Genomic DNA, 57,671 nt, shown 5'->3' with positions numbered 1-57,671 from the left:
TTATTGATGTTGGTGGAACGACTCTCGATATGGGGGTGATTGTTGGTGAGTTCGATGATGTATCAAGCGTATACGGTAATGCAACGATAGGTGTGTCTATGGTAACTGATACGGCCAGAAAAGCCTTAGCGGCAGCTGACAGCGATGCAAGTTACCTTGTGGCGAACGAATTGATTAAGAATCGTCATAACCGTGAGTTTGCGTGTGAAGTGATTAACGACTTAACCAAAGTGGATTGGGTACTTGAGCGTATCGAGCATAAAATCGAAGAGCTAGGCAATGCCATTGCCTATGAAGCGAAAACCTTTATGCGTAACCCTAATCGTGTTTATTTAGTTGGCGGTGGAGCAACACTAATCGAAGCTGCTGTGCATGAAGCATACCCAAGCCTTGGCGAAAAAATAGTGTTGCTTGCAAAACCTCAAGAAGCTTTATCGCGTGAGATTTGTTGTTATCACGCTGCTGAAAGTGATGACGTAAATACTGATGACTCTGCAGCTGCTTAATAGGTAAAGTGTATGCGTATCCAATGTACTTTTAATTTAGCGCCAGAACTTCATGAACAGCATGGTTACGCCATAGAGAATCTGCGTGCTTGGCAAGTCAGTGAGAAAGAACGCAGCGATGAAAAAGATATCGCCCAGCAAAGGCGCAGCATTTTTCATCGTGACATTTATTTGTCTGGTTTGTATTTGCATCAGTTGTCGCCAGAGTTACCAAAACTTGTCAGTGAGCAATATCGCCCAAATGGTGTTAATGCAAAGCGAATTACTCAGCAAATATCATCGTTCGATGATGAGTTAACTTGCGGAACTCAAATGTCTATTGTTGAGGCTCCTGCTATAGCGGTACTTGATGATAGCCAATGGCTGAAGTTTGAAAAAATGCTCGCAAAGCAGCAACAAACTAGGCAGCAAGAGCAAGCTGATATAGATGCAAAAGCAAAGATTGAAACTGAAGCGAAGCATGGGCATTTAATCGAGCAGTTAAGTGAGCTTCTTACTAGTCAGTTTTCAGCCCAGTTGTGTCAATTTCAGGCTCAAAATGAGCAACTTCTGGCAGAGCTAAAAGTACAATCAGCTGCTCATTCACTTATCACAGACTCATCTGTTGCTAGCTCTCCTGATATTAGCTCTTTCGAATCGAATTTAGCGGCAATTGAAACAAGACTAGATGATCACAATGTTGAATTACTTAACGCCATTAGTGCTAACCAACAAAGCTTATTGTCGGCATTTAATAGCGTTAAAAAGCAAATGAACAGTTTATCTGATCAAATGAGTCAAAACTTGGCTAATGGTTATCAGGCCTTGTCAGGTGAAGAGCCGGGGGCAGACCAATCACAAGTAAAACAACTTAATACCCAACTTCAACGTGCCAGTAAAATTAAAGCTAAAGGGCTTTGGTAGTTTGAATCAGTAATCACATCCAGCAACCCAGACTATTAACTAGATGCGGTAATTTGAACGGATAGTTAACGTGAGTATTCGCAAAAGCCCAAGTTAAACTTGGGCTTTTTTGGCTTTAAAGAGATAAAAGCCGTTAACTTTTGATTAAAAATGGGTATTGATGACCTAGCAGAGAGAGCTGCTTTGATTGATATTTGTACAGCTTTGTTGCTCTGATGATTGCTTTTATTATTTTTTAACCTCAGCCAGAGTTAAGATATGAGCGAAAAAATTTAAATAGCTAATATTCAAACGCCTACATTAAAAAAGAGCTTTGCACTGATAACAAGGCTAATTTACGCGTCAATAGCGGCTCTATTGCAAGTAATCTCAACACTGTTAACGGTGAAAATAGCAGTCTGATATGCATTTATTATCCCGAATTGAGATTATTTAATAGGACAACGAATAAAACAGAGAATCAACAGGATGAAAAACAAACGAAATATGGGCTTAATTGTTTGAAAAATGACAATAAATACAATTTCACCGTAAAGACGACAAAAGTTGCAGATTTTGTTGGAGTTTTATGTCTATACTAAAGCTGTAAAGCACGTAAATGACATACGTATGAAAAGCAGATAGTTTGTTTGTAAAGTTAACAATAATTTATACAACTACCCTTGTGATCTAGAACAAACGCCCCAAAATCTACTTATGTAAGAATAAATATCTGCTAGAAAGTGAAGTATATAGCAAGGCTATATTATTAAAGGATAAGTTATCTATGAAAATAAATCTTTCAGGTCACCATGTTGATGTTACAGATACTGTAAAAGAAGACGTTAGCGCAAAGTTCACTAAAATTGCCAGCCATTTCCCTACGTTAATATCGCTCGATATTATCATCTCAAAAGAACACGGCGAATTTGAAGTTGAAATCACGACAAATTATGAAGGAAGTCGTATAGCCGCAAAAGCCTCAGACCCTGTTATGTATCCAGCACTTTCAAGTGCAGGCAAAAAACTCGATGCAGCACTAAAGCATCGTAAAGGACAACTTAAAGCTGATTTGCACAATAAGCCAAAAGTAACAACGCCTGAAATCGCTCATGAAAAAGTTCAAGAAATGGATTTAAAGTAAGCGAGTTACGTTAATTAACGTATAAAAAAACGCAGTCAATTGACTGCGTTTTTTATTGCCGTAAATAAACGAATTAATCGTTGATTTCAGCATTGTGATAAACGTTTTGTACATCGTCACAATCTTCTAGAGCATTAATGAACTTGTCGAAGGTTTCAACATCTTCACCTGTCACTTCAGTCATTGCTTGTGGCACAAAGGTGATGTGCTCAACTTCAAAGTTGATATCAGCATTATCGTCAGTTAATGCGACACGGACCTTGTTAAATTCTGTAATTGGTGCGAATACGCTGATCATACCGTCTTCTAGTTCTACGTCAGTAACATCAACATCAGCCATCATCAATAATTCTAAAATGGCTTCATCGTCTTCACCAGCAAATACAAATACTGCTTGATGATCAAAGCTATGCGCAACAGTCCCCGGACCGCCTAATTTAGCGTCGTTTTTAACGAATGCTTGACGCACTTCAGTAAAGGTACGTTTAACGTTGTCAGTTAAGCAATCAACGATGACAGAACAGCCACCAGGACCAAAACCTTCATAACGAGCAGTGTCGTAATCTTCGCCACCACCACCTCTGGCTTTTTCAATGGCACGTTCAATAACGTGAGTCGGTACTTGGTCTTTTTTGGCGCGGGTAATTAAGCTACGAAGCGCTAAGTTACCATCAGGATCAACACCACCATTTTTGGCACAAACGTATATTTCTTTACCGTAGCGCGAGTAAATACGCGTCTTTTGGCCGGCAGTTTTTGCCATAGATTCTTTGCGGTTTTGGTATGCTCTTCCCATCTTGATCTCGTTTTTAATGTCGAAAATTGCCGCTGATTCTAACAAAAATAATCGCAGCTGTTTAGTCTATATAGGCACTGCAGTTGATGCAGATCAGCCGATAGAGGATTAGTGAGTTTAATTTACCATAGATGCTGTTAAATTTGTGTAAGATATTGATTGCCAGAATGAGGTATAAGTTTCAATATTCGTCTAGACTGATACGAGAGTTATAAAAACCATATCGTAAGCATGTAGTTAGCATCGGTAAGAGAGTGAAAATATGACAAAAGAGAGTCAAGAACCCGCCAGCACCAATGAAGATAATAAAGCGACGGTAACAGTATTATTTTATGAAGCGCCAGTAGGCCTGTTAATGAAAAATATAGTACTAACAGGTTTAGATGTGAGCGAGACGGGAAGGGTAATGCTTCCCAATGAGTTTAGGGTGGGGAAATCAATCATTGCTGTACTTGATGGTGAATGTAAAATTCTTAACTCATTAGGTGAGCGTGTGTATGCTCAAAAAAATTTAGTCTAATGTAGCACTATTTTTTATTTACAACGTACCTAATGACTAAGTTAATACTGCCTAGTAACTATCTATACAGTAACTATCTTTACAGTAACTACCTATACAGTAAATAACTGCTGAGTAAAAATAAGGCGACTACTTGTGAGTCGCTTTTTTGTTCTTTATTGAATATGGATTATTCGACCCCATCTATTACATTAACAATGACAAACTTAAGCTAAATTATACGGTCAGCTTAAGTTTTTAAATAACAGCGAATCGCTATTTCAAGGAAGTACTATGCCAATGCCTGCCACGTTATTTACCCCTTATAAACTTAATGACACACTTACTCTAAATAATAAAATCTTAATGGCGCCACTCACACGTTGTATGGCTGACGATGATTTAGTCCCCACTCAAACGATGGCTGACTACTATGCTCGCCGCGCAGATGCTGGTTTAATCATTAGTGAAGCCACCATTATTCGTCCTGACGGCCAAGGTTACGTCAATACACCGGGTCTTTATACTCAAGCGCAAATAGACGGCTGGAAACTAGTGACTCAAGCTGTACACGAAAAAGGCGGGAAGATTTTTGCCCAGCTATGGCATACGGGCCGCGTTGCTCACCCGTTCTTTTTCGGTGAAGAAAACGGTGAAGTGTTATCAGCATCAAATATAGGAATTGAAGGCACTATTCCACGTAATAGAGATTTGACATATCAGCAACCTAAAGCAGCGACAATTGAAGATATCGCTTCGCTAGTAGCTGACTATGCCTCTGCAGCTGACAATGCAATAGAAGCGGGTTTTGATGGAGTTGAAATCCATGGTGCAAATGGCTACCTAATCGATCAGTTCTTACATTATTCATGTAATAACCGCAGCGATGAGTACGGCGAAACCCCAGAAAATATGACACGTTTTGCTGTTGAAGTTATCGATGCGATTATCGAGAAAATTGGTAGTGATAGAACAGCGATTCGTTTATCTCCGGGCGCCTATTTTAATATGAAACCAGACAACCGTGACCGCGCAGTATTTGATAGCTTATTAAAGCAACTAGAACCGCGCAATTTAGCATTTATTCACTTAGGGATATTTGATGATGCTATGGAATTTGATTATTTAGGTGGCCAAGCCTCAAGTTATTTACGTCAGCAATATAATCAAACGATTGTTGGTGTGGGAAGTTACACCGCCCAAACGGGTAGCGATGCAATTGATAATAATCAATTTGATTTATTGGCTATTGGACGCGCTTTTATTGCTAATCCAGATTACGTCGCTAAAGTTCGTGATGGGCGTGAATTAACTGCTTATGATGACGCTATGCTCGCTGAGTTAGTTTAATCATTTCTAGTTTTAAGCTACTGAGTCTAAAGTTGCTTAGTTGCTTATTCAAAAACTAATTTACGAATTGCTTAAAAATAAAGGCCACGAAATATCGTGGCCTTTATTATGTGTAAATGTATGGGGGATGTAAAACAAGAGGGGTATAGCTACAAGTACATAAACATCGAACGTCTAAGATGTCTCTGTCTCTTGAGACGCCAATGCCGCTTCTATAGAAGGTGCAGGCTTACCTAGTAAAAAGCCTTGGGCATAATCAATCTTATATTGTTTTACTTGCTCAAGAACTTGCTCTGAATCTACAAATTCCGCAACGGTTTCAATACCCATTTTTTTAGCAAAATCTGTCACAGTCGCAACTAAATACTGAGCTTTTTCATCTTTATCTAAATAGCGAATAAGTGAGCCATCTATTTTAATAATATCGATGTCTAATCTCATTAAATGCACAAAATTAGAGTAACCTGCGCCAAAGTCATCGATGGCAATTTTACAGCCATAGGGTTTTACCTTGCTGATAAAATCGTGGACTAAATCGTAATTGGTGATTTCTTCACTTTCTAGCAGTTCAAAGGTCAATCTTGTGGCTGTTTCAGGGTAGCTTTTTAGCAGCGTAACTAATGTTGCTATCCGTTCTGGATCAGCAATATCTTCAAGAGATATATTGACTGAAAACTCATAAGGTGTTGAGTTAAATAATGAAAATGACTTCTCGAGCATTACTTTCATCATCCTAGGGTAAAGACGCGAACGCACTGCTGTCTGCATAAACTGAGCTGGTGTCAGCACTTTGCCATTAGCTAAGCAAATACGCATTAAACATTCGAATTTGGGGTTGGCACTTATTACATGGTTTTCACTTTTAGGGGTGTCATTTTTTGAAAGTGGTTTGATTAGCTGCACATAAGGGGTTACTAGGTTATTTTGTACTGCTGAAACCAATAAACGACTTTGATGCATATTAGCTTCAAAAGCCTGAGGGTTAGACATGTCAGCTGTAAATAAACGGTAGTGTTGGTAATGTCGCCTTGCAATACGTCTGGCTAAGTCAGCATGTTGGTGTAACTGAGAATACAGCTCGTTGATACAATGGGCACCTCCAGCGCTTAAGGTAATGTAGAGTTCGTTTTCATCAATCACAATCGCTTGATGGGTAACATGCTCGATTAACTGCTCGGCTAAGTCTTGTAGCTGTTGATCATTAAACTTGCTGACAACCAAAACCACAAATTCATCAGCCCCAGTTTTATATAAACTGTGTGGAACTGCATTCATTTCGAGACTACTAGCCACCTTTTGAATAATAGCATCACCGGTTGTTACACCATAAAAATCATTAATTTCGTCAAAATCAGTAATGCTGAAAACTAACAATGAGCTGGCTTGATACTGCTTGAGATCTGCATAGAGTTTTTTCCGGTTAGGTAAGCCGGTGAGATTATTGAAATAAGCCTCATTAAAGAGGTTACTGTTTTGCTGCTCAATTTTATGAAAACTATCTGCCAACGACTGTCGCATGATTTCAAAATTATCACCAAGCTGTTGGATTTCATCTTGGCTATTGAGGTTGAGCTTCTGGGTTAGGTCGCCTTTGACTATTTTTTGAGTCCAATTGGTTAAGGTAAGAATATCCGCAGTAACGATCTTCCCAACACTCATCAATAACCAACTGGCTAAACTAAGCACGCCAGACAGTAACAATAGCTGAAATAATAAGGTGTTTAGAAGCTCTGCACCGTAAAGCTTAACTTGCATAGAACCACCGTAAAACCCTTGCAGCTGACCACGGGACATAATCGGTTGCATCACTTGGCTAAAACCCAATACCCATTCACTTTGGCGTGTCTTATTAGTTTCAACATGGCGTATTCCTGCAGGACGTTTGGCGGTGACTAACTGTCCGTTAAGGGCGTTTTCTTTTGCTTCGGGAATGAGGTTGGCCCACATGCCTTTGATGAAGTAATCATGAGTGTTATTAAATCCAAGCTTTTGTGCTCGGTGTAACTGAATTGATTGATTTTGCTGGCGGTGATGCAGTGAAATTAACTCGCCATTTTTATCTAATACGGCAAAGTCAGATAAAGTAATTTGAAATAGGCTGGTTTGCTTTTTATCAATTCGAGTCGTTGCTTGTGCAAAAAATTGATCAATAGCATTGTCTATTTGCTGCTTTTGGTTATTTAAGTCATTAAAATCAATATGGTTACTGGCTAATACCAAGTGCATATTATGTAATGTATCACTGATGCTGAGTTTAATGAGCTGTCTGTTTTGATGTAATTGGTAGCTGAAGAAGATGATTTGGATACAGATTAAAATCAGCACATTCGACAGCATCAATTTGCGGTAAAGAGGCATCTTTAAATGCAGTAACCAGTACAACAATGGCTCTAACAAGCAATACAATAAAAATGCGCCTATAACTGCCAGCGTTAACAGTCGACTAATCACAGCAATCTTTGGCCAGTCAGCTATTTCAATAAGAGAGTTTTTATCCCCCCAAGGGTTCACGGCTGTATTAGGGTTATTGGGGTCTAAAATCCAAATCGCATCAGTATGTCCTTCTATCTCTAACACCAATTTATATTCAATATCTCCAGGGTGTAATGGGAGTTGATAGTGCCACTGGTTTTTACCAGAAGGCTGCATCCGATAAAAGGGATCGTCACTGTGCCAGTCAGAAAAACTGCCACTCACAAAAACGTTTGCAACATGACTTGTTGGTGTTAAACCATATTCTTGATTGAGCTTGTCTGAAAGGGGAAGCGATAAATTGATCTCGTAAGGCGTTAGTGCGCTTGTTGCAAGGTAGGACACAAGCCAAGTTTGAAGCGGCCATAAACACAATAAGGCTAACAGGATACCCAGCCTTAATTTCCATTTATGTAAATAATGAGCTACTAAACTCAATGAAAGACCTTACTCATAGTCGAATTAACCCGAATACAATAAAAGTTGAGCTTGTATTCGCCCGCGAAGTTGATGTAATTATTAACAATTATGTATCAATATGAGCTGAATTTTAGGCAAGGTCAACAGGGCTATGGAGAAAATTTATCATCTCATTAATAAAAAGGGAGCGAGCTTATTGAGCGCTAGAAAGGATATTGAGTAAGCGCTTAATATGGCTTTAAGTCATATGCAATCACTGAACTGTGATGCGAGCAGCATTCAGTTGCTAGCCGATATTTAAGATGTTACGTATAATGTAAACCATCTATTTCTGTTAATTGGCAATGTTATTGTACAAAATCAGCAGAAAGTCTTTCAAATTAAAGAGAAAATATCATGAGCGCTATCCCACCATGTCCTAAATGTGAATCTGCCTACGTATACGAAGATGGTTCACAACTTATTTGCCCTGAATGTGCTCATGAATGGAACCCAAACGAAGAAATCGTTGATCCAGATGCCATTATCTTAAAAGATGCAGTAGGCAACTTACTGGCTGAAGAAGACAAAGTAACCCTAATCAAAGACCTTAAAGTAAAAGGTTCTTCATTAGTGCTTAAAGTGGGCACTAAAGCAGTCATCAAACGTTTTGTAGATGCTGACCACGACATCGATTGTAAAGTTGATGGTCACGGCCAAATGATGTTGAAATCAAAATTTGTAAGAAAGCAGAACTAAATCGATTTCATCTTATATAAAACCTGCCTAGTGCAGGTTTTTTTATACGAAAAACATGGACGCGGGTTCAAGTTCCGCCGCCCCTGTAAAGTTAGACTGCTAAGCTTTATGGAATCGATGATATAGAATCTTATATCATCATGAATATTAGGCAAACAAAAGGTCTTAGTATTGTTGCTAGCCCTTTTCTAATTATCGTAGACGATTCGCCGGAAGATACTCAGCAACATAAAAGTTCAACTGTCCAGTCATTTCCTTCAGATAGCTACCATTTACAATATTAGTTGACCACTATTACTGAGCCTAAAAACATTCTACTGGATTGATTTCGGTGACTAGTTTCGAAACTTGAATGATAAAAACGCAGCTATATTAGCCGCGTTTTTTGTAATTAGTACTTGAGTCTGGGGCTTAAATTAGAAATGAGTGTTTATAGTTACATTTTAAATGTGTAATAAATGGTCACTCCAGTAAAACGTTTATGTTTCATTGCATAAATTATAGGGAATATTTCTACTTTCTTTTACTACATTGGCAATAGAGTCTAATCCGGCGACTTAGATTAGGCCAAGGCTTTACGTTGCCATATAGGGCTTTTAACATCTCATTGGCTGTTTCAAATGGCTTACCATTGAGAGCACATAACTGAGCCTGTGGCTGTTTGGCGTTGCTATCTAGCTGTTGATAATACAGCGAGATTTGTTTGGCTCTGCTGCCGTTGAGCATTGTTAGTAGATGTTGTTTATAACTGTAGAGTGTAGGCTGCCAATATTTATACAAGAACAAGATGATTACCACTAACATAGCCCCAGCTACAATTAGCCAAATGCTTTGCCAAGGGATCCCTCCAGCATCGATCTGCTTGCCAACAAGTAATTGTTGCTGTTTGATTTTTTTTACTGGATCCCACCAGGTTATCGTTTCACCGCCTAGATTATATTGTCCCGGTTCGTCAATAGAGTAGCTAATATGCTGTGAAATAGTCGCGTAACTATTGCCTCTATTATAATGAGACTCTAGCTCAGGTTCTGAAAGCATAAGGCTAACTCCTTCAGGCACAATGAACTGGGTGGAGGGTATGGTTAACCGTGAGGTTTTACTGGCTTTTATCTGTAGTGTTCTTTCAATAATATCACCTGCGCCTAGCTGTATTTTATTATTGGTTGAATCATAATCATTAAACTTTATGTCACTATTTGAAATAGACCAGTCATCACTAATTTTCACATCGTTTGAAACCAAGTAATGCTTGCTATTTCCCATTGCCGAAGGTTGCATCGCCACTAATACAACCCCCTGAATTTTCTTTGTAACAGCAACAGGCTTGCCTTCATCATCGGCTACAAATGCTGTAACTCGCATCGGTGGAATTGAATAAACACCAGGCTGATTGGGATAGATTTGAAAACTCCACCGCTGGCTGCTATATCTTTTTCCGTCGATCATCGTACTACCACTTGCGCGATAGGTTGATTCATTAACCACTAAGGCGTTATCAACCACAGGTAAGTTAAATTCAGCGCTATCGACAAAGTAACTTGGTGTGGCAATTAGTAAATTAACATTCACTTGTTGTCCTGGTGCAACCTTGCTGTTATCAACACTAAGTTTTACTACTAATGCCTTCTCTTTATCTATTGGAGTCTCAGCAGCCAAAGCGACGTTAGATACGAAAAGTAGCATCAAGATCACTGCTAAGCAGTAAGATAATCTGTCCCTGTAATGCCCCTGTTTGTTCGAAATAACTTTTATAAAGTATTGATATAATGGTGAAATATTCATTGCGCGCCCTCGTTATCTCGATTGAATTCCGATAAAAATTTGAGCCGAATAAACTGACGCGGGTCTCGGCTTATATCCCGAAGCCATTGCTCTGTCGCGGCGCTACTTTTTAGAATGTCAGTGGCTTTTAAGGTGGGTTTTGGCAATTCTCCTATGACTTTTTTCTTGCTACCATCGGCGATCTCATTGGCATCCTTAGGAGGTGGCTTGCCATTTTTAGAGGGCGGATTAGTGCTCTGATATGATTCGCTTAAACCGTTTATTTTGCTAATTATCTCCTCAATAATAGCTAAGTTATGCTGCGCTCCAGGGTATTTAGGTTGTAAGGTGAGGAGCCCTTTATAGAGTTCTCGAGCTGTTTTGTACCGGCCGTCTTGGGATGCTGCGTCAGCCATGTTAAAAATGGAATCAACATCGCCAATTTTAGAAAACTCATTTTGCGCACATTTAAAATCCTCAGTGTAATAGCATGACATTGCTTTCCAATGAGTATCGTCAAAAAGGGCCTTAGCTTGTTGATAATTGCCATTATAGACATAGATCATAGCTTGCTGATCTTTGGTTAATAGCCAATCTATTGGAGAGGCTTTGGCATGTTGAACGGGAGTCAATAGGCAGAAAAATAACATAAAACTCCAATTAAGGGTCCAACCTTTTCTAAACCACAACAGTATTAATGAGGCCGTGGCTAACAGAAAATAGAAAGATTCATCCTGCCAGTTGTTATCATCACTATTGGCTTGCAGTGGCATGTTAGCAACGGCATTGATTAAAGCCATGCTATTACTTAGCAGTCGATCTGCTTGAATGACAGGGATGCCTAGTTCGTCTGCAGTTTGTTTACCCATTTCGGTAAATGCCAAAGCTACGCTGCTAATGTGATTGTCGGCCAATAGTTTCTTTAGATAACTCACTCCTGTTTGTAACCCGTCTGTCACTAATACCAACCCTGTGCCTTGCTTGTTCAAAGAAGGAGTTGATTTTATTCGTTTCGCCAGTTGTGCGGCATCTCCACCTTCAGTAGGCATCAATTCAGGGCTTAAATATGATAGATACAGTGAGGCCAACTCTACATCGTTAGTTGGGGGTAATAAAATATGTGTGCTACCGCTAACCGCTACAATGCTAATAGGGCGATTAACCCCATGGGTCAACAGTCGGTTAATCAAAAACTGAGCTCGTAAGTTACGATTCGGTGAAACATCTTTTTGCTTCATCGATAGCGATTGATCCATCACGATAATAAGCGGTGAAGTATGATCAGTTTCGGCGTTTTTATGCTGCCAAACAGGTTGTGCTAACGCAATGACGATAAGAACTAATATCATTGTGACCGCTAATAATGGCCCAGTGTTTTTAGTACTATTACTTTTTGTAATCAGTAACGCCATTAAATGAGGAGCGATCGCAGTGCTACTGAAAGCTTTGTTCTTAAGGCGATCTCTTGCGACGCGATAGATAACTAGTGCGGCTATAGGCATTAACAGCCAAAGAAACTGTGGCGAAAGAAAGTGAAAGTCAGTACCAATTGAATCAAACATGCCTGTGCCTCCTCTGTTTAACTTCTAGCACCGACAACACTGTCCACATACAAAAGTAGAATGATACTAACCCTATTAGTAAGTTCGGATAGAGTAATGTTGTTGGTTGGTAGGTTTGACTACTAAATTGGCTTGGAGCAATTTGATTAACTTCATCTAATACTTGCTCTAATGCGCCTTTACTCGCAGCTATAAATGAATGACCGCCGGTTAAGCTAGAGACCAATTGGAGCGTTTTTATATCGACTCTTTCATCTTTGGCTTGCGTTTTAGGGTCGCCTATTGCGATGGTATAAATCTGTACCCCTTTAGCTTTGGCAACTTTAGCGGCTTCTATCGGCGGTAAGCTACTGGCGGTATCTGCGCCATCAGTGACCAGTAATAGTACTTTTTGTTTCGATGTTGATTTGTCGAATGCACGTAAGCTAAGCCCAATAGCATCTCCAATTGCCGTTGCTGGGCCAGCAATGTCAGTAGTTAATCCAGTTAACATCAATTGCCATGTCGCAATATCTGCGGTGAACGGCACCTGGACGTAAGCACCAGAACCGAAAGCGATTAGCCCTAGTCGATCGCCTTTTCGCTGAGCAGAAAATTTAGTTAGCAGACTTTCTAGAGCATCCCAGCGTTTAATTTTTGAAGCATTTTCACTTGGGAAATCTGCGGTGTTCATTGATTTAGATAAGTCGACAGCGACCATCAGATCACGAGCTGTTTTCTGTATTTCGAAAGATTTCCCTAGTATGGCTGGTTGAGCTAAACATAGCACCAAGATTGCCCATGTAACCACTAGCGCAATTTTTTGCATACGTATTGGCTGCATAACTCGGCTAGCTTGGTGGGCTTTCTTTCCTGTAAGCCTTAACAGACGGGCAAAGAAGGGAACTCGTATGGCGCGCTCACTTACTTTAAACGCAGGAGCCATAAAGTAAACAGCTAAAGGCAAAGGTAATATGAATAACCAGTAGGGGTTTAATAAAGTGATCATTTTTTTGCCTGCTGATGATGTTTAATCCAGTAGAGCGCAGTGTTGAGTAAGGCTTGATTGGTTACCTTATCGTGCTTCCAAGCTCGTTCTGATTGGAAACTCACTTTAATGAGTTGGCTGGCTAAGTGTGTATCAAACTGATTTTTGCAAACTTGCTGATTTAAAAATGTTGCCCAATCGTCCCCCATTAAGCTAGCGATCGCTTGATCTGGATATGCATGTATTGCAGTGTGCTTTAACACTAAAGGTATTGAGGCAATCATCAGTTCGTAACTGGTTTTTCGGTAGCGTTTTAGGTCTTTGAGGGCATCACGTCGATAGGCATTTAATTTCCAATTACGGTAGCAACGGTAGATAGCATATAGGCTCAATAGAATAAATAGCATTACAATCATTTTTGCTACGGGCGTTTGAGGTAATAATGACACAGGGTGTGGCATTATCATGGGCTGAAAGTCAGTAAGCATATAATTACCGAAGTTTTCAGGCTTTGGGATTGAAAACCAGCTCATTTTCTACCGCCCATCAATAAAGTCGTCAACTGTTTTTGGGATGGTTCAATGGTGTTTAATGTGCCGAAAGGTAGCTGCGTTGCCCGCAGTGCTTGGCGTAAGTCACATATGCGCTTTGCACTATCTTGTTGAAACTTATCAGCGTCTACAGCATTGTTAGTCAGTTCATACTGTAGATTACCATCTGAAATAGCCAAGCCTTCAGCACGGCGGTAATCTAGCTCAAGCTCATCATTGACGAGCAGCATTATAATATTGTGTTTAACGGCAAGCTGCTTTATAAAAGCAACGTCCGTCGTAGTAAGTCCCTCTCCGTCTGTGATTACCACTAATGTTCCGCTGCGCCCCAAAAGCACACTAGCGTCTGTTAACTGTTTAGTGATTGATGGAGTAGGCTTTAGCGGTGCAGTAAAGTTCTTTAGCTGTTTGTTAGCCGTGGCTAGTTGATTTAAGTAGCTTAATATACCGATAGAGCTTCGATTGGGCATTTGCACTCTGACTTGTTGATCTTCAATGATTAAACCACCAACACGATCACCTCGCTCCAATAGTAGCCATGCCATAAGTGCTGCAATTTCGGCTGCAATAACAGATTTAGTATAAACCTGACTGCCAAATAGCATCGTTGAGCGCTGGTCACATAAAATTATCGCGGGTCTGTCTGTTTCTTCTGTAAAAACCCGCACCAATTTTTTGTCACTGCGAGAGGAGGCCTTCCAGTCAATATCTTTCAGGCTATCGCCAGCGCGATATGAGCGTAGTTCTTCAAAATCGAGTCCTTGACCACGCAATTTAGAACGATTGCGCCCGGCTAATATGCCTGAGGGCTTGAAGGTTGTGCACAAAGACATTTTTTTTACTATCCTGCGTAACAGAATCAAATGCTTTTGATCTACAAAAAGTCGATTATCCATGGAACTATCTCAACGTTTAGGCGACGGGGACACGCTTGATGATCTCAGTAACGACATCCTTTGCAGATATTCCATCTGCAATAGCGTCATAACTTAAGATAAGTCGGTGCCCCAAGACACTATTAACGACAGCCCTTACATCGTCAGGATCGACATAATTTTTGCCTTTAATAAATGCATGTGTGCGAGCGCATTTTTCCAATGCAATTGTTGCTCTTGGACTTGCGCCAACTTGAATCCAATTTTGTAGTTCACTGTCTTTAAATTGTTGTGGGAAACGAGTCGTCATCACAATATCGACTATGTACTGTTCAAGACTGTCAGAGGTAGAAACGTTTAAAATCGCTTTTCGGGCTTGTAGCAGCACAGATTGTTCAATTGAAAAGTTCGGTTTTTGTTGGAGGGCTTCACTCTTTACTAAGCGTAAAATATCTAGTTCAGCCTCTCTAATTGGGTAATCGACGGTAATCTTCATTAAGAACCGATCTAACTGCGCTTCAGGCAAAGTGTAAGTCCCTTCTTGTTCTATAGGATTTTGTGTGGCGAGCACCATAAATAATTCAGGAAGTGGATGTGTTTTTCCGCCGACTGTAACTTGACGCTCTTCCATGGCTTCGAGTAAAGAGGATTGTACTTTTGGCGGGGCCCGATTAATCTCGTCAGCAAGTAAAATATTAGTGAAAACAGGGCCTTCTTTAAATACCATTGTTTCAGAGCTATCCAGTGTCTCATAGCCTATTACATCACTTGGCATTAAATCGGGTGTGAACTGTACGCGCCCGAGTGAAGCATCCAAACAATTTGATAATGCTCTTACAGAGCGAGTTTTTGCGGTTCCTGGCAGCCCCTCAAGTAATACATGACCTTCGGCAACTAAAGCTATAATAAGTGCATCGACGACATGTTGCTGCCCAACCACTTGTCTGCTTAATGCTAAAGACAATTGCTGTAGCGAATTGGATAATGATAATTTCGACATGTAAATATCTCTATCTTGTGTTTATATAATTAAAAATGCCTATCAAACAGTGAGGGTATGTTTTAACTGGTATTTATAAAGTGTAAGTCACTCAGTAATAAAAATAGCTTATCTAATACTTTGAGAACTAAGGTGGTTTATGTTGTTTAACTAATTTTAGTTAACCATTTACTGCGTTATTTTGGGTGCGTTTACTTAATAACTTTAGAGCTATTTCTAGAGGGTTGTTTACAGGAGGTAAGCCTAATGCCAGTTTGTTAGTTAATCAATTGAATTATATTTAAATGTGAATTAAATATGAGTTAATTAACTATTTGTCTATTTGTCTATTTTTCTATTTTTCTATTTTTCTATTTGTCTGTTGCTTATAGATAATGAAACTAAACTCACTATTAACTCGAAGATTTTTCCTTTTTAATATTTGCATTACTGTCCTTACCTAATCGAAGTTGGAGTGATTTGTTTGTTAATTGGCTCAATAATAAATAAAAGTTCGAGATGCCGACATTAAGTTTATATACAAAAGTTACTCCTTATTTGAGTAAGAGTAAGGCATCGAGTGTTCACTTAAGTTAATAGAGGGACGCACATGAATATTCCGAGTAGAAAACACAACTTTCAACTGCGATGCTTGCTCTATCAGGATTCTCGTCAATGTATGCTTTAGCACCAGAAGTAAAATCGAACCAAAAACCTAATATTCTAGCAATGTGGGGTGATGACATAGGTACTTGGAACATCAACTATTGGAATCGTGGTTTGATGGGATATGAGACATTTAGGCTATTACATTATTGGGCTGTGAAATTTACGCATCCGAGTGAGGGCAACCAAACAATTTAATATTGCTCTTACAGAGTGTTTTTGTGGTTCTTGGCATGGAATCAAGTAATACATGAGCTTCGGCAAGTAAAACTATAAGATGTACATTGACGACATGTTCCTGCCAACTACTTGTCTGCTTAGTGCTAAAGACAGTTGCAGTAGCGAATCGGATAATGATAATACGACATGTAAATATCTCTATCTTGTGTTTATGTAATTTACAATGCCTATCAAACTGTGAGGCTATGTTTTCACTGGCATTTATAAAGTGTAAGTCACTCAGTAATAAAAGTAACTTATCTAATAACATGAACACCAAAATGATTCATGTTGTTAAACTAATTTAAATTGAAGTTTATTGCGGCATTTGTTCTGTGTGTTTGCATTGTTTAATAAGCTGAATGCTATTTGTAGAAGGTTATTTGCAGGGCGTAATTAAAATGGCAGCTAGTTAATTTAATGAAATAAAAAAGTGAATTAGTCAACTGTTTTTTCTTTGTTTCTCTATTGCTTACTAGATAATGTTTTTTAGTTGAATGAAACTAAATTCACTATTAACCAAAAGTGTTTTTTCTTTTTTTATATTCACATTAATATCCCTCTCGAATTGAAATTGGAGCGATTATTTTCTAATTGACTCCACAATAAATAGAACATCGAGATGTCGACAGTAAGTTTATATACAAACATTACTGCCAACTTGAGTAAGAGTAAGGCATCGAGTGTTCACTTAAGTTAATAGAGAGAGACGCACATGAATATTCCGAGTAGAAAAACACTACTTTCAACCGCGATGCTTGCCTTATCAGCATTTTCGTCAATGCATGCAATTGCTGCTGAAGCTCCAGCACCGAAATCGAATCAAAAACCTAATATCCTAGTCATGTGGGGCGATGATATAGGTACCTGGAACATCAGCTATTGGAATCGTGGCTTGATGGGATATGAGACATCAAACATCGACCGTATCGCCAATGAAGGTGTTGCATTCACTGATTACTATGGCGAGCAATCTTGTACTGCTGGTCGAAGTGCGTTTATTACTGGTCAAGATGGATTAAGAACAGGCATGACAAAAGTTGGCCTTCCAGGAGCGCCTCAAGGTATTGCTGATGATGATTTAACCATCGCTGAAGTACTTAAAAACCAAGGCTATATGACGGGGCAATTTGGTAAAAACCATCTTGGTGACCGCGACCGTGACTTACCAACAAACCACGGTTTTGATGAGTTTTATGGTTTCCTATACCACCTAAATGCGATGGAAGAGCCAGAGCATGATTTCTACCCGAAAGATCCAAAGTACCTTGAGAAATATGGTCCACGAGGCGTCATTTCGGCCAAAGTTGATGGTGAAGTTAAAGATACTGGACCGCTAACGATAGAGCGCATGCGCACTATTGATGACGATGTGACCGCGCATGCCATTAAATTTATGGACAAAGCACAAGCAGCACATAAACCATTCTTTGTGTGGTGGAATTCTTCTAAGATGCACTTCAAGACTCACTTAAACCCTAAAGATAGAGGTATTTCTGGACAAGGTTTCTATAATGACGCAATGATGGCTCATGACAGAAATGTAGGCGAACTACTTGACTATATTGATGATAATGAGTTGAAGGACAATACTATTGTTATGTATGGAACCGATAATGGCCCTCACTTTAATGCGTGGCCAGATGGGGCTACTACGCCTTTCCGAGGTGAGAAGGAAACAAACTGGGAAGGCGCTTATCGCGTTCCTGCATTTGTACGTTGGCCTGCCGGTGACTGGAGCGGTGGTCGAGTGCTAAACGGCATGGTTTCAGGGCTTGATTTCCTTCCGACTCTTTCTGCAGCGGCTGGTGATAGCAATATTAAGCAAGACTTGTTGAAAGGCGGTTATAAAGCCAATGGTAAAGAGTTCAAAATCCATCTTGATGGCTTTGACATGAATGATTATTTTGCAGGTCGTACGAAAGAAGACCCGCGTAAGCAGGTAATTGAATATAACGCTGACGCACAAGTCGTAGCTATTCGTTATAACCAAGCAGATTACGTTGGCGGTGGTAAAGATCACTCTACTGACTGGAAGGTTGTTTACGGTGAGCAAAGAGCGAAAACGATGGCTCTTTGGGCTGAGCCGTTTACTTGGTTGCGTTTACCTAAAATCTTTAACCTTAGACAAGATCCATTTGAGCGTGCTGATCACAACTCGAATAACTATTGGTCTTGGGAGCTTGATAATGTCTTTGTATTTTATAAAGCCAACGAGCTAGTAAAACAGCACTTAGCTACTTATAAAGACTTTCCACCATCACAGCGCCCGGGTTCATTTACAATGGATGGTGCGAGTGAATCAGTATACAAAAACTTTGGCATAGGAGCTGGTGGTTCAAAAACTGCCACTAAATAACCTGTAATAGCAAGAAACTAGAGGATTCTCTAGTTTCTTGCTCAACTTCCTTAAATAGGTACACCTTATGTTTAAATCCCTTATATTGGCGACTTTTTGCATTGCTCCTTTTGTCCAAGCAGGAAGTGCCCCTCAAACACTATCTATGCAGGGGGCTGACGTTTCAGCTCTCCGAACCGAGAACGTCGCAGTTTCCGCCCAGCAGTCTACCGACGTGCAAAGTGCGGTGTTGGAAAATATTAATCGCTTTAATGGTTATGAACAAACAGCTGGACAAGTTTCTCGCAATCTATCAAGTCAGAATATGCAGCAAGCAAGTGAGCAAGATAAGTCTAGCGTTTATAGCAATAGCATGCCAGAACACAACTTATCTAAAGTTAACGTCGAGTCGAACAAGCAGCTTAACGATATTGAACCTGCAAAGACTGCAGCAATTTCAGTTAGCTCTAGTAGCGTTAGCCGCAATCAGTTCGATGCGATATCGGTGTTATTAACTAGCACTGGTTTCAGTAGTGATCAAAAAATTAAGTTGATACAGGTCCTAAGCCAATAAACTCTATTAGTAAGGTGTTCTTTTTGACTAATCAATAAATCAAGAAGAAATTCAGCTGATGATACTTGGCAATATCTCGGTATCTAGTTGAATCACTGTTAGTGGCGTCAATTAAATACCGTTCAATCCATATTTTACTTGAGTTGATTGTTCATAAATTAACTAGCAATTATCATCACTCCCATCAAATTAACTGACAGATGAAGATACTTATGAGTAGCAACAATACAGTTCTAAAAGCAGGTCCACAGTTTAATGGTAAAGCCTCAAAACGCATGCATGTAATGACAAAGCCTATCGGTGCTTCATGTAACCTTGACTGTGATTACTGCTACTACTTAAGCAAAGAAGATCTGTTGGATTATAAGAGGGGATGCTCACCAAAATTAAGTGACCATGATCTTGAAGTATTTATTCGCAGCTATATAGAAGGGCAAAATACACCAGAGATTATATTTTCATGGCAAGGCGGCGAAGCGACAATGCTAGGAATCCCTTATTTTGAAAAAATTGTAGAACTACAGAAAAAATATAAACCTGAAGGCGTCATTATTTCAAATGATCTACAAACAAACGGCATACTTATAAGTGACAAATGGTGCGAGTTTTTAAAAAACAACAACTTCCTTGTTGGGTTAAGTATTGATGGGCCAGAGTTAATCCATAATAGTTATCGTACGACTAAATCAGGAAAAGGCTCATTTAGACAAGTCATGCGAGCTGTTGAATTACTGCATAAGCATCAGGTTAAATTTGCAACCTTGACCTGTGTCAATAACATAACCAGTCATAATGCTTTAACGGTATATCGTTTTTTACGTGATGAAGTAAAGTCGCCACAGATGCAATTTATTCCTATTGTTGAACCTAAGACATTTCGTTCTACGGCTCCACATACATGGGCGAGCGATGAACGATTAATGCAAGGCGATGCAAGGTTAAACCCAGCGCATAAAGAGTCGATAGTTGAGTCATTTTGTGTCGCAGATGACGCATGGGGTAACTTCCTGATTACAGTATTTGATGAATGGATTCAAAATGATGTAGGGACTGTCTTTGTTCAATATTTCGAAGCCTTTTTAGAGACATGGGCAGGCAGAAGAAATCCATTATGTACACTTGGGGAAATGTGTGGCAAAGGCTTAGCAATGGAACCTAACGGCGACGTTTTTAGCTGTGATCATTATGTTTATCCCGAATACAAGATTGGCAATATAAACGATAAAACACTTGAATCAATGGCTTACTCTAGTCAGCAGCAGCAGTTTGGGGTATCAAAAACCAAGTCATTGCCAAGCCAATGCCAGCGCTGCGAATATCAATTTGCTTGTTTTGGTGAGTGTCCTAAAAACCGCTTCATTCGTACCAAAGATGGTGAAGATGGGCTTAATTATTTATGTGCAGGTTGGAAGAAGTTTTATACCCATGCAGATGCGGGGCTGGCGTATATTCTACGCACACTCAACTACCCGGTAGCACGCGGTAAATACAGTGACCGAGAATTAATTAACAAGCAATTGCAAGCCAGAGCATAACGGTTGATTGATGATGAATAAGCAGATCATAATGGTTGTTTCAATGCTGCTAGTGTCATTTGGCACTCAAGCTAATACAGAAGAACCGCCGACAAATTACCGGCCTAATGTTGAAGACCCTGCCTACATTGCTCAGGATAAAGCACGGACAGTCGATGAAAGGGTAATTGCACTTGAGTCGCTACAAACGCGACCTTCAAAAAATGGTTTGGTGGCCGTTGCTAGAGCTTTGAAGGAAGAAAATACTCAAATAAAGCAAGCTGCAATTATCGGTAGCGCTGGTTTTTCTGTTGCGTTGCGCTGGAAAATGCTTACCCCTTTATTGGCTGACTCAAATACGGCGACTAGCAACGAAGCAGTATTTAATTTGTTATCGGGTGAGCAAGAGTTTAACGCTGAACAGAAAGAGATTATTAGGCCTTACTTAGCTGGACTTGAACAATATTTGTTAGAGGGCAACACATCATATGCACGATATAGGCTGGCAAGGTTTTATCAGTTAACCGGTGATAACAAAAAAGCAATTTCGTTGTTTAAGCAATTAACGTTGGAGGTACCCACCAATCAAGCTGTATGGGTCAGTTATGCAGAGGCGTTTCATAAACAAGGCAAAGATAAAGCTAGCTTGGATATTTTGAATGTAGGGCTAAAGAGTAATCCTAACTCTTCACAGTTACATTTTGCTAAAGGACTGACTTTGGTGAGAGCCAAAGAGAAACGGTTGGCAATGGAACAGATAAAAGTCGCGGCCATACTTGCTGAGTCAAATAGTTACTATTGGTATTTGTACGGAGTAATGCAAAAAGAGTTTGATGTTGCTGCATCAGTACCTTTGTTTGAGCAGGCGTATCAGTTGTCTGGTGCTCCAGAGCAAATGTATGCACTGTGCGAAGTGTATTTAGAAACTGACAATGTAAATGCTAATGCTTGTTTGACTGAACTTAAAAAAGTGGCACCTAAAAATGCTGTCGAACAATTATTACAGAAGTTAAAGTCATGAGTTTGTCTGGTATACAAAGTTACCGCAGTGCTATTTAAAGAATGGGAATAACATGAATATTAGACTCAAACCTGCATCGGTGAAATTGCTGCTATGCATTGTTAGTTTACTATTGGCAAATAGTGCTTTCGCTGACGTTAGAATGCTCATAGCCACTAAAGCAGAGCGATCCGCTGTTAGTTCTGCAAATTCTGCATACTATGACGCTTTTAAGAACAAAGCAGATGAAAACTGGGTTTACCAGCTCATGGATGATAATTTGCTAGAACCGAAGTGCTATGTCTCTAAAACAGAGTCTTTTGCCGTCGGTGATAGGTATGAACATAAAAATATACAACTGCAATGTATCCAAATTGGAAAATCGACTCGAATATTCTGGCCTGTACGCTGGGTAAAGCATTGCGAACAAGTCAATCCTAATTTTGGAATGTGTGCGATGGATAATATTCAAAACGAACGCAAATAGTGTGGCTGCTTATCTGAGTTCAATCTATATCTAAGTTAGCGAAGTGCTGCTGTAGTTTCAATGAGCGCTTCTCTAAGCCATTTGTTCCCGCCGTCATGTCGCTGCGAGTGATGCCACGTCATATAAATGGGGACTTTTTTAGATGCAAAGGGCAGAGGGAATATATTCAGATCTAACGCATCACACATTTTGTTTGCATGCCAGCTACTTGTTACGCAAATCCAGTCAGTTTGCGATGCCATCACTAATGCAGTACTAAGTGAGCCTGTGGCATAAGCGACTTTTCGATGGGGTATATCTTCATCAGCTAATGAGTTAAGAACGTAATTATCGAGTGTTTTTGTAGACCAGAGGAGATGATATTCATTAAAAAAGTCTGTGAGGGTTAACTTGTCTTGGATTCGCGGGTGGTGCTTACTGACAGCGATAACCAATTGCTGTTCGAATAAGAATTGATTATGGTAACCATGATCTTCTAATAGTGCAGTAGCAAGAATAAGGTCTACCTTACGGTGGCGTAAGTCATCTTGTCTTTCATGATAATATTGATGCTCCACATCGGCCTTAATCATGATGTTTGGTGCATGTTTTCGTTTATAATCCACAATTGGCGGAACAACGATAAGATCTATATCTTTGTGACTGGAAATACGGAAAGTTCGTTGACTGGTTAATGGGTCAAAATCTTGCCGGGATATGGCACCATTAAGCAGCAATGATAATGGTTCTTGGATCTCTACATGTAACTCTATGGCAAAATTTGTCGGCGCTATTCCGCGGCCTTGTCGGATAAAAAGCGGATCTTGATATTGGTCTCTAAGCCGATTAAGCGCATGACTCACTGCGGGAGCCGTGATCCCCAAAATATCAGCTGCATCATTGACACTTTCACTCTTCATTACTGCATCAAACGTCTTTAATAAATTTAAATCCATACTCTTCTCTTTTCCTATCTGCTCTTGAACAGATTATAGTTTGTTGTTGGGAAAAGCTATCCGTCTTTGCTCCAGTGTCAAAACCAAAATATTTTGTGTTATCAGAGTTAGATAATACCAATGAATAAGGTCTATGTTTATGCTTTATCACTACAGTTCATCTTATTGCTACTTGTTTCTGCCCTATATTTTAATGCTTTATTATCAATCGCTTGATTTATTGTTGTTACAGTTTTAGCAATTGATTTTGTTTAGTTTATATATCGATTTATAACAAAACTAGAATTCCTCACCATGTTTAATACGGCAAGGCTTAATCACTAGTGATTTGCCAATACTTTTACTCTCTATTCATGTTTTTCGTGTCAGTCATATTGTTAAACCAAGTATGAAATGGTTAAAAATTTATATATAAAAGGTTTTAATATTTCAGCCTCTAATTCATCAAGCGTAGAAAGCTATATTCAATTTGCTCGAAGCTTTTCGTACTTCATATTGGAAAAGGGTTTAAGGATTATGGTCTACCTTTTTAGGATCTTATTCAGGAGGGAAATATTGATTTACATAAAGTTGTCAAAAAATTTGATTAGCGCGCAGGTGAGCGTGTATCGACCTTTCAGTACTTTGGATAAAAGCAGAGATCTGCGAGTATGTGATAAAGAAATGGTGTCTGGTTAAACTTGCTACCACTAATGAACAACGCAAACTATTTTCCAATTTACGTCGTTCCAAACCCATCTAGGCTGTATTCTTTGTCTTAAGGTTTTCGATTGAAACTTGCATAGCGGTTAGCAGTTTAGTGGTATTGGCCATTATTGTGACAGCTGAATCTAGACTGGGTTCCGGTGTTGCATTAGGTGTTACATAAACCTCAAGCTGCTATTAGGGGCGGGAAAACGTTATTAGACAATAAGTTATTGATATTACTAGTTTCAGGCATAAAAAAAGACGTCCTAAGACGTCTTTTTTAAGTATTTGGTGGAGGCGGCGGGATTTGAACCCGCGTCCAGAAAGCCTACATCCAAGGCGCTACATGTTTAGTCTCTCTTTTGGTTAACCAAGTACACTCCGAAAGACAGGATTGCAATTGGCGAGTCCGATACTATTTCGCGGTTCACCCTCGGACGGAGTTCCCTCGCTATCAAATGTAATATGACCATCTTGAATCCCTGCCCATTTGAGAGACGTGGGTAAGATGGCTAGCTAGCCTAAGCTGCTAGAGAGTAGTTAGAGTCGTTAGCAACTATAACAGTGCGGCTTTTTACGAGGCCAACCGCCCCTCGACATGCTCCCAGGGTTTCGTGAATCCTGTCGAATCCAGAATCGCCCCCAAAGTTTGTTGATTGTATCGGGTAAACACTAAAAAGCCTAATGCATTTCACCAATTAACAATCGTTTGTTCATTATCCGTCCAGTCTAGACTTCTTCATCACACGAGATTGCTCTACTTTCCACTCGCGTTCTTTAGTGTCCTGACGTTTATCGTGATCTTTTTTACCTTTACCTAAACCAATCTCAACTTTTACCCAAGCGCTTTTACGCCAGTATAGGGAAAGTGGTACTAAGGTATAGCCTTGACGCTCAATTAAGCCTTCAAGTTTGTCTATTTCACTGCGTTTCATTAGCAGTTTTTTAGTACGTACAGGATCGCACACTACATGAGTCGTTGCGGTGTTTAGCGGCTGAACGGTACAACCGTGCATGAATGCTTCACCATTTTTGATGAAGACATAACAGTCAGCTAAAGTGACTTTTCCCATGCGCAGAGATTTAACTTCCCAGCCTTGTAGCTCAAGTCCAGCTTCTATTTTTTCTTCAATTTTAAATTCAAAGGTCGCGCGCTTATTACGTGTAATCGTAGCGGGTGGATTCTTTGATTTTTTCGAATTCTTTTTTACCATAATCGCGTGTACTGCCCGCTGTTATCCCATTTAAAAGATCTGATCATTTTTCACATGTGACAGATATGGGGGAGAGAATAATCTAATCAAGGGATTATACCCAAACCACTTAAAGATGCGAGTTTATTCATTAATCGTAATAGATGCGTTTTAACGTAGGCGTGTTAAAATTGGCAGATTGTTATCGAAAGTGTTGTTATTCATGCCAAAAATTTCAAAAAATGTACTCGTTCGTTTCAGTGCAATGCAAATGTATGATCTGGTTAATGATGTTGAGTCTTACCATGAGTTTCTCCCCGGCTGCGTTGGCGGTAAAGTGCTTGAGTTTGATGGTAAAACAATGGTGGCATCGGTTGATGTTTCAAAAGCAGGCATTCGTAAAACCTTTACCACGCGTAATCAGGTTGTACCGGGTAAAACTGTATCGCTAACCCTCGAAAATGGTCCATTTAAAAACCTTGATGGTATTTGGCGTTTTACAGAGTTAACAGATGATGCCTGTAAAGTTGAGTTTGATTTAAACTTTGAGTTTTCAAACCCACTTGCAGATATGGCATTTGGACGGGTATTTAAAGAGTTAATGAACTCAATGGTGACGGCTTTTACTGATAGAGCCAAGGTGATTTACAATGACAAATGAAGTTGAAACATTCGCTGTTGATGTGATTTATGCACTGCCAGCTCAGCAGAAAATTATTACAGTTAATGTCACACCGGGTACCACTTTTATTGAAGCGGTTAAGCAAAGCAATATTGTGAGTTTTTTCCCTGAGATTGATCTTGAAAAAGTAAAGCTGGGTGTTTTTAGCCGACAAGCTAAACACGATGAAGAATTACAGCAAGGTCAGCGTATTGAGATATACCGCCCTTTAATTGCCGACCCCAAAGATGTGCGCCGTAAGCGTGCAGAAAAGGCCAAGGAAGAAGGGCGTAGCAATAAAATTACCGGTGCCAAATTAAGTTAGTGGTTACAAGAATATTTATTGATAGTTAAACAAGTTACATGCATTAAAAAAGCGGAAAGAGTTATCTTTCCGCTTTTTATTTCAAGCTTGTATATTTAGAAGTGTAAAACCATTATTCGGCTTTGTCATTTCCTTGAGAACCACCAGTTGGTACATTGTTCTCATTTTCAATACGTTCTTCTTGAACTAATGGCTTCGCATCACCACGAATTGCTTTATTAGGCTCTTGCTCTGGTAATAAAGGAGCCACAACTGGAGCAGATACTGTTGGCAAGGCACCTTCATTAAGCGGTGTATCAAAGTCATCACTTAATTTGTAATCACCTTCTACTCGTTCGAGTAAATCACCATCAAAATACAAGATAAGCTCTTTATGAGTCACACTGGCATCACGGCCACTTTTAAAGTGATAAACGTAGTACCAAATATTATCAGCGAAACTATCACGAAGAACTGGGCGGCCTAAAATATATTCAGCCTGCTCTTTGGTCATTTCAACACGTAGTTTTTCTACTTGTTGTAACTCCATGTAGTTACCTTGTGGTACATCAGGTTTATAAATTAACCAATCAAAAACACTACACGCACTTAAAGATACTGAAAGCGCAACGGCGCCTAAAAGGGTAAGACTTTGTTTTTTGTTTATCATTGTCTGCGCTATTTCCTAAAAATCTGACGCCATCATACCCAAGGCTTCCCTATGCTGACAAGTGGCTATTAACTGTTGAATGCTATAACTGTGTGAATAATAGAGTCGGTAGTGCTGAGTTAGTTCCGTAATAGGATAGGAAAGTCGTTTATTTATCCAAAATGTGTAGGTCAAATGTTACGAAGTTGTAGAAATTCGTGGTAAATCCCTGTGTAATTATATAAGTTTGAATTATGGAAGTTAATTGAGTTCGATAATATCTATTACCTAAGTCAATTCATCAACCTATACAGCCCAATCCATCTGACTAAAAAGAATAACGATTAAAAATGTCATTAAAAGCAGCTGAAATTAATAAAGACTCATTATCACTCCAACAAAATGCAGGTCGGGTGACTTTTGTTGGTACGGGTTTGCAACTTGCGGGACAGGTCAGTGTATTGAGTAAAAGCTATATTGAAAATGCTGATTTAGTTTTTTCACTTGTACCTGATGGGTTTACTGAGCGCTGGCTTGTAAGCTTGAACCCAAATCATCGCTCCCTGCAGCCTTATTATGCTCAAAAAGATGAAGTTAAAAATCGCCGGGATACCTATTCGCAAATGGTAGAAGCGATACTTGAACAGGTAAGGTCTGGGCTAAATGTGGTTGTTGCCTTGTATGGCCACCCTGGGGTATTTGCTTGTGTGTCCCATTTATCGATTAAGCAAGCAAGGCAAGAAGGGCATCATGCGCAGATGCTACCTGGAATATCCGCAGAAGCTTGCTTGTGGGCTGATTTAGGTATCGACCCAGGTACATCTGGACATCAGAGTTATGAAGCGACTCAATTCATGCTGTATCAACATATTCCTAACCCTAAAACTCATTTGTTGCTATGGCAAATAGCTTTGGCTGGCGAACACACTTTGACTGAGTTTTCCACGACATCAGAACGCTTAGAAATTTTAGTAGAACATTTATCTCAATGGTATCCACTAGCTCATGAAGTTATTATTTACGAGGCTGCTAACTTTCCGCACTTAAAGCCTAGAATTGAACGTTTCAACCTTAGTCAGTTGCCCTATGTTGAACTAAGCACCATCAGTACATTATTAATACCTCCCTCAGAGAAGCTAGCTTTAAATGTAGACATATTAAAGCGTCTTGGGATTGAGGCTGGCGATATTGGATAATCTTTTTAACACAAAACGGGAATTACTATGTCAAAACTTAGCTCATTTTTAACCGACTTAAGCTCGGATGCGAAATTAAAACAAGCATTTGAAAAATCGCCGCAACAAGTCATGCAAGATTACGGATTGACTAAAGAAGAGCAAGAGGCTTTGTTGTCATGTGATGAAAGTAAAGTCTGTGCGTTAATTGGAGATGTTGATAAATCTAAAATATTGTTTGTTCATCACTCCTAGGTTGTTGACTTGAAAAATATTTTGTTGTTTTTGACTTTTCTAAGCTCTTTTGCTTTTGCCAATATTGAGCAGCAAATTGACTTAGAGTTATCGCAATTAGAAAAAACAATGAAAACTTCCCCTGATGAAGGGGAAGTGCTCTTTAGTGCCTTACAAGATAAAAGTTCGATTTTAAATAATGACCAGCTTGCTAGATTATGGATGATTGATGCTCAAAGACAAATAATGATAGGCAATTTTGAAAATGCACTTATTCGGCTAGATGATGTACAAAATGTAGCAACAGATAGAATACTATTAACACAATCCTATATGTATAAGGTCACTTCATATATAGGGTTAAAAAATTACACTTCAGCATTTATTGAATTAGAAAATAACCTCGCTCGAGTAGAAACCTACCAAGACATCGAATTAAAACTAGAGTCATATTTACGCATTTTAAATGTATACCTAGATATGGATGCATATAAAGAAAGTAAACGAATTTCTAAAAAAGTATTGGCCTTGAATAAACAACAGTCACCTAAAAGCCATTGCTATGGTCTTGTAGGCCTAGGCTACAGCAATTTGAACTTGAGACTCTATCGAGAAGCTTCTTCCACTTTTGACGAAGCATATGCTTATTGCCAAACTCATGAGTTTTCTCTTGTTGCGGCTATGGCTATTAAAGGGTTAGCAGAAATTAACCTAGAAATGAGTGAATATAGCACTGCGCAACAACAACTTGAAATAGCTTTAACCGTTTATCAGAGATTCAATTTCACCTATGAGCTATCAAGGACTAACGCACTATTAGCGATGGTCCATTATCATATAAATGAATACGAAACTTCGATGTATTATGCCGAGTTGGTTAATGGATTACCAAATGACTCCATCTATATGTTACCCAAAAGAAAAGTAAGTGAAATATTATCAATGCTTGCAAGTCGACAAGGTAATTATAAGGAAGCTTATCAATATCAAGTCCAAGCTCACGCCTTGGATATGCAGATAATCAATGAGAAAAAAGTAAAAGAAAATGCTTACCAAATGGTAAAGTTTGATTCAGCAGAGAAAACCCGAGAGCTGAATCAATTAGTACAAGATCATGAAATGATAGCCAAACAGCGAAGTATTTTGAATAATGAAAAGAGTTCCTCTTTCATGTTCTCTACAGTGCTTGTTGGTACGGTGGTTTTTTTGACTTTAATGTTATCGGCGGCCTGGATGCAACGTAATCAGTTTCGTAAACAAGCTCAAATCGATGCGTTAACTGGATTATATAATCGTGGTGCAGGGCTTGAAAAAGCAGAGAATGAATTCGTGCAAGTACAAGCTTGCGATGAAAGCTTTAGTATTATTGTGATTGACCTAGATTGGTTTAAAAAGATTAATGATAGCTTCGGTCATGCTACCGGTGATTGGGCGTTGAAAAAAGTTTCAGAGACGGTTAATACTTGTATTAAGTCTAGTGATATTGTTTGCCGCCTGGGCGGTGAAGAGTTTGCGATATTTATGCCGTATACAAATATCGACATTGCTTACGAACGTGCACAACAGTTGTGTGATGCTTTTGCGAATATCAATACGCGTTACTCTGGGCATCAATTTACCATTACTGGCAGTTTTGGTGTTAGTGAGTTAACTAAAGATGATTTAAGCTTGGATCCAATTCTAAATCGCGCTGACAATGCGCTATATCAAGCCAAGTCAGCAGGTAGAAATCGAGTGGTTAAGTCTTGATAATCTGTAAGCTATATTAAAAAATACTTTTGATACTTATCTAATATTAAATTCTAGCTGAGTGGTTTGCATTAGATTATAGGGACTGGCTAATAAGTTCTGGACACCGCAATCAGCTACATCAATTCCTTGCGTAAACAATCCTTATTGAGAGTTTTATTCCATAACCTTAAGTTTTAGTATTTCTCTTAATATTTCCCCTTATCGCTATCTCTGAGTGCTATTCCTAAGTCGTGCCTTTTAATATTAGTGCTATAGCTCATTACTATTGAGCGTAATTTTGATATTTAGTCACTGAAATATATCGACTACTTAATCAAATTGTAGTTTCAGTGCGGTTAAATAAACACACACATCATTGAAAGGTCTATTCACCTTAAACATCATAAAGATAATTCTTCTTTTTATTACTGTTTATCTACTTTGTTTTTAGCTAATAAATCGAAAAGTGACAGTTTTTTTACTTTTTTATAAAAAATTTCGATTTTTTTTGAGTGAAACCAATAAATTTTGTGATGTTGATCGGACTACATCCATCTTAGTCTAGAGTAAATATTCTAGAGGTTGTATCTAGTTTACGTTAACGTCAGCTTTAAACGGTCGTTTGAATCTGTAATTGAAAGATTTGTTGTTAAGTTGTTGTTTTAGTTTTGGTTGGTTCGTTTACCTTAAGGTTAGTTCAAAACAAATTCTTGATTCTACTTTAGTGTAAACATTAAAAAAATGTTTAAAAAATAATTTACGACAAGTAATTTAGTAACCTTTTTAATATTCACTTTAAACCTTTGGTTAAGTTGTAAGACAATTTACCAATATCAATATAGATTAAAAGGGGTTTAAGTAAATGTTGTTTTTTATCAGTGATTTATCGTTGTTAACGTTTTGGTAATACCAATTTTAGCTATTGTTTTTGCTTGTTTTTATACCATTTGATGTTGTTGCAAATGCAAAGATTTCTCGTTAGGTTTTAGTTCGAAACAAACATTTGATGGTTAAATATTGGCAGGTTTGTTTGGAGATAGAGAAAGTAAGGCATTGAAGGTTAAGCGCGGCAATATCCAGTCGACAAGTTCAAACTTGCTTACTTCTCTCTTTGAAAACTGACTAATGCTCAAGGGGCTTAATATGACAGCAGAACAATTAATGGCTAGATATGCTAAATCACAGCCAAGTGCTGATACTGAATTACCTACTAGTGTAGATCTTGCGCTAATCGGTCCTAAGGTCCCTGGCCAAGAAGCGATTTTTAATGACGGTGCGCTTTCTTTACTTGCAGCATTATGTGAAGAGTTTAACCAAGAAGTCCCAGAACTATTGGCTAAGCGTAAGCAAAAGCAACAGCGTATTGATAACGGTGAGCTACCAGATTTTTTACCAGAAACACGTGCCATTCGTGATGGCGAGTGGACTATTCGTGGTATGCCTGAGGACTTAACTGATCGCAGAGTTGAAATAACGGGTCCAGTTGATCGTAAAATGATTATTAATGCCTTGAATGCCAATGTAAAAGTGTTCATGGCTGACTTTGAAGACTCACTGGCTCCAAGTTGGGAGAAAGTGGTTCAGGGTCAAATTAACCTTCGTGATGCAGTAAGAGGTGACATCAGCTTTACTGCTGAAAACACAGGTAAACATTACAAATTAGAAGAAGACCCTGCGGTATTAATTTGTCGCGTGCGTGGCCTGCATTTAAAAGAAAAGCATGTTGAATTTAAAGGCGAACCCATCCCTGGTGGGTTATTCGATTTTGCGATGTACTTTTATCACAACTATCACCAGTTATTGGCGAAAGGCAGTGGTCCTTATTTTTATATCCCTAAACTTGAAAGTCACATTGAAGCGCGTTGGTGGGCCAAAGTATTTGCTTATGTTGAAGAGCGCTTTTGCTTAAAACCTGGCACCATCAAATGTACTTGTTTGATAGAGACATTGCCTGCTGTGTTTGAAATGGATGAAATTTTATATGAACTGCGGTCAAATATTGTTGCACTGAATTGCGGCCGCTGGGATTACATCTTTAGCTATATTAAAACATTAAATAAGCATGCTGACCGCGTGTTACCTGATAGACAAGCTGTCACCATGGATACGCCATTTTTAAGTGCCTATTCAAGATTATTAGTTAAAACCTGTCATAAACGCGGCGCATTAGCTATGGGCGGCATGGCTGCCTTTATACCAGCAAAAACACCTGAAGCTAATGAGCAAGTGTTGCAGAAGGTAAAAGGTGATAAGGAACTTGAAGCACGTAACGGCCATGACGGCACTTGGGTAGCGCATCCTGGTTTAGCCGATACTGCCATGACAATTTTTAATGATTATATCGGTAATGGTACTAATCAATTGCATATTACCCGCGATGTTGATGCGCCTATTTTAGCTGATGAGCTATTAACGCCATGTGAAGGTGAGCGTACAGAAGAAGGCATGAGATTGAACATTCGTATTGCACTACAGTACATCGAAGCTTGGATTCAAGGTAATGGCTGTGTACCTATTTACGGTCTAATGGAAGATGCCGCAACTGCTGAGATTTCACGTACTTCCATCTGGCAGTGGATCCAACATGAGAAATCATTATCAAATGGCAAACTTGTGACTAAAGCTTTATTTAAAAGTATGTTGAGTGAAGAGCTCAACACAGTAGAGCAAGAGTTAGGTAGTGAACGGTTTAACCAAGGAAAGTTTAATCAAGCAGCGACTCTATTTGATGAAATTACCACATCGGATGGACTCGTCGATTTCTTAACCTTACCTGGATATGAGTTGTTAACGGCTTAATTCGAACTGAATGTAATCGTGTTTTATTGTTAGAAATGTTTAGTCAGAAAGAGTTGCCCTAAGTAAGTGGCTCATTTCTGGACCAGTTTAGCTGCTTTGCAGCTGATGTCCCCCGGGGTTACTCACCTACAGGTTACACCGGGTTTTTATCCAGTATTCGGAATATTAGCGCTAGCTAGTTGTGGTTCTTGATGCGAGGATTTTTAACTTCCTACCCAGTAAGTTTTCAACCATTCGCTTGTGTTGCGGCTCTTCGGAGCCGTTTTTTTTTTGCTAAAAAACAGAAGAAAAGTTGAATCGATTACATATTTGATACAATTGGGATTTGTAAAAGGTTATAGTAAAAATACTGTCATAATTGATGAGTATGGACTTGAAAATCTCACTACCAATAACAAAAGGCGTCGATTACTGGACTAAACGTATCAGTGATCAAGAAATGCCTGCTTTATGTTCCACTATAAGAGACTTAGAGAAATTAGCTAAGGATGATGTGTCCTCTTTAGCTTCTCTAGGGCGCAGTGTTATGCATGATAATGCGTTAACGACTCGCATTTTACGGGTGGCGAATAGTGCTATCTACAATAAAGGTACCAGCCATGTCACCACGGTTAGCCGTGCTGCTGTGGTTTTGGGATTTGATACTATACGTAATATTTGTATTACTGCTAAATTACTCACTAGCCTGCTTGAAAACCACAATCTATCAGAATCCGTTTATCAAAGATTAATCAAATTAATGGCCCATTCTTTTCAAGCCGCAATGCTCTCTAGAGTGATGTTAAAAGACTATGATGAAGCGCTGCGTGAAGAGGTGTTTATCGCGTCGTTGCTATATCGCATTGGTGAAAGTGCTTTTTGGAGTGTCGGCGGTGATTTTGTTGATAATTTAGACCAAACATTGCTTACTGCTACTTCGGCTAAAGATGAGAAAGCGATAGTCCGTGAATATCTAGGCACATCTTTTTCTCAATTAACCCAAAGCATAGCTAGAGCTTGGGGCTTAGGTGATGTACTGACCACTTCATTGTCACACCCAGATGAGAGGATGCCTGAAATACGCAGTATATTTTTGGCAAATGAAATCACCGAAGCTTTAAATCAACCCCATATCAATACTGAAAAACTCAATGAGCTATTAAGCGCGGCTGCTGAAATTCAGAATATTAGCTTAGAACAATGCAAAGCTAGGTTCAGTCGCTGTGCTGAGGCGACGGTTCGTTTAGCAGAAGATTATGGTGCTATTGAGTTAGTGCAGCATTTGCCTGAAACCGCTGAGATCATTTCAGAGCTAGATAAGCCTGCAGAAAAGCTGGTATTTCGTGAAGCTAATTTAGTTCTACAACTAAAAAAACTGCGTGAATTGACTGAACTTGCTATTCAAAAAGCTGACTTTAACCAAGTAGTGCAAACGACATTAGAAGGTATTTTAGATGGAGTAGGCGTTGATCGTTGTGCTGTAATGCTGTTGTCACCTAATCGAAAGCAATTATCAGCACGTATCGCATTTGGAGAGGGGGCTGAAAAGCTTAAGCAAGAGTTACTGATTGAGATGCAAGGTGGGAGTAACCCATTTATGCAAAGTATTAATCAAAAACAAGCGAATTGGTTACATGAGTTTGATGAACGAGAACTCAATGAATTAGCTTCTTTTGTGAATGCTAATTTTGACCCAAATAACTTTAAACACGGTTTCATGATTGCGCCGATTGTTGTTAATGAAAAAACGATTGGTTTGTTTTATGCGGATAAACACATTTCCCCAAAACAGGTAACCCAGCAAGATTTTGATAGTTTTTGCCATTTAACTCAGTTAGCTAACCTTTGTTTTGGGCTATCAGTCCATTAGAGTCTTGAGTCATTTATCGTTAATTAACTTAGGTTATTCAACATTGTTCAAACGACTAAATTTTGCGAGCGTCTATTTTTCGATTGCGCTCAAAGCCCTTATAACTAGAACTCTCATATCAAGATCACTAATGACAAGTATATTAGTAGCGAGCATGCTCATATCAAACTTGATTGCAGCTGAGTTAAATAACTTACCCTCAACCCAACAACTTCATTCAGACAGCATTGTTGTTGAAGATCACTCACGGCAACGATTGATTCCAGTTGAGCTTTATTACCCAGCAGCAGAGTATAATTGCAAAGATAACCGCCAATGTCCGGTGATGATATTAAGTTCGGGATATGGTCTGCTGCACACTGAGTATCAATTTATAAGCCAGCACTTTCAGCAGCAAGGGTATTTGGTTATTGCAGTTCGCCACGAGTTACCTTCAGATCCTCCTTTATCAAGAGTTCAGCCGTTTGCACAAACTCGTGCTGAAAATTGGCAACGTGGTGCTGATACGCTGAATTTTATTCAGTATTATTTTAGTGACCAGTACGTTAATCAACTGCATACGCCGGATGTTTACCCTTACTCTAGTTCAAATTTTGATTTTGAACATATCACCTTAATAGGTCATTCAAATGGTGGTGATATCTCAGCATTACTCGCAACCAATGGTGCGACTACTCTTTATGTAAATGATCTAGATACAAATGCTCTTGAAATAAAGAACCCTGATGAAAAAGCTGTGGCTGTAACCAATGGTAAGAGCGAATCATCGGATGCTAGCCAGTTTGAAGAGAGTCAAGTGGATTACATTAGCCGTATTATTACCTTAGATCACCGTAGAGTGCCTTTACCAAGAGATAAGGCAATTGATGTGCTATCAATAAGAGCAAGTGACTATCCTGCGGATGAAGGCGTTCTGCCTACTGAGGCAGAAGATGCAACAAATATCGCTGTGGTCAAGATTGAGGATTCAAGGCATAACGATATGAATGATTATGGGCCTATGTGGTTAAAAGACCGGATACTTAGCATTATCGATGAGCATATGCAGTTTTAGCTGTTGAATGGATTTGATGATTAAACAAAAGGCCTGTGGGTTGATTAATTCACAGGCCTTTTGGTAAAGGCTCTCCACTTTGAGAACCTATTTGTTCTATTTTAAAAGGTTAATTTTTCTTAATAAGCCTGGCCACCGCTTGAGCATCTTCATTAGGAACGGCAATGCTTAAATGATATTGCACTATCTTCCAGCCATCATCGGTTAATTGCAATGCTCCTGTGCCACGACACAATCCATAACTGGCGCTTTCAAGTAACTCATCAAACATGATGGTATTGTCAAACTGCAATAACTGGCGAGATTTAACCTCATAATGCCAACCATCTGTAGGTCTTGCATAGCCTGAAAATTGCTTCATATCCCAACGTTCAGTGGCATCGGTTCCGAGGAAGATAGCGTTGGCATGGTACAAAGAAAAGTAATTGTCCCAGTTAGCATCACTGGCGTCTTGATGCAGTTGATCTAATAGCGTATCAGCCTGCTGTTTAGATTCTATTGAGATGATGTCATTGGCTTCAGCGGGAAGCGATGACATCACCCATAAGCTGCTGGTTAATAGGAAGGTAAGCAGTGCATTTTGCATGGAAATTCCTTGTTCATTTTTATGATAAATCAACTAACAATGAAATTACTGCCAGTTGATAGGGTCAAGCTGATAAAAGTGACTTAACTCTTTATAAAGCAAATTGTGTTGTTGGTAAAATTCCTGTGGCTTTTCAAAAAAGGTTTCGCTAATAACCGCAAAAAACTCAGCAGGATTAGTTGCGCCGTAATAGTTAAATAAAGAAGGGATTTGCTGTCTTGCACAATGCTGTAAGCTTTCGAATTCTTGGCCTAATACTTTTGACCAGGCTGAGTAATCTGTTATATCTCTAAGAGGCGGAGCTCCGTTTGCTTGGCCGTTTTCTTGATCAAGCTGGTGGGCAAATTCGTGAATAACAACGTTTTGGCCATCGAATGGATCTGCAGCTCCATCAAGAGTGCTTTTCCAAGAGAGAATAATTTTACCATTGCCCCATGACTCACCTAACAAAACATTACGCTGATTTGACTCAACACCCGCAAAATCTGTTCCTCTTTTTTCGACAATAAAGGCGTATGGGTAAACCAAGATTTGTTTGAGTTTTGGATAAAAATCAGTTTGTCGATTCAGTAATAATAAGCAAGCTTGCGCTGCAATGGTGACTTTTACCTCATCCGTTATTTGAAAACCATCACAGCCCACAAACTCTTTTTCTTCGATAAAAATTTGGATGTGTTTTTTCAATTGTAATTGCAGATCGGTTGGCATAGCTTTGAAGTAGGGAAATCGACGTTTAAGAATTTGACGCCACTCTTTGGGGAAAGGTTGTTGGACGGTTTTTTCTCTGCGGCGCTGAGTTCGCTTTGGTTTAGAGATAATCAGACCAATGGCAATAACTGAAATAATGATCAGAACCAACAATGCAAACATATGCCTTCCTTGATGAGTAATAAGCTTAAATAAGTTATTGGGCGATTGAGAGAAAAATTCAAGGGCAGTTTAGTGAATACTAATACTAATTAAATTTAATATGATTTTTTGAAGTAAAAAAAACTGGCAAACAACTTACGTTGATGCCAGTCAAATAGGGGGAGGTATTGTTATTTTTCTAGTACGTTACTTAATAAGAAGTGGATAATTTTTTACTTTATATTTATTTCATTTTCTATTGCCCGCTGTTCTGGTTCGGATAATAGAAAGTGCTGTTGGATAAGTTGCCTTATTAGTTTCGATTTTGCGCTATGGCTGCTTAAACTCAATGCCGTAAGTTGCTCGATAGCTGCCTCACTTAATGTAAACGTTGCCCTTCTAAAAGGCTGCGATTTACCTGTTGATTGCGACGTTTCATTTAATGGCTCATTGGCTTGTGTTAACGCTAAAAGTTGCTCCATTGCTTTTTTATTTGAATCATCTTGAGTTCTATTATTGGGCTGTTTACCCATAGCGTACAAGTTTGCTGCTTCAATAAAATCATCAACCGACATTTGTGGCGAAAATTGAGATTTACATGGCGTAACGTTTTTCTTGAGATCTGCTAGCCCCATAAGTCCCCCTCAGCTGCGTAACATTACCGGCATCATTACGTTGTTGGATAAGTTGCTGTGCATTTTTAACTTCAAGCAATTCACAGGCAATATTGCGAATTTCGTTAGCCGCTTTTCCGCTAGGGTCTATTTCAATAACAGATAAACCTGACTCTTCACTGTCATCGTAAATATTACGACTGTATGTTATTGACTCAAGAACATTGATATCAAAGGTATTGCACACTTCTTTGGCTTCAAAAATTCTACCCGCTTGATTGGGTAAACTTGGGCATTGAGTTATCACAAATGAAGCTTTCATTTTTGGGTTAATCATCTTACAGGTCGCGATGATATCATCCATATGCTCCACGGTTTTTAGGTCACGGCGTTTTGGGCGTAAAGGCATTAATGCATGTGAGGCGACTGACAATGTGGCGCGTAAAGCTAAGTTATCTTGGCCACCACAATCGACGATGACATAGTCATAATGTTGTTCAAGGCTGAGTAAATCATTACGGATTTTTCCATATAACTGCACGCAATTGATGGCGGGCAGATCAGGATTATTGTTTCTTGCTTGGATCCAGTCTGATGTTGTTCTTTGGGGGTCACAATCAACCATGATGATGCTTGATTTAGCATCTTTCGCGAGAAAAACAGCAACATTCTGTGCGAGACAGCTCTTGCCACTTCCACCTTTTTCTCCACCGACTAATATGATCATCTTTACTTCTCCTGATGGGACAACGAGAACGGCTTTATAAACACTCGTTGTTGTTATACTCAGTCTTAAATAATCCAAACACAGTCTTGAACGCATCAAACACAGTCTTGAACCTATTACCACAGTCACAGTCTTGAACAAATCAGCCAAATTATGCAGCATTGTCAATAAAACAAATGCCATTCATTGGCAACATTTAGCTTTAATGTTATTAACTTTATGTGGAGAGTTGTAACAGGTCAATTGGTGGTAAATTGACGTTATGGCCGTTTTGACTGAACCGTGAATTTTTGACTAATACATGTGTTTGGCGTTTTTTTGACTTATTGAGTTCACTGCAATATTGAATGGCTTAACCCCTTAATTATGAGTAGCTTAAGGCGTAAAAACATTGACGCGAATATTTAAATCATCAATGAAGGCTTGTCGACTAGCTAACTGTCGTCCTAATTTATAGCTAAATAGTATTATTAAGCTGGTTGATATTCCTAAACGATATACTGAGTTCTGTATAATAAAGTGCAATCGATAGTGAATTATCACAGTAAGCTTGATTAGGTATCCCTTTACTGCAAAAATCCATCACTTAATAATTAAGCTGTGTTTATTATATTTTTGCTTATTCTGCGCCAGCTTGAGAGAAAGTTATGGGATTACTAATTTATGAATGAAGCTTTATTGTTAGAAGCAATCAATCAAAAAATGCCGTTTGGAAAGTACGCTGGTAGAAAGCTGCTAGAACTGCCAGAGCCATATTTAGTTTGGTTTCATGGTAAAGGTTTTCCCGAAGGGAAGTTAGGTGAGCAATTAGCTTTGATGTACGAAGTAAAGTTAAATGGTTTAGAAGAAATGCTGCAGCCTTTATTGAAAAAGTAATACTGGTTAAACAGCTAGAAGTTTGAATTGTACGATGAGTTAGTGAGCGAAAGATTCATTTACCTAACTCCTTAGTCATATAGAATCCATTGAGTACTTGGTCTTTGGTTATCTGATAACTCGGCTGAATCTGTTTAAACCCTTGCTTGAGAAAAAAGCCTTTAGATAAATAAGAAGCATCGACACTTAATGATGAGTAATTTTGTTGTTGAGCCCAAGCCTCTAGTGTTTGATAAAGTTCTCCAGCCAATCCTTGACGTTGCAGCGATGGTAAAATATATAAGCTATCTATATAGCCACGACTATGAAAATGGGTTTCAACGTTAATCAGTCCAACCACCTCTGGCAAGTCATTATCTTGGTTATCTCTAATCATAATCCAGCTCTGACTTCGCTGTAAGCGTTGTGACCAGTGCTTTTTAGAGCGAGGGGACTCTGACCATGCATTTAATTGCTCCGCACTGTATCTTGGGTGCACAATATGCTGAACACATTGATGAACAAGTAAACTGACTGGCTCTGCAAACTTAGGTTTAAAAGAGGTGATGGCTAATTGGTTGTTCATAATTTTTAAAGCTTACTGTATTAAAGACCATAAAACCCATCATCAAAATGGAGTCAAAAAAAATCGGCTAACATAAATTAGCCGATTATCTATTTATCTGAAACTAAAACGAGTTATTTCTTCTCGATTTTGCCTACAAATAATAATTCTTCAAACGTTTTGTTTAGCGTGCTGCTTGTGAAGTCGTTCATCCACATTTGCTCATTCATGCTAACAGTATCGCCTTTAGTGATTTCAACTTGAGGACCTGCTGCCCAAAACGTTTTATCTTCAGCTTTAACTTGTACGTATGTGTAGCCACCGCTGTTCATTGTTTCTAGAACTTCACCTTGGTGCATGATACCAGCAGCCCAAGCTGAAGATACGCCTAACGCTAATGTTGCTGCAGCTGCTAATTTGATTAATTTTGCTTTCATGAAACCGTTTCCTATTTGATTAGGCTAATATTTGCAATGATTCAAGTCATGAATCCACATAAAGATACAGCATTAAATCATGAAGCCAGCACAGGGTCTGTGATCAGCTGCAGATTTGTGAATACTACATTATCATAAATAATATTAACCTTAACTGATATATAAGGTTTTATAGTTGATATTTACTGAATGAGTGATAACTGGCATTGAGGCAATGTATCACCTAATTCGCGTTATCTGTGACTGACGTAGTACACATTGGGTTGTAATGGATTTTCAATTAAGTTGCCGTGTTGAGATACAAAGTCTACAAATGCTTCAGGTAATGTCATGGTATTCAAATCTTGTTGCCAATGTGCCTTTAACAGTGCGTCATAGCCTTCTTTACCCGCTGCGGTATATGCGCTGGATACACCTATATAAAGCTTTTCAGTATCGATTTTTCGCCATTCACCTTGCTGGAACTCTTCAATGAGTGTAATGCGATGGTTCATCGCAAGATTGCCATCATAAAAGTAGCGTATGCCATAGGTATAAGGGAAGCTACCTGCACCAGTACCAGTAACGCCATTATTCGTTGCTGAGTTAATAGCAGACTCAAGCACTTGATATAAATATTTACCTTGGATTTGATATTTAACTAATGGAAGTTCGAATGGCAATATCCGACCGAGTACATCAGCTACCGATAAGTTTCCTTTATTTAGTGACTGCCTAACTCCGCCTGCATTATGTAAGGCAAAGTCTAATTTGGGTTCAGACAATTTGGTCGCTTTGAACATACTACGACACACCCATGGAGCTATTTCGCTGCCATGAGGAAAGTGTTTACTTGGCAAGCGGGTATGGATTAAATCTCTTGGAATATGTGCCAGTACTTGCTCTTCAAGTGCATTAAGCGCAGGGCGGTAATCGCGCATAATTGTTTCGTGTACTTCAGCACAAGCCTCGCAGCCTAACACGCCAGGGTGCGCTTTTAATGTTGTGATTACTTTTGATACTTTCTCAGCAGTTATTATTGGCTCTGCAGTTATTATTGGCTCTGCAGTTATTATTGACGAGGCATTTATAGATTCTCGTGTTTTCGAGGTAGCGTCTTCTTTGCTTGATGGTAAGTGAGATACTTCAATCTGTTCATCAAGCATAAAGTAGTTATTGCCATTGATAGCAGTGCAACTTCCTTGCTCATCAAATTCAATTTCGGCAAGTCCCAATACTTCAGCGTATTTGCTGGCATGAATAATCGGGGTATTGTTTATGGTTTCTGCGTAATCCGTGTGGCTTAACCCTAAATCGCTAAAGCTACCTTGTAAGGTGTGGGAGTGGCCACCGACAATAATGCTGATACCGTCAACTTTTTCGGCAAGCTCTCGGTCTTGGTCAAGGCCAAGGTGACTAAGAATTATGATATGGTCAACACCTTGATTTTTAAGGATGTCGACCGTATTTTTAGTCGTTTCGATGGCATTAATAAAGTGAGTATCAGGATCTGGGCGAGCAATGAGAGGCATCTGATCTAAAGTAATTCCAACAATGGCGATTTGCTTATCATAAAAGGGTTTTAGCAAAAACTTGGCACATTGTTGCTTGTTATCATAATCCAATAGCATCGGATGATTCTTTAAGCGTCCCTCTTTATCTAATAGCTCTTCAGTTAAATCCATATTGCCAGCCAATAGCGGGAATTCAATACGATTTAAAAAGGCTAACACCGGGCTGTTGCCGGCATCAATTTCATGATTACCCAACACCATGGCGTCGGGTTTTAACATATTTAATAAATGGGCATTGGCAGCGCCTTGAAATTCGCGAAAATATAAAGTGCCTTGAAAGCTATCACCACCGTGAAGAAACATGAATGCTTGATCAGTGTTTTGGGCTCTTTTTCTGGCAGCTTCGATTTGATAACTGAGGCGAGCATAGCCGCCAGTTTTGGTTTCCGCTTGATATTTTTGACCATCAACAGTCAAGTTAAATTGAATTTTGCTGGGCTCGAAATTTGAATGCGTGTCATTGATATGAGCGAGCGATAGCGTGTAATTTTTAGGCATCATTTCCTCTATATTTACAAGGTGAACGATTAAAAGTTCCCTTGCTAGGTGACATTTTTTGCAGTGTCTGATTACACCTGTTATTTACGCTTTAAAAACTATTTTTAGTCAAAAAAGGGAGCAATGCTCCCTTTTATTTGATGGTTACTTTACTTCAATATGCTGTTCAGTCTATTGACGTATCACTTACAGGTTTTGATGCTGCTTGTGTGTTGGTAATTTGGAGCTTGGGTTTGTCATTTAAGCGCTCCTCATTATTCATGTCTTCTCGCTTAGAGAATTCACCATCATCTGACAATACTATACCTTTATGTTTCATGCGTGTGCTCCATAACTTGCGAGCCAACTGCTGCATATCGGTAACAGGATCGTTTGAGTCGACAATTTCTAATCCAAGTAAAGATTCGACAATGTCTTCTAAAGTAACAATACCCTCGCCAGACCCATACTCATCAACAATCATGGCAATCTTAGTATTGCGCTTAATCATTAATTCGAATATCGGTAATATCTTTGCAGTTTCAGGGATCACTAACAGGTTTTTTTTCAAGACCCCGATAGATTCCTTTGGCGTATAGCGTTCTGCTTGAATGATGTTGTTACGGTTAACATAGCCAATGATGTTATCTGGGTCGTTTTCATAAACCGGAATTCGAGTAAAAGGCTTGGCCAAATATTGTTGTACAAACTCGCCCTGAGATAAATGTAATGGCAGCTTAAACATAACCGTTCTTGGGGTCATGATTGCAGAAACTGGCATCTCTTTAACTGACAGCATTTGGGTTAAAATCGCTGACTCTTGCTTGTCTAGCTCGCCTGAACGTAGGCCTATTTCAGCCATGGCACTCATTTCTTGGCGAATATATTGGCCTTCGTCACCTTTGCCCATTAATTTGGTCACTTGAGATGACATCCAAATTAGCGGCTTAGTGAGCCTTTCCATCCAAACTAAAATCAATGACACAGGTGCTGCTAGTGAACGCCAGTAATTTGCACCTAATGTTTTAGGGATGATTTCAGAAAAGAATAAAATTAAGAAGGTAAGCACACCAGAGAATACTCCGAGCATTTCATCACCAAAAACTTTTGCAGCTTGTGCACCTGCAACAGCCGCACCAACGGTATGGGCTATGGTGTTTAATGTCAAAATAGAAACCAGTGGTGATTCCACATTTTGTTTCTGTTTATCAAGCCGCTCAGCAGCTTTAGGATTAGTTTTTGCCAAATTGGCAATATAACTAGGGGTAACAGATAGTAGTACCGCTTCAAACACACTACAAAGAAATGAGATTGTAATAGCGATAAATACTATAATGATAAGAGTTATCATAAAGGTGGAATTACACCTCCGTATGGCAGACCAATATTAGTCCACATAAATTTTAGCAATAGTAACGAAAGTATCAAAGCTTTAATGCGAGTTCACTGGCCAAATTTTGTAAGGATCTGTATAATTCGCCGCCCGCTAGCAGGTTTTAGGTTTTTTGAGGTTAGACAACATGAGTGAGAAAAAGATCAATTTATTGGATCTTGATCGTAAGGCAATGAGAGCGTTATTCACCGAAATGGGCGAAAAACCATTCAGAGCCGATCAATTGATGAAATGGCTTTATCACTTTGGTGTTAGCGACTTCGAAGAAATGAACAACATTAACAAAGCATTGCGAGCTAAATTAGCACGTAAGTGTGAAGTGGTTGCGCCAGAAATCTCAAACTTCCAAAAGTCTGAAGATGGCACGATTAAGTTCGCGATTAATGTAGGCCAAGGCCAAGAAGTTGAAACCGTTTACATCCCAGAAGAAGACCGCGCGACCTTGTGCGTATCATCTCAAGTTGGCTGTGCATTGGAATGTACTTTCTGCTCTACAGCCCAGCAAGGCTTCAACCGTAACTTAACGGTATCTGAAATAGTTGGCCAAATTTGGCGAGTATCACAATTTTTAGGTTTCCAAAAAGACACAGGTGACCGTCCAATCACTAATGTTGTGATGATGGGAATGGGTGAGCCGCTACTTAACTTAGCTAATGTGATTCCTGCAATGGATATTATGCTAGATGACTTTGGTTTCAGTTTATCAAAACGTCGCGTGACATTATCAACCTCAGGTGTTGTACCAGCGCTTGATAAGCTAGGCGATGCATTAGATGTCGCTCTTGCGGTAAGTATTCATGCGCCGAACGATGAGCTACGTGATGTATTAGTGCCAGTTAATAAAAAATATCCATTACAAGAATTTCTTGCCGGTATCCGTCGTTACTTAGCTAAATCTAATGCTAACCGTGGCCGCGTGACCGTAGAATATGTCATGCTTGATCATATCAACGACAGCACAGACCAAGCACATGAGCTTGCTAAGTTGATGAAAGAAACTCCATGTAAAATTAACTTAATTCCTTTTAATCCTTATCCTGGTTCTCCATATGGTCGCTCTTCTAATTCTAGAATTGACCGTTTCTCGAAAGTATTAATGGAATATGGGTTAACCGTGATTGTGCGTAAAACCCGTGGTGATGACATTGATGCTGCGTGTGGTCAATTAGCGGGTGATATTCGTGATCGAACTAAACGATTAGCGAAAAAACGCATGCAAGACAATGCTATTTCGGTCACAATGGATTAACTGTTTGTTTGTATAGATTAATAGGCGTAAGAAGTATGCACGGATTGCCGAAACTTTTAATTATTGTTGCCATATCATTACCTTTAGTGGGTTGTGTTACCGAAAGAACGTATAGTGGTACGGATATTCCAGTTTCTGAAAGGACACTGGATAAAACTTCAGCTGCAAAAGAGCGAATGCAGCTGGGTTTGACCTACTTGAATCGTGGCAACATGGAGCAGGCAAAGTTTAATTTGAATCGTGCAGTCGAGTATGCCCCTCAGTTAAGTGCTGTGCATACTGCTATGGCTTATTACTATCAAACTGTTGATGATGTTGAACGTGCTGAAGAATCTTATCGCAAAGCCATAAACACCAGTGATGCTACTGGTGATGCGATGAATAATTTTGGCGTGTTTTTATGTCAACAAGAGAAATACAGCCAAGCTGAAGTCATGTTTAAAAATGCGATTAACGCTAAAGAATACACCCGTACGGCTTCAAGCTATGAAAACTTAGGTGTGTGTAGTCTCTCGAATGGCGAGCCTGAAAAGGCTAAAGAGTATTTTGAAAGTGCATTACGTTACGATCCAAGAAGACAGTCCACATTGATGGAATTGATCGATTTAGCTATCGCAGAAAATGATTACGATACGGCTAAATCAAATCTACAGCGTTTTCATCGAGTGGCGCAGCAAACGCCTGAAAGTTTAGCTTTAGGAATTAAAATATCGCGCGAGCTGGCGGATGATGAAGCGGTTAAACGCTATGGCATTACTTTAATCGCCAAATATCCAGCCTCTGAGCAAGCGAAAGAATATAGGGCTACTTTGCATTAATGACAAACAATAACAATGAAACGTCCCGATTAGACGAGAATGATACGGACCAAACTGAGTTACTTGAAGAAGTATCAACTGCTGGCATGCTGTTACGTACAGCACGTGAAGCAAAAGGCTTATCGATTGAAGCCGTTGCAACACAGTTACACTTGCGTCCAAGCGTCATTGAAGATATTGAAAACGATATTTTTGATAATATCTCGTCGGCAACTTATGCCCGAGGCTATGCTAAAAACTATGCAAAATATGTAGAAGCTGATGTTGAAGCGCTCCAACAATGCTTAGCTCAACAACTGCCTGATGAAACTGCTGCAATGCAAAGTTTTTCTCGTAAAACGACTCGTGATGCTCGTGATAGCCGTTTAACGATAGTAACTTACCTGATCATTTTAGCTTTGTTAGCCTTGTTAGTTGTTTGGTGGGTGCAAAAGGATTCTTTACTCAGCGGTATTGATTTGTCAAAACCGACGGCTGAAGAAGTTGCTGCCGCCAATGTACCTGTTGTCAGTCAAACAGAAGATTTGTTAGAGCCAGAAATTGATCCTAATATGGCCTATATAGAACCATCACAAATGCCTGTAGAGACTACGTCGGCAGCAAGTGCTGATGCACAAACTGTAACGGACTTGGCTAATGACGCAACGCAAAGCGCAGAACCTGCGATTGAAACACTGCAGTCTGCCAGTGCATTAGTGACTAACTCAGCCGTTACTACTGATGTAGTAAACACTGAAATTGCACAAAGTACAGTAGAGCCATTAGCAGCTAATGATGCCATATCGATGAGTTTTACCGCTGACTGTTGGGTTAACGTGGTTGATGCAACTGGCAAAACTTTAGTTGATGGCGTTAAAGGTTCTAGTCGAGTGGTAGAAGCTAAAGGTGTTGCGCCATTTAAACTTATTTTAGGTGCGCCGCAAGTCGTCAAAATTCAATTTAATGGTGAAGATGTCAGTTTAGCTGACTTCTCAGAAGGCCGTGTGGCTAGGTTAACCTTACCAAGAGTGTAATGTTAGCTGTAACTAAGTAAGCAGTAGAGCAATAGATTATGTATAACGAATCTCCTATTATTCGCCGTCCTTCAAGTCGTATTTATGTTGGCGATGTACCTATCGGTGATGGTGCCCCGATAGCGGTTCAATCAATGACGAACACTAAAACGACTGATGTAGAAGCAACAGTGGCACAAATTCGTGCACTTGAGAAAGTGGGCGCGGATATTGTGCGTGTTTCTGTACCGACGATGGATGCTGCTGAAGCATTTAAGATAATTAAACAAAGTGTCAATGTGCCATTGGTGGCTGATATTCACTTTGATTACCGTATCGCACTAAAAGTGGCTGAGTACGGCGTAGATTGTTTACGGATTAATCCAGGTAATATCGGCAACGAAGAACGTATTCGCAATGTCGTTGAATGCGCTCGTGATAAAAATATTCCAATCCGTATTGGGGTTAATGGCGGCTCTTTAGAGAAAGACCTCATGGATAAATACCATGAGCCAACACCAGAAGCTTTGCTTGAGTCAGCCATGCGTCATGTGGATATTTTAGATCGTCTTAACTTTGATCAGTTTAAAGTGAGCGTTAAAGCATCGGACGTATTCTTAGCGGTTGAGTCTTACCGTTTATTGGCCAAACAAATTAAACAACCGCTGCACCTCGGAATTACTGAAGCAGGTGGTGCTAGAGCTGGCTCTGTTAAGTCAGCTGTCGGGTTAGGGATGTTACTGGCTGAAGGTATAGGTGATACGTTACGTATTTCACTTGCAGCCGATCCAGTTGAAGAAATTAAAGTCGGCTTTGACATTTTAAAGTCACTGCGTATTCGCAGTCGCGGTATTAACTTTATTGCTTGTCCATCATGTTCACGCCAAGAGTTTGATGTGATTAACACTGTTAACGCACTTGAAATGCGCCTAGAAGATATTACCACCGCGATGGATGTTTCGATCATTGGTTGTGTGGTTAATGGCCCGGGCGAAGCGCTAGTTTCAGATATTGGTTTAACGGGTAGCCATGGTAAAAGTGGTTATTATGATGACGGCAAACGTCAAAAAGAGCGTTTTGATAACAATGATTTAGTGGATTCATTAGAAGCAAAAATTCGTGCAAAAGCAGCGATAATGCAAAATAGAATCGATATTAAAGACGCAACAGAATAAGTTTGTTTTAGATAATAAATACACCTTACCAGCGATGGTAGGTGTATTTTTGTGTAAGGCATGTCGATTAATTTAAGCCCTCGGTCATCGATTTTAAATCCAACAAATCGATTAATGTTGAACCAAGGCAAGTTAACTCAAGTAGGCAAAACGTGGCTAAACAGATCCAAGCAATTCGCGGAATGAATGACATTCTGCCAACGCAAAGCCCAGTATGGCAAAAAGTAGAAGCGGTTATCCGTTCTACTGTTAGTGCATATGGCTATAGCGAAATCCGTACTCCGATCGTTGAATCAACCGATCTTTTCAAACGTTCTATTGGTGAAGTTACCGATATCGTTGAAAAAGAAATGTATACCTTTGCCGATCGCAATGAAGACAGCTTAACCTTACGTCCAGAAGGCACTGCTTCTACTGTTCGTGCGGGTAACGAGCATGGCTTGCTGTATAACCAAGAGCAGCGTTTATGGTATATGGGACCAATGTTCCGCCATGAACGTCCGCAAAAAGGTCGCTACCGTCAATTCCACCAGTTTGGTGTTGAAGTTTATGGTATTCCAAGTGCAGACATTGATGCTGAAGTATTAATGTTATCTGCGCGCCTTTGGGAATCTTTCGGTATTACCGAACACGTTAAGTTAGAGCTTAATACATTGGGCGATCCAGCTGAACGAGCAGCATACCGTGATGCATTGATTGCATTTCTTGAGCAGCATAAAGAGCAGCTTGACGAAGATTCACAGCGCCGCATGTACTCAAACCCACTGCGCGTATTAGATTCTAAATCACCACAAGTTCAAGCATTACTGGCCGATGCGCCAGCATTAATGGAGTACTTAGGTGAAGAGTCAAAAACACATTTTTCAACCTTATGTGAACTCTTAGACGCTGTTGGCATCCAATACACAGTTAATCCTCGTCTTGTTCGCGGTTTAGATTACTATAACCGCACTGTTTTCGAATGGGTTACAGACAGTTTAGGTTCGCAAGGCACAGTACTAGCTGGCGGTCGTTATGACGGATTAGTTGGTCAGCTTGGGGGGAAAGAGACTCCAGCAGTGGGTTTTGCAATGGGCCTTGAGCGTATTGTGTTATTGCTTGAAACCCTTGAACTGAACAAAGACGTTGCTCCCGTTGTTGATGTTTATGTCACAGCAATGGGCGAAAACTGTTTAGTTGAAGCAATTAAAATTGCTCAAGAGTTGCGTCAAAGCCTGCCACAGCTTAAAGTCATGAGTCATTGTGGTGGCGGTAACTTTAAAAAGCAGATGAAACGTGCTGATAAAAGCGGCGCTGAGTATGCATTAATCATTGGTGAGAACGAAATCGCAAACCAACAGGTTGCAGTTAAGCCTCTGAGAAATAAGAACGAACAACTTTTGGTTGCCCGAGACGATTTGGCGACCACGATTAAATCATTATTTTAATATTGGCTTATTAGCTAATAAACAGAACTGAATAGAAAGGGGAAGTGCGCGTGGATATTTATAGCACAGAAGAACAACAAGTAGATGCTATTAAGCAGTTCTGGAAAGATTACGGCAGCTCTATCATTGTAGGTGCGGTAGTTGGTCTAGGTGGATTATACGGTTGGAATTATTATTCTGACGTAAAAATAGAAAATGCTGAAGCAGCTTCAGAAGCGTTTCAAAGCATTGCCGCTAATAGCGCAGACAGCACAGCTGTTATGGCTGCAGTTAGCGATTTTGGTCAGCAACATGATCAACAAGGTTATCAAGCATTGCTTGAGCTTATGTCTGCAAAAGCTGCAGTAGATGCAGGTGATTTAGATAAAGCAGAAGCGGCTTTCACTAAAATCATCGCAGCTAACCCAGGTGCAGCACTTAGCTCTTTAGCGACGATTCGTTTATCTCGAGTTCAAGCTGAGCAAGGTAATTTAGGCACAGCGTTAGCAACTTTAGACCAAGTTAGCGATGAAGCATTTAATGCACAACGTGACGAATTAAAAGGCGACTTCCTAGTGCGTCAAGGCGACATGGACAAGGCAAGAACTGCATACCAAGCAGCTGTAGACAATGGCGGCTCGTTATCAAGTCCTGCACTACAAATGAAGCTAGACAATTTAAACAAGGCATAAGGAATTAGCCGAATGAAGTCTTTATGCAAAACCTTGCTAGCAGCGGGCTTAAGTGTCGCGTTGCTATCTGCTTGTTCTTCGAGCGATACTGAAGAAGAAGTTGTAACAGAACTTACTGAAATTCAAGCAACTGTATTTCCTGAAGTCGATTGGAGCGTCAGTGTAGGCAATGGTGTGGGCGACTATTACTCACAACTTAAACCAGCCGTTTTTTATGGTCATGTCTATGTCGCTGACCGTAACGGTACTGTTGTTGCTTACGATCAAGAAACAAGTAAGGTCGCTTGGCGTAAAGACTTAGCGTCAGAATTTAAAGATACTGCGCTGGCTAAAACCAAAGAAGCACGTATTGCCGCTGGCGTAACAGTTAGCCGTAATAAAGTCTTTATTGGCGGTGAATCAGGCTTGCTTGTTGCACTTGATGCAAAAACAGGTGATGTTGCTTGGCATGCTATTGCCAGTGGCGAGCTGTTGTCGCCACCAACTGTTTCTGAAGATTCTGTAGCTGTGCATACCAGTGATGGTAACTTTGAGTCATTTTCAATTGAAGATGGCAGCAAGTTGTGGACCCACGAAATGCAACTGCCAAACTTGACTCTTCGAGGTACAGGTTCCGCGGCATATGATTCAGGTGGTTTCTTCCTAGGTACAGCTGATGGTAAAATATCAGTTATCGTTAAAAACAACGGTCAAGTGGCTTGGGAACAAGCCGTATTTAGCCCAACTGGCGGTAACGAGTTTACTCGAATGGCCGATGTGGACATGACACCGTTAATTTTGGGCGATAATTTATACGCGGTAAGTTACAATGGTAACTTGGTGTCAATGGAGCTAAGAACGGGTCGTGTTGTTTGGACACGTAAGTACTCAAGCTTTAATGAATTAGCCGCAGCAGGTGTTGGACTTTATGTCGTTGATGACCATAGTCGTATTTACTCAGTAGATAGACGTAATGGTTTGGAACTTTGGAGTAATACTACGTTAACAAACCGTGGTTTAACTTCTCCTGCAGTCATTGGTTCTTATATTGTGGTAGGTGACTTTGAAGGTTATCTACACTTTATCGATCGCAACACTGGCGAAGTCGCTGGTCGAGTTGAGGTTGATAGTGATGGTTTATTCTCGCAGCCGGTTGTGGCTGGAGACAAAATTTATGTGCAAGGTCGCAGCGGGAAGCTAGCTACTGTAATCCTGCCATAAATTAACCAGTAAACCTTATTAGAGCCCCTGGAAGTGTGTTCCGGGGGCTTTTTATTTAAAAGTTTTTAGAGGCAAAATCATGATCCCTGTAGTGGCCCTTGTGGGGCGACCTAATGTTGGTAAGTCAACTTTATTTAACCGTCTTACTCGCACAAGAGATGCGCTTGTCGCCGATTTTCCTGGTTTAACACGTGACCGTAAATACGGTCGTGCGTTTTTATCTGGTTACGAATTTATTGTGGTTGATACTGGTGGTATCGACGGCACTGAAGAAGGGATCGAAACAAAAATGGCTGAACAGTCGCTTGCTGCGATTGAAGAAGCTGATGTCGTATTATTCTTAACTGATGCACGTGCTGGCTTAACTTCTGCTGATCTTGCGATTTCAGAGCATTTACGTAGCCGTGATAAAACTACCTTTGTTGTTGCCAACAAAGTAGATGGTATTGACGCTGATTCAGCTTGTGCTGAGTTTTGGTCGCTGGGTTTAGGTGAAGTCTACCAAATGGCAGCTGCGCAAGGCCGCGGCGTGACCAATATGATTGAATATTCTTTAGCACCTTATGCTGAAGCAATGGGTATTACTCGCCAAGATTCCGATGAAGAAGGCGAAGAAGTACGCGAGTACACCGAAGAAGAAGCGGAAGCAGAACAAGAGCGTCTGCAAAACTTACCAATTAAATTAGCTATCATCGGTAAACCAAACGTAGGTAAATCAACACTGACTAACCGTATTCTAGGTGAAGAACGTGTGGTGGTTTATGATGCGCCAGGTACGACTCGTGACAGTATTTATATTCCAATGACGCGCGAAGATCGTGAATATGTATTGATTGATACTGCGGGTGTTCGTCGCCGCAGTAAAGTACATGAAACTATCGAGAAATTCTCGGTCATTAAAACCCTTAAAGCTGTTGAAGATGCCAATGTTGTTTTACTGGTTATCGATGCACAAGATGGTATCTCTGAACAAGATTTAGGTTTATTAGGCTTTGCATTAAACGCGGGACGTGCAATCGTGATTGCGGTGAACAAATGGGATGGTTTAGACCAGTCATTTAAAGAAGGCGTTAAAAGCGAACTTGATCGTCGCCTAGGCTTTATTGATTTTGCCCGCATTCACTTTATCTCAGCATTGCATGGTACAGGTGTTGGTCATTTATACGAATCTATTGAAGAAGCATATGACAGTGCGACGCGCCGCGTAAGCACTTCAATGCTGACTCGTATTATGCAAATGTCACAAGACGATCATCAGCCTCCATTGGTTCATGGGCGCCGCGTTAAGCTTAAATATGCCCATGCTGGTGGTTACAATCCACCAATCGTTGTTGTGCATGGTAATCAGGTAAGTAAGTTACCTGATTCATACAAGCGCTACATGATGAACTATTTCCGTCGTTCTTTAAAAGTGATTGGCACGCCAATTCAAATTCGTTTCCAAGAAGGTGCGAACCCGTTCCAAGGCCGTACTGAGAAACTGACGATTAGCCAAGAGCGTCGTCGTAAACGCGCTATGAGCCATATCAATAGCCGTAAGAAGTAACCTTCTGACAGCGTTTATTAAGATAATAAAAAAAGCCTGAATTGAAAAATTCAGGCTTTTTTTATGCTAATCAATCGCTAAGCTAATCAATTTATAAACTAACCAGCAGCTTCGCTAGTTCATCATTGAGTTAATCAATCACTTTAGTTATCTAGCCTTTTGTTGAGGCGCAGATGAACGATGGCTTGAATGACTCTTACTCGAAGAGCGATTATGACTTTTTGATTGTGCAGTTGACCTCTGTGTTGCTGCTCTTTGATTCGACGACCTTTGAGTTGTCGCTCTTTGTGTCGAAGAACGCTGCGTTGAAGCCCGTTGGCTTGATTGCTTATGCTGCGAATTACTATAACTTGGCGACTTGTAATTGCTCGAGTTATTAGAACGGTTGTGATTCACCTTAGCCGTTTGGTTGACCGACTTGTTTTTAACACTTTTGTTATGACTTACAGTATTCCTCTTATTATCCTTTAATGCCTTGTTTACGCGACTTTGTTGCGTCTGTTTTGCGTAGTTCGTTTTATGCTTACTATTAACCGGCTTTATTGCAGGTTTATGTGAAGATTTATGAGCCGCTTTATGTGCTGGTTTATGAGCAATGCTGGCGGTGTTATAACGTTTTTTGTCATAACGATGACTCACTTTTGGCGCTTTGTAAGCAACGCCGCGTCGATGAGCTGGTTTATGTTTCCAACGTTGTGAACCGGTGCTGTAAGCAATTTTATGGGGTTTACGGTAATAACGAGTATTACGGTGGTTAACTACCACGACGCGATGATGTGACCAATGCACAGCGCCAAAGAAGTAGTTAAAGTTAATGTATACGCTAGGCCCCCAGTATATTGGACGGTGCGGGCGATAATATGCGTATGCCGGGTAATGCCAATAAACAGGCGGATAAGCATGCCAGCGCCAATGACCGTAAACCACTCGCGGATCGTACACTGGCACATAAATAACTTCAGGCTGTGCTGGCTCAATAATGATTTGTTTTTCAACACGGGTAACAGTCATGTTATCCATTTCATTAAAGCTATCAGCTTCGTCCGCTTGTTGTCTAAGTATCTGAATACTGGCAAGCACCATTGCTTCATCTAGTAAGAAAGCTTCACCTAATTCTTGAGTCCAGTTTAAATCTTCATTTAACTTTTCAAGTACGGTCGGAAAAGCAACCAATGCTGTTACGCTAGGATCCCAAGACTCAAGCTCTGCTTGCTGCATTTTTTGCTCGCTGCTCAAACTATTATGTTGTTGCTCCCAACGACGGGCTTGAACAATCTCAAGTGGGTAAGTTGCAGCAATTAATATATGGGTAAGCAAGCTATCAGGGTACAGCGCAATAGGCGCTAACATCTGTGCTAGCTGCGCCTCTGAAGGCTGAGTTTGCTCATATTGCGCGTCACTATTTCTTTCAACAGTATTACTCCCAACAGCCAACGCAGCTGTTGGTGACAGTAGACAAAGAGTAATAAGCCCTGTTTTAATCAATTTAGTGGGGATAGATAATCGGATCATTTTATCTCCAGATACCAAACATCGGTACTTTACGAATGTTAGAGATAGCATAACCAAGTGAAAATGAACGTAAGATGAAAGCGTATAGTGCAAGGAGAGTTATTTAAGGGAAATACTAATAATGATCCCAAGTTTATAGAGTAAGCTAACTGGCAAAGGTTAAGATGAATTTAGCGCCGCCAAATTGCTCTGATTGCGAAACTGTCAGCTCACCTTGATAGGTTTTCACTAAGTCTTGAACGATAGCCAAACCAATACCATGACCTTGGTGATAAGTATCAGCGCGAATACCACGTTCGAATACATTTTGGCGTTGTTGTTCAGTGAGTCCGTCACCGTCATCTTCAATGATAAAACGTAATACTGCATCGGTTTGTTCAACAGATAAACATACTTGGGATTTTGCAGCCTTACAGGCGTTATCCAATAAATTACCGAGCATCTCATGCAAATCAGCTTCTTCACCTTTAAACATTAACTTGGGCTCAGCTTGATAATCAATATCCACGTAAGATTGCTGATAAATTTTTGCCAAGGTTCTAATGAGTTTACTGGCCACATCATCGATGCTTATACCTATATGCCAAGCTTGATTAGCGCTGGATTTCGCTTTGTTTAGTTGATAACTAATGATGTTATTAATATTGGTGGCTTGCTCTTTTGACTCAGCACTCAAATCAGTTTGGCTTTGCAGTACCGCTAACGGTGTTTTTAAACTATGGGCTAAATCAGCGAGCGCATTTCGGTAACGCTGCCTTTGTTGCTGCTCAGTGTTGAGTAAAATATTAAGTTGATTAGCCACCGCATTTAATTCGTTGGGGTAATCTTGTTTTAAGCGAGTTTGTTGGCCCTTATCAACCAGTGCAAGCTCTTTGGTAAATTGATTTAACGGTCTTAACGTCCAAAATAGCCAAATCCCTTGTACGAGAGCCAGTACCAGCATTAATACAATCAGCCAAGTCCATAAGGTGGTATTAAACTCACTAATTTGTTGTTGGTAATCGGCGTCATCTTTAACAATGTGAACTGTGATTGCCAGTGGCTTTTGATTGGTTTCAAAACTAACACTAAAGCTATAAACCACGTGGTTGTTATCGCCATTGCCAGCTAAATCGTCAAAGCTAACTTGAGTCAGGGCTCCTTGTCCCATCTGCGGGCTGGGGAGTGCTAAGGCTGTTGAGCTAGTTGTTGGCAGGTTTAAACCAAAAAAAGATTCGGAATGCCAAAGTAGTTGATTGTCTGAGGTGATCAGCGCATATAATCCTGAGCCAATGACATTAAACTGATTTTCTATCAGATAATTAGGCATGACGACTTGATCGTCTTTAACCTCGGCGACAGCAAGCACTGAATAAACATAAGCTCGCAGTTGATTGTTTATCGATTGAGTAATTTGATGTTGGAACGCGCTATTAACGGTCACGCCAATCAGCGGTAGTAATACTAAAATTAGTAATAAACCGCTAAGCATTAACCGAAACTTGAGTGAGTTTACGCCACCAGATAAAAAGGCTTTTTTAGGGGCGTTAGACCACCGCGCTTTGAGTGAACTCAGCCCACTGGTTAACTTACTTATAGCAGCAAGATTTATCATGAGAGTTAACTTAACTGTCGCAAACGATAACCCTGACCGCGTAAGGTTTCTATCAATTTATAATCGCCATCGGGATCGAGCTTTTTTCGTAAGCGACGAATAAACACTTCTATCACATTAGAATCTAAATCAAAGTCTTGGTCGTAAATATGCTCAATTAAGGTGGGTTTAGAAATCACCTCGCCTTGGTGTAGCATGAAGTATTCAAATAGCTTAAATTCAGAGCTGCTAAGGATTATTGGATTTTGTAAGTGCTTCAATTCAAGGGTACGGGTGTTAAGGCTAAATGGCCCGTTAGCCACAATAGGACTAGCTTGTCCTGCTGAACGTCTAATTAGGGCATTTAAACGGGCAACCAGTTCTTCTGGTTGAAACGGTTTAGTTAAATAATCATCCGCGCCAGAATCTAAGCCCAATACTTTATCTTGCCAGCCATCTCGGGCGGTTAAAATCAAAATAGGGTAATCAATTTGTTTATTACGTAATTGGGTTATCAAGCTTAAGCCATCGATTTTAGGCAACCCCACGTCAATAATAGCCGCATCATATTGATATTCCGTAGCCTGAAACAGGCCATCTTCGCCATCCGATGATATATCGACACTGTAATTAGCAGCTTGTAAATGCTCACTTAGGTTTCTTTGTAAGCCTAAATCATCTTCAACTAACAATATTCTCATGGTTAATTCCTCGAAACTGAACCAGTACGTGCATTCACGGTGGCGTAAAACACCATGCCTTTATTAGAAAGCAATTTGACTCTGTAGCCTGGCGAGCCGCCTACTTTTGTTGATTGAACTGATAGCACTTTTGCAGAATATTGTCGCTTGGCGAGTTGAGCCGCCTGTGAAGAACTTTTAATGACTAAAGGTTGAGACTTACCTGAGCCACCCTTTGATTTGTTATTAAAGCCTGGGTGTTTAAGGTTCACTGGAGATGACATGGACATAGTGCTACTCATATTGCCTATCACCGACAATGGGGCAGCCTGAACTGACCATGTTGTCATTGAAAACAACATTAAAGATAACAGGGTAATGCCTAATTTGTTGATTAATCTGCTCATTCGCGGCGTCCACATCAATATACATCTTTAAAATCAGTTCTCAGTGTAAAAGATCCCTTTCAATATAGAAACATCTGCATAGCTGAAAATCGCTTAGCTCGAGTGACGATGTAAATTATGGAGGGCGTTAAATGAATAGAAGATGAATGGCAAAAGCTTTATTGGAGGATACAGATGAAAATGAACAACTTAAATGTGCAAAGTTATGTCAATTGAGTTGTAGTACTAGGCGGTAACCTTTAAGTTTACAGGGTGATTATTTTGTTGTTTCAAAATGCGGCGCTAGTTGAAATACAGTTGAGCATTTGAATAAATTTACATGGAGAAAATGAAATGCAACTCGACACCCCGACGACTTTGAGCCCTATCACTCGAATGCTACACTGGATTGTCGGTGTTGGCATGATTTCTCTGCTTGCCATTGGCGTATTTATGGCAGAAACCAAAACCTATAGTCTGTATTCTTGGCATAAATCATTTGGCTTTATCATCTTTTTTGTGGTGCTGCTACGCGTGCTGTGGCGTATTAAAAATGGTTGGCCATCTCCTGCAGGTAATTACACCCAAATAGAACATAGTTTGAGTAAACTTGTACACTGGCTATTAATTTTAGGGACCTTATTGTTGCCTATTTCTGGCTTTTTAATGTCTTCATTAGGAGGTAATGGTGTTGATGTATTCGGGCTTGAAATTGTTGCGCGCAATGTTGACTCAGCTAACCCTCAAAAAGCACTGGCACATTATCCGCAAGTAGCTTCATTTTTTCATAGCGTTCATCATTGGGTTGGCTATGC

General features: G+C 39.8%; 52 protein-coding genes and 1 other RNA gene (2 of these 53 cut by a window edge). 29 read left to right on the top strand and 24 right to left on the bottom strand.

The window, feature by feature from the left end; genetic code table 11:
• From parM to hpf, 3 genes are all read left to right on the top strand, one after another.
• Window positions 1-506: the 3' portion of a plasmid segregation protein ParM domain-containing protein gene (gene parM / locus K5Q58_RS06360; protein ID WP_220753115.1), read on the top strand. Its footprint begins 529 nt before the window's first position; only the last 506 of its 1,035 coding nucleotides appear in the window; its start codon lies off the left edge, out of view; the stop codon is at window positions 504-506.
• Between the two features lie 12 nt (window positions 507-518).
• Window positions 519-1,409 carry a hypothetical protein gene (locus K5Q58_RS06355; protein WP_220753114.1) on the top strand — a complete coding sequence of 297 codons (891 nt, stop codon included), beginning with the start codon at window positions 519-521 and terminating at the stop codon, window positions 1,407-1,409.
• A 766-nt stretch (window positions 1,410-2,175) separates the two neighbouring features.
• Window positions 2,176-2,532, top strand: a complete 357-nt coding sequence (gene hpf / locus K5Q58_RS06350; RefSeq protein ID WP_153913346.1) for a ribosome hibernation-promoting factor, HPF/YfiA family — start codon at window positions 2,176-2,178, stop codon at window positions 2,530-2,532.
• Window positions 2,533-2,605: 73 nt separating this feature from the next.
• Here hpf and K5Q58_RS06345 read toward each other — a convergent pair whose 3' ends face one another.
• Complete coding sequence (locus K5Q58_RS06345; RefSeq protein WP_220753113.1) at window positions 2,606-3,328, bottom strand: YebC/PmpR family DNA-binding transcriptional regulator; 723 nt, start codon at window positions 3,326-3,328, stop codon at window positions 2,606-2,608.
• Window positions 3,329-3,590: 262 nt separating this feature from the next.
• Here K5Q58_RS06345 and K5Q58_RS06340 point away from each other — a divergent pair, with 262 nt between their 5' ends.
• A complete protein-coding gene (locus K5Q58_RS06340; RefSeq protein WP_220753112.1) occupies window positions 3,591-3,848 on the top strand; it encodes a TIGR02922 family protein in 258 nt (85 codons plus the stop codon).
• Between the two features lie 279 nt (window positions 3,849-4,127).
• Window positions 4,128-5,177 (top strand): alkene reductase, encoded by a 1,050-nt coding sequence (locus tag K5Q58_RS06335; RefSeq protein WP_220753134.1) that lies wholly within the window; start codon window positions 4,128-4,130, stop codon window positions 5,175-5,177.
• A 174-nt stretch (window positions 5,178-5,351) separates the two neighbouring features.
• Here K5Q58_RS06335 and K5Q58_RS06330 read toward each other — a convergent pair whose 3' ends face one another.
• Window positions 5,352-8,087 (bottom strand): EAL domain-containing protein, encoded by a 2,736-nt coding sequence (locus K5Q58_RS06330; protein ID WP_220753111.1) that lies wholly within the window; start codon window positions 8,085-8,087, stop codon window positions 5,352-5,354.
• A gap of 378 nt (window positions 8,088-8,465) precedes the next feature.
• Here K5Q58_RS06330 and K5Q58_RS06325 point away from each other — a divergent pair, with 378 nt between their 5' ends.
• Window positions 8,466-8,807, top strand: a complete 342-nt coding sequence (locus K5Q58_RS06325; RefSeq protein ID WP_220753110.1) for a zinc ribbon domain-containing protein YjdM — start codon at window positions 8,466-8,468, stop codon at window positions 8,805-8,807.
• Window positions 8,808-9,320: 513 nt separating this feature from the next.
• Here K5Q58_RS06325 and K5Q58_RS06320 read toward each other — a convergent pair.
• The 6 genes from K5Q58_RS06320 to K5Q58_RS06295 all read right to left on the bottom strand — a co-directional run bounded on the left by K5Q58_RS06320 (window position 9,321) and on the right by K5Q58_RS06295 (window position 15,523).
• The gene (locus K5Q58_RS06320; RefSeq protein ID WP_220753109.1) at window positions 9,321-10,589 is read right to left on the bottom strand and encodes a BatD family protein; all 1,269 of its coding nucleotides are present in this window, start codon (window positions 10,587-10,589) and stop codon (window positions 9,321-9,323) included.
• Entirely contained in the window at window positions 10,586-12,130 is a 1,545-nt protein-coding gene (locus K5Q58_RS06315) for a VWA domain-containing protein (RefSeq protein WP_220753108.1), read from the bottom strand. The genes K5Q58_RS06320 and K5Q58_RS06315 overlap by 4 nt, the downstream gene beginning before the upstream one ends.
• The gene (locus tag K5Q58_RS06310) at window positions 12,123-13,118 is read right to left on the bottom strand and encodes a VWA domain-containing protein (protein WP_220753107.1); all 996 of its coding nucleotides are present in this window, start codon (window positions 13,116-13,118) and stop codon (window positions 12,123-12,125) included. Before K5Q58_RS06310 ends, K5Q58_RS06315 begins: the two co-directional genes overlap by 8 nt.
• On the bottom strand, window positions 13,115-13,630 hold the full coding sequence (locus K5Q58_RS06305; RefSeq protein WP_220753106.1) for a DUF4381 domain-containing protein: 516 nt from the start codon (window positions 13,628-13,630) through the stop codon (window positions 13,115-13,117). The genes K5Q58_RS06310 and K5Q58_RS06305 overlap by 4 nt, the downstream gene beginning before the upstream one ends.
• Window positions 13,627-14,481: a DUF58 domain-containing protein gene (locus tag K5Q58_RS06300; RefSeq protein ID WP_220753105.1), complete on the bottom strand. Its 855-nt coding sequence runs from the start codon at window positions 14,479-14,481 to the stop codon at window positions 13,627-13,629. The genes K5Q58_RS06305 and K5Q58_RS06300 overlap by 4 nt, the downstream gene beginning before the upstream one ends.
• 79 nt (window positions 14,482-14,560) lie before the next feature.
• Entirely contained in the window at window positions 14,561-15,523 is a 963-nt protein-coding gene (locus K5Q58_RS06295; protein WP_220753104.1) for a MoxR family ATPase, read from the bottom strand.
• 1,579 nt (window positions 15,524-17,102) lie between these two features.
• Here K5Q58_RS06295 and K5Q58_RS06290 point away from each other — a divergent pair.
• From K5Q58_RS06290 to K5Q58_RS06270, 5 genes are all read left to right on the top strand, one after another.
• Window positions 17,103-18,746, top strand: a complete 1,644-nt coding sequence (locus K5Q58_RS06290; RefSeq protein ID WP_220753103.1) for an arylsulfatase — start codon at window positions 17,103-17,105, stop codon at window positions 18,744-18,746.
• Window positions 18,747-18,813: 67 nt separating this feature from the next.
• A complete protein-coding gene (locus K5Q58_RS06285; RefSeq protein WP_220753102.1) occupies window positions 18,814-19,299 on the top strand; it encodes a hypothetical protein in 486 nt (161 codons plus the stop codon).
• A 212-nt stretch (window positions 19,300-19,511) separates the two neighbouring features.
• Window positions 19,512-20,834, top strand: coding sequence for an anaerobic sulfatase maturase (locus K5Q58_RS06280; protein ID WP_220753101.1), 1,323 nt, complete (start codon window positions 19,512-19,514; stop codon window positions 20,832-20,834).
• Between the two features lie 10 nt (window positions 20,835-20,844).
• Window positions 20,845-21,834, top strand: coding sequence for a M48 family metallopeptidase (locus K5Q58_RS06275; protein WP_220753100.1), 990 nt, complete (start codon window positions 20,845-20,847; stop codon window positions 21,832-21,834).
• Window positions 21,835-21,886: 52 nt separating this feature from the next.
• Entirely contained in the window at window positions 21,887-22,300 is a 414-nt protein-coding gene (locus K5Q58_RS06270; RefSeq protein WP_220753099.1) for a hypothetical protein, read from the top strand.
• 35 nt (window positions 22,301-22,335) lie between these two features.
• Here K5Q58_RS06270 and K5Q58_RS06265 read toward each other — a convergent pair whose 3' ends face one another.
• The 3 genes from K5Q58_RS06265 to smpB form a co-directional block, all read right to left on the bottom strand.
• The gene (locus K5Q58_RS06265; protein WP_220753098.1) at window positions 22,336-23,235 is read right to left on the bottom strand and encodes a LysR family transcriptional regulator; all 900 of its coding nucleotides are present in this window, start codon (window positions 23,233-23,235) and stop codon (window positions 22,336-22,338) included.
• A 976-nt stretch (window positions 23,236-24,211) separates the two neighbouring features.
• Window positions 24,212-24,566: a transfer-messenger RNA gene (gene ssrA / locus K5Q58_RS06260) on the bottom strand.
• Between the two features lie 72 nt (window positions 24,567-24,638).
• A complete protein-coding gene (gene smpB, locus K5Q58_RS06255) occupies window positions 24,639-25,136 on the bottom strand; it encodes an SsrA-binding protein SmpB (protein WP_220753097.1) in 498 nt (165 codons plus the stop codon).
• 202 nt (window positions 25,137-25,338) lie between these two features.
• Between smpB and K5Q58_RS06250 the strand changes: the two genes are divergently transcribed.
• Both K5Q58_RS06250 and K5Q58_RS06245 read left to right on the top strand, forming a co-directional pair.
• Window positions 25,339-25,776: a type II toxin-antitoxin system RatA family toxin gene (locus K5Q58_RS06250; RefSeq protein WP_220753096.1), complete on the top strand. Its 438-nt coding sequence runs from the start codon at window positions 25,339-25,341 to the stop codon at window positions 25,774-25,776.
• Window positions 25,766-26,101, top strand: coding sequence for an RnfH family protein (locus tag K5Q58_RS06245; protein ID WP_220753095.1), 336 nt, complete (start codon window positions 25,766-25,768; stop codon window positions 26,099-26,101). Before K5Q58_RS06250 ends, K5Q58_RS06245 begins: the two co-directional genes overlap by 11 nt.
• Before the next feature lie 112 nt (window positions 26,102-26,213).
• On the opposite strand, the gene K5Q58_RS06240 is transcribed toward K5Q58_RS06245, so the two are convergent.
• Window positions 26,214-26,750 (bottom strand): outer membrane protein assembly factor BamE, encoded by a 537-nt coding sequence (locus tag K5Q58_RS06240; RefSeq protein WP_220753094.1) that lies wholly within the window; start codon window positions 26,748-26,750, stop codon window positions 26,214-26,216.
• A gap of 329 nt (window positions 26,751-27,079) precedes the next feature.
• Between K5Q58_RS06240 and K5Q58_RS06235 the strand changes: the two genes are divergently transcribed.
• The 6 genes from K5Q58_RS06235 to K5Q58_RS06210 all read left to right on the top strand — a co-directional run bounded on the left by K5Q58_RS06235 (window position 27,080) and on the right by K5Q58_RS06210 (window position 35,571).
• The gene (locus K5Q58_RS06235; protein ID WP_220753093.1) at window positions 27,080-27,925 is read left to right on the top strand and encodes an SAM-dependent methyltransferase; all 846 of its coding nucleotides are present in this window, start codon (window positions 27,080-27,082) and stop codon (window positions 27,923-27,925) included.
• A 27-nt stretch (window positions 27,926-27,952) separates the two neighbouring features.
• Window positions 27,953-28,159: a hypothetical protein gene (locus K5Q58_RS06230; RefSeq protein WP_220753092.1), complete on the top strand. Its 207-nt coding sequence runs from the start codon at window positions 27,953-27,955 to the stop codon at window positions 28,157-28,159.
• Window positions 28,160-28,168: 9 nt separating this feature from the next.
• Window positions 28,169-29,887, top strand: a complete 1,719-nt coding sequence (locus K5Q58_RS06225) for a GGDEF domain-containing protein (protein ID WP_220753091.1) — start codon at window positions 28,169-28,171, stop codon at window positions 29,885-29,887.
• 1,125 nt (window positions 29,888-31,012) lie between these two features.
• On the top strand, window positions 31,013-32,668 hold the full coding sequence (gene aceB, locus K5Q58_RS06220; protein WP_220753090.1) for a malate synthase A: 1,656 nt from the start codon (window positions 31,013-31,015) through the stop codon (window positions 32,666-32,668).
• Window positions 32,669-33,035: 367 nt separating this feature from the next.
• The gene (locus K5Q58_RS06215; protein ID WP_374758482.1) at window positions 33,036-34,517 is read left to right on the top strand and encodes an HDOD domain-containing protein; all 1,482 of its coding nucleotides are present in this window, start codon (window positions 33,036-33,038) and stop codon (window positions 34,515-34,517) included.
• Between the two features lie 130 nt (window positions 34,518-34,647).
• Window positions 34,648-35,571, top strand: coding sequence for an alpha/beta hydrolase (locus K5Q58_RS06210; protein WP_220753089.1), 924 nt, complete (start codon window positions 34,648-34,650; stop codon window positions 35,569-35,571).
• A 109-nt stretch (window positions 35,572-35,680) separates the two neighbouring features.
• On the opposite strand, the gene K5Q58_RS06205 is transcribed toward K5Q58_RS06210, so the two are convergent.
• The 4 genes from K5Q58_RS06205 to K5Q58_RS06190 all read right to left on the bottom strand — a co-directional run bounded on the left by K5Q58_RS06205 (window position 35,681) and on the right by K5Q58_RS06190 (window position 38,347).
• Window positions 35,681-36,157 carry a nuclear transport factor 2 family protein gene (locus K5Q58_RS06205; RefSeq protein ID WP_259651258.1) on the bottom strand — a complete coding sequence of 159 codons (477 nt, stop codon included), beginning with the start codon at window positions 36,155-36,157 and terminating at the stop codon, window positions 35,681-35,683.
• Between the two features lie 45 nt (window positions 36,158-36,202).
• A complete protein-coding gene (locus tag K5Q58_RS06200; protein ID WP_220753088.1) occupies window positions 36,203-37,027 on the bottom strand; it encodes a M90 family metallopeptidase in 825 nt (274 codons plus the stop codon).
• Between the two features lie 212 nt (window positions 37,028-37,239).
• Complete coding sequence (locus K5Q58_RS06195; protein ID WP_220753087.1) at window positions 37,240-37,641, bottom strand: CopG family transcriptional regulator; 402 nt, start codon at window positions 37,639-37,641, stop codon at window positions 37,240-37,242.
• Window positions 37,601-38,347, bottom strand: coding sequence for an AAA family ATPase (locus K5Q58_RS06190; RefSeq protein ID WP_220753086.1), 747 nt, complete (start codon window positions 38,345-38,347; stop codon window positions 37,601-37,603). Before K5Q58_RS06190 ends, K5Q58_RS06195 begins: the two co-directional genes overlap by 41 nt.
• Window positions 38,348-39,010: 663 nt before the next feature.
• Here K5Q58_RS06190 and K5Q58_RS06185 point away from each other — a divergent pair.
• Window positions 39,011-39,223: a DUF3820 family protein gene (locus K5Q58_RS06185; RefSeq protein WP_220753085.1), complete on the top strand. Its 213-nt coding sequence runs from the start codon at window positions 39,011-39,013 to the stop codon at window positions 39,221-39,223.
• Window positions 39,224-39,278: 55 nt separating this feature from the next.
• On the opposite strand, the gene K5Q58_RS06180 is transcribed toward K5Q58_RS06185, so the two are convergent.
• From K5Q58_RS06180 to K5Q58_RS06165, 4 genes are all read right to left on the bottom strand, one after another.
• Window positions 39,279-39,788, bottom strand: coding sequence for a GNAT family N-acetyltransferase (locus K5Q58_RS06180; RefSeq protein WP_220753084.1), 510 nt, complete (start codon window positions 39,786-39,788; stop codon window positions 39,279-39,281).
• Between the two features lie 113 nt (window positions 39,789-39,901).
• Window positions 39,902-40,204 carry an NrfJ gene (locus tag K5Q58_RS06175; protein WP_220753083.1) on the bottom strand — a complete coding sequence of 101 codons (303 nt, stop codon included), beginning with the start codon at window positions 40,202-40,204 and terminating at the stop codon, window positions 39,902-39,904.
• Window positions 40,205-40,437: 233 nt separating this feature from the next.
• Window positions 40,438-42,255 carry a bifunctional UDP-sugar hydrolase/5'-nucleotidase gene (locus K5Q58_RS06170; RefSeq protein ID WP_220753082.1) on the bottom strand — a complete coding sequence of 606 codons (1,818 nt, stop codon included), beginning with the start codon at window positions 42,253-42,255 and terminating at the stop codon, window positions 40,438-40,440.
• A 166-nt stretch (window positions 42,256-42,421) separates the two neighbouring features.
• Window positions 42,422-43,585: a CNNM domain-containing protein gene (locus tag K5Q58_RS06165; protein ID WP_220753081.1), complete on the bottom strand. Its 1,164-nt coding sequence runs from the start codon at window positions 43,583-43,585 to the stop codon at window positions 42,422-42,424.
• 169 nt (window positions 43,586-43,754) lie between these two features.
• On the opposite strand from K5Q58_RS06165, the gene K5Q58_RS06160 reads away from it, so the two are divergent.
• The 8 genes from K5Q58_RS06160 to der all read left to right on the top strand — a co-directional run bounded on the left by K5Q58_RS06160 (window position 43,755) and on the right by der (window position 52,705).
• A complete protein-coding gene (locus K5Q58_RS06160) occupies window positions 43,755-44,876 on the top strand; it encodes a bifunctional tRNA (adenosine(37)-C2)-methyltransferase TrmG/ribosomal RNA large subunit methyltransferase RlmN (protein ID WP_220753080.1) in 1,122 nt (373 codons plus the stop codon).
• 35 nt (window positions 44,877-44,911) lie between these two features.
• Window positions 44,912-45,694, top strand: coding sequence for a type IV pilus biogenesis/stability protein PilW (pilW, locus tag K5Q58_RS06155; protein WP_220753079.1), 783 nt, complete (start codon window positions 44,912-44,914; stop codon window positions 45,692-45,694).
• Entirely contained in the window at window positions 45,694-46,707 is a 1,014-nt protein-coding gene (locus K5Q58_RS06150; protein WP_220753078.1) for a RodZ domain-containing protein, read from the top strand. The genes pilW and K5Q58_RS06150 overlap by 1 nt, the downstream gene beginning before the upstream one ends.
• A gap of 38 nt (window positions 46,708-46,745) precedes the next feature.
• Window positions 46,746-47,861: a flavodoxin-dependent (E)-4-hydroxy-3-methylbut-2-enyl-diphosphate synthase gene (gene ispG / locus K5Q58_RS06145; RefSeq protein ID WP_220753077.1), complete on the top strand. Its 1,116-nt coding sequence runs from the start codon at window positions 46,746-46,748 to the stop codon at window positions 47,859-47,861.
• Between the two features lie 152 nt (window positions 47,862-48,013).
• Entirely contained in the window at window positions 48,014-49,288 is a 1,275-nt protein-coding gene (hisS, locus tag K5Q58_RS06140) for a histidine--tRNA ligase (protein WP_220753076.1), read from the top strand.
• 50 nt (window positions 49,289-49,338) lie between these two features.
• Window positions 49,339-49,959 carry a tetratricopeptide repeat protein gene (locus tag K5Q58_RS06135; RefSeq protein WP_220753075.1) on the top strand — a complete coding sequence of 207 codons (621 nt, stop codon included), beginning with the start codon at window positions 49,339-49,341 and terminating at the stop codon, window positions 49,957-49,959.
• Window positions 49,960-49,971: 12 nt separating this feature from the next.
• Complete coding sequence (gene bamB / locus K5Q58_RS06130) at window positions 49,972-51,159, top strand: outer membrane protein assembly factor BamB (RefSeq protein ID WP_220753074.1); 1,188 nt, start codon at window positions 49,972-49,974, stop codon at window positions 51,157-51,159.
• Between the two features lie 79 nt (window positions 51,160-51,238).
• Window positions 51,239-52,705, top strand: coding sequence for a ribosome biogenesis GTPase Der (der, locus tag K5Q58_RS06125; RefSeq protein WP_220753073.1), 1,467 nt, complete (start codon window positions 51,239-51,241; stop codon window positions 52,703-52,705).
• Between the two features lie 147 nt (window positions 52,706-52,852).
• Here the strand turns inward: der and K5Q58_RS06120 are convergent, their stop codons facing one another.
• The 4 genes from K5Q58_RS06120 to K5Q58_RS21110 all read right to left on the bottom strand — a co-directional run bounded on the left by K5Q58_RS06120 (window position 52,853) and on the right by K5Q58_RS21110 (window position 56,877).
• Window positions 52,853-54,217: a DUF3300 domain-containing protein gene (locus K5Q58_RS06120; RefSeq protein ID WP_220753072.1), complete on the bottom strand. Its 1,365-nt coding sequence runs from the start codon at window positions 54,215-54,217 to the stop codon at window positions 52,853-52,855.
• A gap of 145 nt (window positions 54,218-54,362) precedes the next feature.
• On the bottom strand, window positions 54,363-55,688 hold the full coding sequence (locus tag K5Q58_RS06115) for an ATP-binding protein (RefSeq protein ID WP_259651259.1): 1,326 nt from the start codon (window positions 55,686-55,688) through the stop codon (window positions 54,363-54,365).
• A 128-nt stretch (window positions 55,689-55,816) separates the two neighbouring features.
• Window positions 55,817-56,491 carry a response regulator transcription factor gene (locus tag K5Q58_RS06110; RefSeq protein WP_220753070.1) on the bottom strand — a complete coding sequence of 225 codons (675 nt, stop codon included), beginning with the start codon at window positions 56,489-56,491 and terminating at the stop codon, window positions 55,817-55,819.
• A 2-nt stretch (window positions 56,492-56,493) separates the two neighbouring features.
• A complete protein-coding gene (locus tag K5Q58_RS21110) occupies window positions 56,494-56,877 on the bottom strand; it encodes a PepSY domain-containing protein (RefSeq protein WP_259651257.1) in 384 nt (127 codons plus the stop codon).
• Window positions 56,878-57,210: 333 nt separating this feature from the next.
• On the opposite strand from K5Q58_RS21110, the gene K5Q58_RS06100 reads away from it, so the two are divergent.
• Window positions 57,211-57,671 carry the 5' portion of a cytochrome b gene (locus K5Q58_RS06100; protein WP_220753069.1) on the top strand. The gene runs 91 nt beyond the window's last position, so 461 of the gene's 552 nt are visible here — the first part of the coding sequence; its start codon is at window positions 57,211-57,213; the stop codon falls past the right edge of the window.

The organism is Shewanella sp. KT0246, assembly GCF_019654955.1.
GTDB lineage: Bacteria > Pseudomonadota > Gammaproteobacteria > Enterobacterales > Shewanellaceae > Shewanella > Shewanella goraebulensis.
The sequence above is the reverse complement of the archived record's forward strand: the minus strand, read 5'-3'. Positions and strand labels throughout refer to the sequence as shown.

Coding starts and splice junctions, on each gene's coding strand:
- K5Q58_RS06320 (WP_220753109.1), bottom strand. CDS start 10,589: ATGAATATTTCACCATTATATCAATACTTTATAAAAGTTATTTCGAAC.
- K5Q58_RS06110 (WP_220753070.1), bottom strand. CDS start 56,491: ATGAGAATATTGTTAGTTGAAGATGATTTAGGCTTACAAAGAAACCTA.
- K5Q58_RS06195 (WP_220753087.1), bottom strand. CDS start 37,641: ATGGGGCTAGCAGATCTCAAGAAAAACGTTACGCCATGTAAATCTCAA.
- K5Q58_RS21110 (WP_259651257.1), bottom strand. CDS start 56,877: ATGAGCAGATTAATCAACAAATTAGGCATTACCCTGTTATCTTTAATG.
- K5Q58_RS06285 (WP_220753102.1), top strand. CDS start 18,814: ATGTTTAAATCCCTTATATTGGCGACTTTTTGCATTGCTCCTTTTGTC.
- K5Q58_RS06200 (WP_220753088.1), bottom strand. CDS start 37,027: ATGTTTGCATTGTTGGTTCTGATCATTATTTCAGTTATTGCCATTGGT.
- K5Q58_RS06240 (WP_220753094.1), bottom strand. CDS start 26,750: ATGATAAACAAAAAACAAAGTCTTACCCTTTTAGGCGCCGTTGCGCTT.
- der (WP_220753073.1), top strand. CDS start 51,239: ATGATCCCTGTAGTGGCCCTTGTGGGGCGACCTAATGTTGGTAAGTCA.
- K5Q58_RS06355 (WP_220753114.1), top strand. CDS start 519: ATGCGTATCCAATGTACTTTTAATTTAGCGCCAGAACTTCATGAACAG.
- K5Q58_RS06235 (WP_220753093.1), top strand. CDS start 27,080: ATGTCATTAAAAGCAGCTGAAATTAATAAAGACTCATTATCACTCCAA.
- K5Q58_RS06165 (WP_220753081.1), bottom strand. CDS start 43,585: ATGATAACTCTTATCATTATAGTATTTATCGCTATTACAATCTCATTT.
- K5Q58_RS06300 (WP_220753105.1), bottom strand. CDS start 14,481: ATGTCTTTGTGCACAACCTTCAAGCCCTCAGGCATATTAGCCGGGCGC.
- K5Q58_RS06150 (WP_220753078.1), top strand. CDS start 45,694: ATGACAAACAATAACAATGAAACGTCCCGATTAGACGAGAATGATACG.
- K5Q58_RS06115 (WP_259651259.1), bottom strand. CDS start 55,688: ATGCTTAGCGGTTTATTACTAATTTTAGTATTACTACCGCTGATTGGC.
- K5Q58_RS06180 (WP_220753084.1), bottom strand. CDS start 39,788: ATGAACAACCAATTAGCCATCACCTCTTTTAAACCTAAGTTTGCAGAG.
- K5Q58_RS06250 (WP_220753096.1), top strand. CDS start 25,339: ATGCCAAAAATTTCAAAAAATGTACTCGTTCGTTTCAGTGCAATGCAA.
- pilW (WP_220753079.1), top strand. CDS start 44,912: ATGCACGGATTGCCGAAACTTTTAATTATTGTTGCCATATCATTACCT.
- K5Q58_RS06245 (WP_220753095.1), top strand. CDS start 25,766: ATGACAAATGAAGTTGAAACATTCGCTGTTGATGTGATTTATGCACTG.
- K5Q58_RS06315 (WP_220753108.1), bottom strand. CDS start 12,130: ATGTTTGATTCAATTGGTACTGACTTTCACTTTCTTTCGCCACAGTTT.
- K5Q58_RS06185 (WP_220753085.1), top strand. CDS start 39,011: ATGAATGAAGCTTTATTGTTAGAAGCAATCAATCAAAAAATGCCGTTT.
- ispG (WP_220753077.1), top strand. CDS start 46,746: ATGTATAACGAATCTCCTATTATTCGCCGTCCTTCAAGTCGTATTTAT.
- hpf (WP_153913346.1), top strand. CDS start 2,176: ATGAAAATAAATCTTTCAGGTCACCATGTTGATGTTACAGATACTGTA.
- K5Q58_RS06305 (WP_220753106.1), bottom strand. CDS start 13,630: ATGAGCTGGTTTTCAATCCCAAAGCCTGAAAACTTCGGTAATTATATG.
- K5Q58_RS06310 (WP_220753107.1), bottom strand. CDS start 13,118: ATGATCACTTTATTAAACCCCTACTGGTTATTCATATTACCTTTGCCT.
- K5Q58_RS06340 (WP_220753112.1), top strand. CDS start 3,591: ATGACAAAAGAGAGTCAAGAACCCGCCAGCACCAATGAAGATAATAAA.
- K5Q58_RS06280 (WP_220753101.1), top strand. CDS start 19,512: ATGAGTAGCAACAATACAGTTCTAAAAGCAGGTCCACAGTTTAATGGT.
- aceB (WP_220753090.1), top strand. CDS start 31,013: ATGACAGCAGAACAATTAATGGCTAGATATGCTAAATCACAGCCAAGT.
- K5Q58_RS06205 (WP_259651258.1), bottom strand. CDS start 36,157: ATGCAAAATGCACTGCTTACCTTCCTATTAACCAGCAGCTTATGGGTG.
- K5Q58_RS06295 (WP_220753104.1), bottom strand. CDS start 15,523: ATGTCGAAATTATCATTATCCAATTCGCTACAGCAATTGTCTTTAGCA.
- K5Q58_RS06170 (WP_220753082.1), bottom strand. CDS start 42,255: ATGCCTAAAAATTACACGCTATCGCTCGCTCATATCAATGACACGCAT.
- K5Q58_RS06335 (WP_220753134.1), top strand. CDS start 4,128: ATGCCTGCCACGTTATTTACCCCTTATAAACTTAATGACACACTTACT.
- K5Q58_RS06270 (WP_220753099.1), top strand. CDS start 21,887: ATGAATATTAGACTCAAACCTGCATCGGTGAAATTGCTGCTATGCATT.
- smpB (WP_220753097.1), bottom strand. CDS start 25,136: ATGGTAAAAAAGAATTCGAAAAAATCAAAGAATCCACCCGCTACGATT.
- K5Q58_RS06265 (WP_220753098.1), bottom strand. CDS start 23,235: ATGGATTTAAATTTATTAAAGACGTTTGATGCAGTAATGAAGAGTGAA.
- K5Q58_RS06275 (WP_220753100.1), top strand. CDS start 20,845: ATGATGAATAAGCAGATCATAATGGTTGTTTCAATGCTGCTAGTGTCA.
- K5Q58_RS06345 (WP_220753113.1), bottom strand. CDS start 3,328: ATGGGAAGAGCATACCAAAACCGCAAAGAATCTATGGCAAAAACTGCC.
- K5Q58_RS06210 (WP_220753089.1), top strand. CDS start 34,648: ATGACAAGTATATTAGTAGCGAGCATGCTCATATCAAACTTGATTGCA.
- K5Q58_RS06325 (WP_220753110.1), top strand. CDS start 8,466: ATGAGCGCTATCCCACCATGTCCTAAATGTGAATCTGCCTACGTATAC.
- K5Q58_RS06160 (WP_220753080.1), top strand. CDS start 43,755: ATGAGTGAGAAAAAGATCAATTTATTGGATCTTGATCGTAAGGCAATG.
- K5Q58_RS06230 (WP_220753092.1), top strand. CDS start 27,953: ATGTCAAAACTTAGCTCATTTTTAACCGACTTAAGCTCGGATGCGAAA.
- K5Q58_RS06175 (WP_220753083.1), bottom strand. CDS start 40,204: ATGAAAGCAAAATTAATCAAATTAGCAGCTGCAGCAACATTAGCGTTA.
- K5Q58_RS06290 (WP_220753103.1), top strand. CDS start 17,103: ATGAATATTCCGAGTAGAAAAACACTACTTTCAACCGCGATGCTTGCC.
- bamB (WP_220753074.1), top strand. CDS start 49,972: ATGAAGTCTTTATGCAAAACCTTGCTAGCAGCGGGCTTAAGTGTCGCG.
- K5Q58_RS06120 (WP_220753072.1), bottom strand. CDS start 54,217: ATGATCCGATTATCTATCCCCACTAAATTGATTAAAACAGGGCTTATT.
- K5Q58_RS06215 (WP_374758482.1), top strand. CDS start 33,036: ATGGACTTGAAAATCTCACTACCAATAACAAAAGGCGTCGATTACTGG.
- K5Q58_RS06190 (WP_220753086.1), bottom strand. CDS start 38,347: ATGATCATATTAGTCGGTGGAGAAAAAGGTGGAAGTGGCAAGAGCTGT.